The sequence below is a fragment of the Pseudomonas sp. TMW22091 genome (assembly GCF_022496705.1).
In the GTDB taxonomy this organism is placed as follows: Bacteria; Pseudomonadota; Gammaproteobacteria; order Pseudomonadales; family Pseudomonadaceae; genus Aquipseudomonas; species Aquipseudomonas saxonica.
In genome coordinates this window covers 1-57671 of record NZ_SCFI01000013.1, presented here as the reverse complement: position 1 = coordinate 57671, position 57671 = coordinate 1, and the positions used below count along the sequence as shown (strand labels likewise).

Below are 57671 nucleotides of genomic sequence, written 5' to 3'. Positions count from 1 at the left end.
CGCAAAAATACCACCACCCAGCAGGAAAAAAGCCACGATCAACAACGGTGAACCAGGCGGTAGGAACAGGATAATCAACGACAGCACTGCGCAGGCCGCAGCCAGCACGATCAAGACCAGTTGCCTGTCTTGATGATCCGACCAGCGCCCAACCGGGTATTGCAGCAGCATTGCACCGAGTATCACGTAGGCCATCATGTGTCCGACCTCAGTAACATCAAGGCCAATACGCTGAAGGTACAGCGGCAGTAAGGCGTAGACCGCAGCAATGGCCAGACCCGAACCGAAACAACCAATCACTCCGGTCGGCGTGGCACGCAATAACTGCCAAGGCATTAGAGGCTCCGCTCGCTCGACCACGGGCGTCACCCGCGGGATCATCACAATCGGTAGCATCGACAATGAGGCCAGAATGGCCGCAATCATGAAGGGAATGGTGTCGCCGGTCTGCGCAATAACCCCCAGATTGGCCTGCCCCAACAAGCCCGCACCATAGAGCGCGATCATGTACAGGGCCAGCAGGCGACCACGGATCTTGGGGTCGGCGGCTATTAATAACCAGCTTTCCACCACCAGAAATACACCCACACTGGCCCAGCCATTAATCAGGCGTAGGGCAAACCACGTCCAGGGGTCAGAAGACAGCCCCTGAAACAGAATCGTCGTGGCAATCAGGGCCGCAAAGCAGCTGTAGGCGCGGATATGCCCGATGCGCACGATCAGTCGGTCATTGAAAATCGAGCCTAATGTCAGCCCGATGAAGTACGCGGACGAGACAATGCCAACCATCGTGGCTGACTCACCCAACGAATCGAGACGAAGTGTCGTTAACGACGAAAGCATGCCGTTGCCGATACTGATGATAAACAGCCCAAGTAACGGTGCCAGCGCCATCGCTAACAGTTGCACAGACATAATGAACTCAAGACCTCAACAAACAATTAAACCCTCGAACGGGCAACAGCACAGCGACCCCTCTCGGCAACGCCGGGCGGGGGGATTTGTACATGTGTGATTGTGCGTGGCTCGAGGCCACAGTCGAGGCGTTCGAGGTGCGGGCAAGGTTCAAGACGCGCTGGACGCGCACCTCGTTATTGACCGGGCAGACAAAATCAGGGCGCGCATGGTAGCCGCAGTCAGGCACAAGAAGAAGAGCCCCAGTGGCTTTTTTCGACGAATATCACTGCAGTGACCAGCAGGCTCCGCAGGCTCGACTAAAATACCTCAGCGCGATAACCGCTCTGAACCGCACGACACTCGAAACGGCTTGATTCAAGGCCCTAGAAAGCTTCGCAGTCGTGCAAAAGACAGAGCTAAACCGTCTGACAGCTAGTGAAATTCAGGATTGGGCAATAATGCATGCCAGCAACCCCGGGAATCGCCTGTTGAGTTCATCCGCGCGCAGGGAATTCATGTGCGTTGTGCCCACATTCCGCGTCTGCACCAGCCCTGCATCGCGCAGGACCCGGAAATGATGGGACATGCTGGACTTGGGGCGACCACCGTCCAGTTCGCCGCACGTGGCCTCGGTGACTCCAGCGAGATAGCGGACAATGTCCATGCGCACAGGGTCGCTCAAGGCGTACAGCAACCGCTCAAGGACAAAATCGGAAGGCAGGGGGTGTTTGAAAGCTCGCATGGCCGAATGATAACCAAAGGTTTCAATTGTCGCCATATTTCGAATACTATCGAACAAGCGAATTAACCTACGAGGAACCCAACCCATGTCTGCACTATTTGAGCCCTTTACTCTCAAGGACGTCACCTTGAGGAACCGTATCGCCATTCCGCCGATGTGTCAGTACATGGCCGTGGACGGCATGGTCAATGACTGGCACCTCGTGCATTTGGCCAGTATGGCAAGAGGCGGCGCGGGCCTGGTGGTCGTTGAGGCCACTGCGGTTTCTCCTGAGGGGCGCATCACACCAGGGTGCGCCGGCATCTGGAGCGACGCACATGCTCAAGCATTTGTACCCGCCGTGAAAGCGATCAAGGCGGCCGGTTCGGTGCCGGGTATCCAGATTGCACACGCAGGTCGCAAGGCCAGCGCCAACCGCCCCTGGGAAGGTGATGATCACATCCCTGAGGGCAACCCTGCCGGATGGCAAACCATTGCGCCATCCGCCATTGCGTACGGCGCCAATCTGCCGAAGGTGCCACGGGAAATGACCCTTGAGGACATTGCCCGGGTACGTCAGGACTTCGTCGATGCGGCCCGCCGTGCTCGCGAAGCCGGTTTCGAGTGGATCGAACTGCACTTTGCCCACGGCTATTTGGGCCAAAGCTTTTTTTCGGAGCATTCCAACCAACGCACCGATGCCTACGGCGGCAGCTTTGAAAACCGCAGCCGCTTTCTGCTGGAGACGTTGGCTGCCGTGCGTGAGGTGTGGCCGGAACATCTGCCCCTGACCGCCCGCTTTGGTGTCATCGAGTACGATGGCCGCGACGAGCAGACACTGACCGAATCGATCGACCTCGCGCGCCGTTTCAAGGACGGTGGTCTCGACCTGCTGAGCGTGAGCGTCGGGTTCACCATTCCTGACACCAACATTCCTTGGGGCCCGGCGTTCATGGGCCCGGTCGCAGAGCGCGTTCGCCGGGAAGCCGAGCTGCCTGTGACCTCCGCCTGGGGTTTTGGTACACCGCAGTTGGCTCAGGCGGCCGTTCAAAACGGACAACTTGACCTGGTCTCCGTGGGGCGCGCGCATTTGGCTGACCCGCACTGGACTTATTTCGCAGCCAAGGAGCTGGGCGTCGACAACGCCTCGTGGACATTGCCCGCGCCTTACGCTCACTGGCTTGAGCGCTATCGGTAACTGAGCCGCAGACTGCCGCGCTGTCAGCGGCAGTTCTGCCTATGCATGACAGGTCCTTTCATCGATTGAGTCGATAATCACCATCGTAACGGCGCTATTTATAATCTTTGCCTGACCCGGATAATGACGAACTTTTAATGCCGTCCAATTCCCCCGCCTACAGGCCAAGAGTTTTTGCCCATGCGCACTGCCGTCGTTACCACTCCCCTGCTGTTGCTTTCCTTACTGGCCGGGTGCGCCAGCGCTCCAAACCAGCCCACTTTGACACTCAACACCGATAAAACCCCTCAAGCCTATGCCGCCTGCCTGACACCAAAACTACAGGAGCGAGCCTTTACGCCTGATTTAACAGAGGGTAATCGCCACTCCAGAATTGTGGTGCGCAGCCCGGTGGCGGCGGACAATATCGTCGAACTGTATAAAGTCAGCTCCGGCACAAAAATCGTGATCTATCAGCGCAGTCTCCTGGCGCCTGGCTTTGTGCAAATCGCCAAAGAATGCGTGTGAACAACATCCATAAAGGGGTTTGACCACGTGCAGGATAATCGCCAGCCCTTGTATTGAGCCGTGATCATGCCCCTATCGTACTGCGCGACAGAACTGCTGAATCGCCAGGCAGGCATGGCTTAACGCGTCGTCATTCAGGGCATAGGCAATGCGGATATAGCCCGCCAGCCCGAAAGCACTGCCCGGCACCACGGCCACATTCGCCTCCTCAAGCAGAGCCAGCGCAACGTCTTCATCGCTGTGCAGGGCTCGCCCGCCCGGTGAATACTTGCCCAACAGCGCAGCGCAATCCGCAAACGCGTAAAACGCCCCTTGCGGCACAGCACAGTACAGCCCCGGCGTGTCATTTATCATGGCCACCATCAGGTCACGGCGACGCTGAAATACCTGGCGGCTCTCGTCGAGAAAGTTCTTTGGCCCGCGCAGTGCGGCCACTGCCGCATATTGAGAAATCGAGCAGGCGCCGGAAGTCTGCTGGCCTTGCAGTTTTTCCATAGCGTCCAGCAACCAGCGCGGCCCGGTGGCGAAGCCAATGCGCCAACCCGTCATGGCGTAAGCCTTGGAGACTCCGTTCATGGTCAGGGTGCGCTCAGCCAGACGCGGCTCCACCTGGGCCAGGGTGTGAAAGGGTCGGCCGTCAAATATCAGGTGCTCATAGATGTCGTCAGAGAGGATCAACACGCTCGGATGCTCCAGCAGCACCTCAGCCAGTGCGTGCAGTTCTTCTCGGCTGTACACGGCACCGGTGGGGTTGGACGGCGAGTTGAGAATCAGCCAGCGGCTGTGCGGCCCAATGGCTGCGCGCAACGACGCTGCGGTCAGCTTGAAGCCGCAGTCGGCGCCGCAGGTGACCATGCGCGAGCGGCCGCCGCACAGTTGCACCATCTCCGGGTAGCTGACCCAGTACGGGGCCGGAATAATGACCTCATCGCCATCATTGAGGGTGGCGGCCAGTGCATTGAAAATCACTTGCTTACCACCGCTGCTGACTTGTGTGTCTTGCCAACTGACAGACAGACCATTCTCGACCCGGTACTTGTCCGCAATGGCCTCGCGCAGGGCACGCAAACCGGCCACTGGGGTATAGCGCGTGTGGCCTGCCTCGATGGCCGCAATGGCCGCCTGGCGGATGTGCTGCGGAGTATCGAAGTCAGGCTCGCCTGCACACAAGGAAAGAACACAGTGACCTTGATCGCGGCGCTGGGCGACCCTGTCCATGACGCGGTAAGTCGCTGATGGCTGAGCCGCCGCCAGGCGGTGATTGAGACGCTGATCGCCGCCACTCATTGAATCACCTCTGGGCGTTTGAGCCCCAACAGTTCGACAGTGGTACGGCCTTCGCGCAGGGCCGCCATCATCCGTGCCTCTTTGTCGAAACGCGCCTGCCCCTCAGCCAAAGTGCGCGGCACCTCAACCTGAGGAATGATCACGATGCCGTCGGCATCGGCGACGACCAGATCACCGGCCGCCACCTGCGCCCCGTTGAAGAACATGGGCTGGCCTACCGACAGGGCCGTAGCCTTGACGGTGCCCTTGACCGACACCCCGCGCGAAAACACCGCGAAACCGAGCTGCTCGATGGCCTGAATATCACGCACCCCGCCATCAATCACCAGGCCCACCACGCCAGCAGCCTGAGCCGCGACGGTGAGCACTTCGCCCCAATACCCGGCGATGTAATTGCCGGCACTGACCACCAGCACGCTGCCTCGGGGGGCCTGCTCCAACGCCAGATGCAACGCCAGGTTGTCGCCCGGCGCACACGCCAACGGGAAAGCCGGCGCTGCAATCAAGGCACCCCGCCAGACGGGGCGGATTGCCGGGTCTACCGCCGTTGGCAGACCGCACGCTTCGTACAGCGTCGAACTGCCGAGCGCTTTGGCGCGCGGGGCGACTGTTTCAATGTCATAAGGGCTCATTGCGATTTCCTTTGCAGGCCGTGATAACCGAGCAACGCCCGGGCTTCTTTAAGCGTTTTACCGCTGGTGAGGTGTTCGCGAATCTGCGCTTCCACCTGCTCAATCCGTCGGGCCCGTTGCGCCACCTCTCGGGCTCGCTCACGCGGCACCACCACCACGCCATTGGCATCGGCGACCACGATGTCGCGGGGGCAAGCACGGGCGCTGCCGATACTGACCGGCTGGTTAACCGCCACCACTTCGACCCGGTCCTTGCCGGTGCGCATGAAGCGTCCCCGGGTAAACAGCGGGTAGCCTTCGCCAAGCGCTTTGCTCACGTCACGGCAAACACCATCAATCACGCTGCCCGCAATACCTTGTGCCAAGGCGAACTGGGTCATGATGTCGCCCCACACGGTGCAGTCCGTGCGCCCGTCATTGGCGATCAGCACAACATCGCCGGGCGCCACCTCATCGAGAAAATCGCCCACGGTGCCGGGCGGGCTGCTGGCGCTGACGTATTGCACAGTGAATGCCGGACCGATGATGACTTGGGTGTAATTGGCCAGCGGCATGATATTGAGGCACTGCCCCGGCAAGCCCAGTGTGTCCAGCGCATCGGAAACGGCCGGGGTGTCCAGCCCCTCGAAAAGCGCGACGAGTGCTTTGTCTTCAATATTCATCAGGCGTACTCAGAGTTGATGGCTTCGAATTGGCTGTCGTGCATCACACGTTCGACCGAGCATCCGGCCCTGATGGCATCGACCATCGCCGCCTGACGTCGGTCAATGCGCTCAGCCAGCTCAAGCACCTTGTCGATGACCTCGGCGGCCACGAACACAGTGCCGCACTCGTCAGCCATCACATAGTCACCTTCCTTTACCGTCACTCCGGCCATGCTCACGGCGCAACCGGCATCCACCTGCACCAGACGATTGCGCGCGCTGATCATGGTCACCCCACGGCCGTACAGCGGATAGCCAATGGCCTCGCTGCCCTTAATGTCGCGGCTGCACCCGTCAAGCACTGAACCGCGGATACCCTTCATGCGCGCAGCATTGGCCAGAATATCGCCCCAACAAGAGACACCTTCTGCGCCACCGGCAATGACCAACACTCGGTCATCGGTATCGATACGCGCCACTACCGGGGAAATAAGATGCGCAGTCGGCGCTGCGTCCTGTTTGGCGCCCAATTGCACGGTGCTGGCACGGCCAGTGATCTTCGGGCAGTTCCACAGCGGCAGCAGACCGAAGGTTGCGCCGCGCATGCCGAGGAAGTCCAAAGCGTCGGACACCGTATTGGTGTCCAGAGCGGACAAGCGCTCCAGGAGGTGGGAGGTGTTCATGAATGGCTGACCTGGTGGTGTGGAGGCCCGAGTATCGACAGACCCATTCCATAGGTATATTCCTATTCAACTAAGTCTTTCATACGCCCAACCTATGGAAAAAACATGATCAATTTCCGCCTGATCCGGCACCTCTGGCTCTTCCTTGCCGTCGCTGAGGAGCAGAATTTCAGTCGCGCAGCCAAACGCCTGGGGATGTCCCAGCCGCCGCTGACCGAACAGATTCAGATCCTTGAGCATGCGTTGAAAACCAAATTGTTCGAGCGCTCGCGTCAGGGCGCACGATTGACTCCGGCAGGCGCTGCCATCCTGCCTGCGGTGCGCAAATTCGCCGAGCAACTTGGGCAGCTAGAACTGGCGGTACACGAAGCCGTTTCCGGTCAGGCCGGGGTGCTGACCATTGGCGCCATCACTCAAGCCATGATTGATGTACTGCCACCGCTGATAGACCGATTCAAGGCTGAGCACCCGCAGATCACGGTGACTGTGCGTGAAATCGACAGTGCTGAAGCCATCACGGCGCTGGAGACCGGCGATATCGACCTGGCCTTTGCCCGTCTTGAAGGCAACCTCGGCAAAAATATACGCAGCCTGTCGCTGACCGAGGACCGCCTGGCGGTTGCCATTCCACGCGACCACCCGCTTGCCGCTCGCACACGGCTGACCCTGGCCAATCTGGTGGACGAGCCGATGGTGATGTCTTCACGCCAGGTCAGCCCAAATTACTTCGACTACCTGATCGGCGTGTGCAATGCCCATGGCCTGTCCCCAAGGGTGTTGCACGAAGTCCGCTCGGTCACCTCACAGATCGCCTTCGTCAGTTGCGGCCAAGGGGTAGCGCTGGTGCCTGCCTCGATGAAAAAGCTGGCCCCGGACAACGTGATACTGAAGCCGTTGACGCCCCGGCTCAGTGTGGTGACCGCCGCGGTCGTGTGGAATGGCGCTCGCGCCAATCCGTTGGTAGACGCGCTGCTGGCGTTGTTGCCGGCTGACGCGAAATAGCAGGCGTTCTCTTCCATAGGTTCAGCCTATGGATGGATTACTGGATCAGGAATTTACAGAACGGTCAGCGTGTTTCAGAGTCCGCCCCCCCGACAATTTCCCGCCTCAGGAGCCAGACCGGTGTCCACTCAACAAGCGTTCTCCCGAGCCCTCGTGCCGCTGAAGGTCGACGGTATCAGCCTCAACGTTGCGGCTCTGTATCGCAGTGGCGAAAAAGCGCCTGTCGTGTTCCTCCACGGCTTCGGCTCGACCAAGGAAGACTATGCCGACGTTGTCCGGTATGCCGCATTCAACGGGCATGGGTTCCTCGCCTACGACGCCCCGGGCTGTGGCGAAACCGACTGCTCAGACCTGACACGTATCGACATTCCTTTACTGGTAAAGACGGCCCTGGCGATGCTGGAGCACTTCGGCATTCAGCGCTTCCATCTGGTCGGTCATTCCATGGGCGGCCTGACAGCGCTGCTGCTGGCCCATCAGCATCCAGAGCGAGTGCTCAGTTTCGTCAATATCGAAGGCAATATAGATCCACACGACTGCTTTCTGAGTCGGCAGATTCACGAGTATGCCGAGGATGACGCTGAGCGTTTTTTTGATGACTTTATCGAACGCACCCGACACGCGCCGGCCTACGCCAGCGCGCTGTATGCCGCCAGCCTGCGGCACAAGGTGCGTGCCGGCGCAGTGCGGGGGATTTTCGAATCAATGGTGAGGCTGTCGGATCACGGCGGGTTAATGAGCAGGTTTCTCGCGCTGCCCTGCCCGCGCATGTTCATGTACGGCGAGCAGAACAGCTCGCTGCCCTACTTGGCCTCTATCCAGAGTCAAGGCGTACATCTGGCGCAGATCAGCCACTGCGGGCATTTCCCCATGTATTCCAACCCGAGCGCGATGTGGGAAGGTATTGCCTACCTGCAACGCTTGAGCAGCGAAGCCTGAGCCACCCCGCACGCACACGTTTCCCGTCATAGAGCGATGGGGAGCCTGCACATTACGAGCAGCCCGCAAGCTGGGGCTCGCCCAGCCTTCATTGTTGATTTCAAAGCAAATAAATTTGACTAAGACAGGGCTTAATCCACAGATGTAAACACCGCACACTCCGATCCATTGTCTAAAACACTGGATCACACCATGAAACTCTTTTCAAAAATGGCCTTGGCGACCTTATTGCCGCTGGCCATACAGGCCGCTAACGCAGCCGACTGGTACCCCTCCGAATACGGTGCCAACGATCAAATCGGTGCAGCAAATCTGTTGACGCCGGAGGTGGTCAAGCAAGCGGTCGGGCTGGTCAAGACGGGCAAGACGTATCCCCTGGCAGTGCCCGTGGACAAAAACCTTCCGGCATACCGCCATCGCAGCTTCCACTTGTACAACGTGCAGGTCGGACAACAGGCCGGCAAGTCGCTGGGGCCGAACAAGTTCACCTTCAACGATGAACTGGTTAATGCGTGGACCGGTGTGGGCACCCAACTGAACGGTATCGGCCATATCGGCATCGACAATGTGTACTACAACGGCAACAAGGCCGCCGATTTCGTGACGATCGATGGCGTCACCAAACTGGGTGTCGAGAAGGTGCCGCCCATGGTGACTCGCGGCGTGGTGCTGGACATGACCGCCTACTACAACAAGACTTTTGTGCCCGGTGGCACTGAGTTCAGCGTGGCCGATATCCAGGCCGTCTTGAAAAAGCAGGGCCTGACCCTGCGCAAGGGCGATGTGGTGCTGTTCAACACCGGCTGGCTGGAGTTGATCGGCAAGGACAACAGGCAATTCCTCGAAGTGGAGCCCGGTATCGGCATGCAAGCCGCACAGTGGCTGGCTGACCAAGGCATCGTTGCTTTCGGCGGCGATACCTGGGCCTCTGAGGTCTATCCAAGCCCACAGGGTGATGACGAGTTTCCGGTCAACCAGTACATGCTCGCCAAGCGCGGCATCTACAACCTGGAACTGATCGACAGCCGTGCACTGGTGCGCGACAAGGTCTGGGAGTTCCTGTTCGTGCTCGGCCAACCGCTGTACGTTGGCTCCACTCAGGTCAACATCAACCCAGTTGCCATTTACTGATTTCTTTGCCGCTGCCCCTGTGCACTGCGTTTATCGTCGCAGCGCACGGGGTCAACCACTCTGCCTGCCAGGATAAACCGGTTAAAACGCGGGGCAACTCCATCGCGTCCAGGCTGGAGCCGTAGTTTATCCTCCTGAACGTTGAGTTCAGGGCTAGATATTCAGCAAAAGTCTGGTTGGGTACCGGCAACAATCCGCTCTCGAAGCCATCCCAATAATGGACTGGATTCGTCCAGATGCCCTTGGCTTACGATGGAATCAGGCACAACGAAAAAAAGACGCCGAAGCGTCTTTTTTTGATGATCTACAGACTTGCGTGCAACTCTGTAGATCTTTATTTGGAGCGGGAAACGAGACTCGAACTCGCGACCCCGACCTTGGCAAGGTCGTGCTCTACCAACTGAGCTATTCCCGCGTCTTGGTGGTGCGCATTCTATAGAACTGAAAGTTTGCGTCAACCCTTTGATTCAAAAAGTTTTATTTATTTCGTCGAGGTCGTCTTCAAGTGAGGCCATGCCGCACGCAAATACTGAAGCATCGACCACAAGGTCAGCCCCGCTGCCACGAGTAGCAATGCATACCCCACCAACACCCAAAAGCTGAAGTCAGAAGGATTGGCCAGCAAAATCACCAGCGCCAGCATTTGCGCGGCGGTTTTCCATTTACCCATGTTCGACACTGCGACCTGGGCACGAGCACCCAGCTCAGCCATCCATTCGCGCAAGGCTGAAATGACAATCTCCCGGCCTATGATCACTGCGGCTGGCAGGGTAAGCCATACGTTGTGATGCTCTTGCACCAGCAAAACCAACGCAACAGCCACCATCAGTTTGTCGGCGACCGGGTCCAGAAAGGCACCGAACGGTGTGCTTTGCTCAAGCCGACGCGCAAGGTAACCATCAAGCCAGTCGGTCGCCGCCGCAAAGGCAAAGACTGAACTGGAGGCCACATAACTCCAGCTGTAAGGGAGATAGAACAGCAATATGAAAAAAGGAATCAGTAGAACGCGTAGTACGGTGATCAAATTAGGGATATTCATCGGCACAACTGGCTACGAGGTGAGAGGGGCATTCTACTCGCTGTGCAGATTTGCATAAATCAACTCTGCGAGCTTTTTACTGATCCCCGGTGCTTTGGCGATCTCTTCGATGCTTGCACGAGTCAGCTCTTGTAATCCACCAAAATGTTTCAAAAGATCACGCCGACGAGTGGGGCCTACGCCCGCAATGCCTTCCAGGGTTGAAGTACGTCGAGTTTTACCCCGTCGCGCCCGGTGCCCGGTAATAGCAAAACGGTGCGCCTCATCGCGAATCTGCTGAATCAGGTGCAAAGCCGGGGAATCGCCTTTCAATGTGAATTCGTGGGCTGCGTCATTCAAGTAAAGGGTTTCAAAACCCGCCTTGCGGGTCGCGCCCTTGGCCACGCCCAACAAAATGAGATCTGGAACAGCCAATTCATTGAGCACATCACGCGCCATCGAGAGCTGACCTTTGCCACCGTCTACCAGCAGGATGTCAGGCAGCTTGCCCTCCCCCTCTTTGAGCCGGCTAAAACGCCGCATCAAAGCCTGGTGCATGGCCGCGTAATCATCGCCCGGGGTCACGCCTTCGATATTAAACCGCCTGTAATCGGACTTGATCGGGCCTTCCGGGCCAAATACGACACAAGACGCGACCGTGGCTTCACCACTGGAATGACTGATGTCATAACACTCAAGACGCTGCGGGATCTCGTCGAGCTTCAGTACCTGAGCCAATGCCTCGAAGCGCGCAGCGACATGCAAGCGATTGGCCAGGCGCGCAGCCAGGGCCTGCTCCGCATTGGTGACGGCCAACTGCTGCCAGCGCGCTCGAGTGCCCCGTACACGGTAACTGATGGCCATTTCTCGCCCGCGCAAGGCTTCAAGCGCATCGATAATGGCGCCGAAGCTTTCATGCTCCACGTTGACGATCAATTCACTCGGCAGATCGCGCTCGGGGCTGCTGATGTAGTACTGCCCCAGGAAGGCGGCCATGACTTCGCCCACCTCCTCCTCGATCCCGACCTGCGGGAAGAAATTCTTGCTGCCCAGAACCCGTCCGCCCCGCACATTGATCAAATGCACACATGCGCCGCCCGGGTTCACAAAGGCCGCGATAACGTCGACATCGCCGGTTCCACCCTCCATGCTTTGCTGATCCTGAACCCGACGCAGCAAGGAAATCTGATCACGTATTTCAGCGGCACGTTCAAAATCAAGGGTGCTGGCTGCTTGCTCCATTGCGCTGTTCAATTCGTCGGTCAGAGCACTGCTGCGCCCCTCCAGAAACATTACCGAGTGACGCACGTCCTCGGCATAGACCTGAGGGTCAACCAGCCCGACGCAAGGTGCTTTGCAACGCTTGATCTGGTATTGCAAACAGGGACGCGTACGGTTCTTGAAGTAACTGTCCTCGCACTGACGCACCATAAAGGTCTTTTGCAAGATACTCAGGCTTTCGCGAATGGCTCCCGCACTTGGATACGGTCCGAAATACCTGCCTTTGGATTTTTTGGCGCCACGGTGAATGCTTAAGCGCGGGTATTCACCGTCCGAAAGGAACACATAGGGATAGGATTTATCGTCGCGCAGAAGAATATTGTAGGGCGGGCGCCACTCTTTGATCAGCGTCTGTTCAAGCAGCAGCGCTTCAGTTTCATTGGCCGTGATGGTGGTTTCGATGTACGCGATTCGCCCCACCAGCGCCGCCGTTTTCGGGGCCAGGCCGGTTTTACGAAAGTAGCTGGCCAAACGCTTTTTGAGGTTCTTGGCCTTGCCGACGTAAAGCAGGCGCGCATCGCTATCAAACATGCGATACACACCGGGGCGCCCGCTACAGGTCGAAAGAAAAGCACTTGCATCGAACACGTCAGTCATTTTCAACCAGCGTCTACCATGCCGTGACGCACAGCCAGTAATGCCAGCTCAACATCACTCTTGACCGAAAGTTTCTCAAAGATGCGATAGCGGTAGGTATTGACCGTTTTGGGTGACAAGCACAGCTTGTCAGAAATCACCTGAACCTTCTGACAGCCCACAATAATCAGTGCAATCTGGATTTCTCGCTCCGACAGTGCATCAAAAGGTGAGTCACTGGCAGGCTGGAATGACTTGAGAGCCAATTGCTGTGCGACTTGCGGGCTGATATAGCGCTGCCCGGAAAAAACAAGACGAATGGCCTGAACCATCTCAGCCAGACCCGCGCCTTTGGTCATGTAACCGGCAGCGCCCGCCTGCAATAAGCGTGTCGGGAAAGGGTCTTCTTCGCACACAGTCACGGCGACCACCTTGATGTCAGGATGGCTGCGCATCATTTTGCGGGTAGCTTCCAGCCCACCAATGCCGGGCATTTTGACATCCATCAAGACCACATCAGGTTTCAGCTCGCGGGCCTTGATAAGGGACTCCTCACCGGACTCAGCCTGCCCAACCACTTGCAGGCCATCTATATCAGCCAGCATTCGTGTGATGCCTGTACGCACAAGATCGTGGTCATCGACCACTAGAACCCGAATCAAGCCGGCACCTCACCAATTGGACTAAGTAGATTGACGACACCTTAGCAAAAAACACGCGCTTCAACCTACCCATGATCAATCGACGATCCATAGCAAAACGTTAAAAATGCAGGCGGGGCCTGAACAAGGCTCAAGTATCGTTCGGATCCTGACGCCCTTTAGCCTGTATAGGCAGGTACAACTCCGCCAGGGAGACCGTAAGCCGACGAATGGCATCCTGGTCTTCTTTATGCAAGATGCGGTAACTAACCAATACTTTTTCTTCAACCTGACTAAGATTATCGAGCAGCGTGGGTGTTGGAGTGCCAGTCAAGATATAAAGCACATCCGCTCCTCGCTCTGCTACACGGGACAAATAATCCGCTTTAGGCGCTCGCTCACCACTTTCATATTTGCCTTGAGCATTAGGTTCCACCCCACCAATTTCACCAAAAGCTTTTTGCGACAAGCCAAGCCTTTCTCTTTCTTGCCGTAGCCTTGAACCGATTCCACTCATTTGGATGTAAGATCCCATTTTTAACACCCACAAGGATGGTATAATCAATGAATATTAAACAACTTTGAACGGTTTTGAACTATGACCGGAATCCGTACCGCTGCACAAGCCAAGGCTTGGCTGGATCACCAGGGGAAATCCGTGCAAGAGTTCGCTCGGGAAAATGGTGTTGACCCGGCGACTACTTATCAGGTGCTCGCCGGGCGCAAGAAAGGGAAAAGGGGCGAAGCCCATAAAGTGGCGGTACTTTTGGGCATGAAAGACGGCATCATTCCTTCACACATGCCTATTCTTGAAGAAAGTGAAGATGTGCTGGATTGAGTATGCGCCTAATCGGGCTTCATTCCAGAACTAGAACAGTTGGACGGCTGACAAGGCTTATGTCCCCACTGAGCCGAAAAAGCCTGAACGATTCACAGCAGGTTATTTTCTGATTGAACCTGTGGTCATGCCTCAGGTAAGCTTTGGCTCATTCATCGGAGACCTTACATGTTGCATCGCACCCTCACAGTCACTTGTCAGCCACCTTGCGAATCTCGCACGGTCGGTTCTGTGTGTGCGAACAACAAGCCATCCGTTGCACGATTTTATTTTGGGTATTGGTTTAGCCACTGGCGCGCCTGATACCCAAACGGCGCCCACTACTTAGGGGTCGCCTACCAGAGAATTCTCACCCCCGGTCGGCTCCCCGATCGGGGGTTTTGTTTTTTTAGCCCCTAAAAAATTACTTATTTAAGGAATCACACCATGAACTACGCCACTTATTACCGCTTCGACCTTTGCACTGCATGGCGATTTACCAACCGTCGTTCGGGACAGCCTGCCGCCTCCGAACGAAATCACATCGGTGGCACGCATGCACTCACAGCCAGTCAGGCTAATTGTCGAACACCCCAATAGGGCTGCGCGCGGGAAAACCCGCCGCTTGCCCAGGAATCACATCATGACCGCATCGATTACTGCTCTGCCTGCAAACAGCACCGCCTCTTCTGCAAGCTCCCAGCGCTTGCCCACCGCCGCGCAACTCAAGCACCAACTGCCGCTCAGCGATTCGCTTCGCCAACTGGTCAGTCGTCAGCGCCAGGCCATTCGTGCCATTTTGAACGGTGAAGACTCCCGTTTACTCGTCGTAGTCGGCCCCTGCTCCATCCACGACCCTGTTGCAGCCCTTGAATACGCCAGCCACCTCGCGACCCTTTCTCACGAACTGCGTGATGATATGTTGCTGGTAATGCGTGCCTACATCGAAAAACCGCGCACCACAGTGGGATGGAAAGGCCTGGCCTATGACCCGCACCTCGATGGCAGCGATGACATGGCCCACGGCCTAACGCTCTCTCGCGAGCTGATGCTGGAAATGCTGGGCATGGGCCTGCCAATCGCTACGGAGTTGTTGCAACCAATGGCCGCTGGTTACTTTGATGACCTGCTGGGCTGGGTCGCCATTGGTGCACGTACGACCGAATCGCAAATTCACCGCGAGATGGCCAGCGGCCTGGGTGTACCTGTCGGCTTCAAAAACGGCACTGATGGTGGCGTGGCCATCGCCTGCGATGCCATGCGCTCAGCCGCCCACTCTCATCGCCACTTCGGCGTCGACGCTGAAGGCCACCCGGCAATCATCCAGACGTCGGGCAATCCGGATACCCATCTGGTACTGCGCGGTGGCCACAGCGGGCCTAATTACGACTTCAGCAGCGTTGCCAAAGCACGCGCCGGACTTGAAAAAAATGCCATTCCGGCTCGCTTGATGGTGGATTGTAGCCACGCCAACAGCGGTAAAGACCCGTTGCGCCAGCCTGAGGTGTTTAACGACGTATTGGCACAGCGCCTGCAGGGCGATCGTTCATTGATCGGCATGATGCTCGAAAGCCATATCTTTGAGGGCTGCCAACCCTTGAGCAGCAACCTGCGCTACGGCGTCTCCGTCACCGATGGTTGCCTGGGCTGGGATGCCACCGAGCAGTTGTTACGACGCGCCGCCGCCCTGATGCAAGCACAGCGACAAGCCGCGCAGGTAGTCGCTTGATTACCAAAGGAACTTTTGCCGGGAAAAAACTGACTGAATCCGGTAGGCTCACCACTTTCTTGAAAGGAGTACTCCCTCATGGCTAAAGCCACTGCCCGTCACATCCTCGTTGCCAGCGAAGACAAGTGCAACGAACTGAAAGCCCAAATTGAAGGCGGCGCTGATTTCGCCGAAGTCGCAAAAGCCAACTCTTCTTGCCCATCCAGCCGTCAAGGCGGTGATCTGGGTTCGTTCGGTCCAGGCCAAATGGTTAAAGAATTCGACACGGTCGTCTTCAGCGCACCGATCAACGTGGTTCAAGGCCCGGTGAAAACCCAGTTCGGCTACCACTTGCTGGAAGTCACCAGCCGTCAGGACTAATCCCCCGGCTTGAGTGAGAACGGCCCACCTTTTGGTGGGCCGTTTCGTATCCGCAAACACAAACCTCGTGCTACGTTTCTCATTCACGCCCCCCACGTGTCACTTGAGGAATAATTCATGAGCCTTACAGGTAAAACTGCCCTGGTTACCGGTTCCACCAGTGGTATTGGTCTGGGTATTGCGCAAAGTCTGGCCAAAGCGGGTGCCAACCTGATACTTAACGGTTTTGGCGATGCGGGCAAAGTCATTGCCGACCTGGAACAGTTCGGTGGCAAGGTCGGTCATCACCCGGCGGACGTGAGCGACCCCGCACAAATAGCTGACATGATCGAATACGCCGAGCGTGAATTTGGCGGTGTCGACATCCTGGTCAACAATGCAGGCATTCAGCATGTCGCCAACGTTGAAGAGTTCCCGGTAGAACGCTGGGACGCCATCATCGCAATCAACCTCTCCTCCGTATTCCACAGCACTCGCCTCACCCTGCCCGGCATGCGCAAACGCGGCTGGGGGCGCATCGTCAATATCGCCTCGGTCCACGGTCAGGTGGGTTCGGTCGGCAAGGCAGCTTATGTCGCGGCCAAACATGGCGTGATTGGCTTGACCAAAGTGGTCGGCCTTGAGACCGCCACCAGCAATATCACCTGCAACGCCATCTGCCCTGGCTGGGTGCTGACTCCACTGGTACAAAAACAGATTGATCAGCGAATCAGTCAGGGGATTGACCCTTATCAGGCGCAGCATGATCTGCTCGCCGAGAAACAGCCCTCGCTGGAGTTTGTCACCCCACCTCAACTCGGTGAGTTGGTGCTCTTCCTGTGCAGCGATGCCGGCAGCCAAGTTCGCGGGGCGGCCTGGAATGTCGACGGTGGCTGGTTGGCGCAGTAAAGATCAGCGCACACCCCTCAGGCAAAAATGCACACCAACCCTGCACTTATCAGGGTTGTACAAGGCAATTTTGCACTGTTAGCATCGGCCATCGTTCGCCCGCGAACACCCCTTAAAAATAATAGAAAGCAGGGAGTTAGCGATGACTGCTCAGGCTTCATCCTCAGTGACACTCGATGGCGACATCGCGCCAGATACAGTTCTCGCGCAGGTGCGCAATCAAATAGGCCATCTGACCCTTAACCGCCCGAGCGGCCTCAACGCCCTCAATCTTGAGATGGTACGCCGCCTCCAACAGCAGCTCGATGCATGGGCCAAAGACCCGCATGTTGTGGCTGTGGTCTTGCGTGGTGCAGGCGAAAAAGCCTTCTGTGCCGGGGGTGATATTCGTTCGTTGTATGACAGCTACAAAAACAACGACACCCTGCACACTGCGTTTTTTGAGGAGGAATACGCCCTCGACCTGACCCTGCATCACTACGCCAAACCCGTGCTTGCCGTGATGGACGGCTATGTTCTGGGCGGCGGCATGGGGTTGGCACAAGGGGCTGATTTTCGACTGGTCACCGAACGCAGCCGGTTAGCGATGCCAGAGGTCGCCATCGGCTATTTCCCGGACGTGGGCGCCAGCCATTTCCTGAGCAGAGTACCCGGCCAAGTGGGCACTTATCTGGGCGTGAGTGGCGTGCAAATCGGCGCCAGCGATGCCCTGTATTGCGGGCTGGCAACCTGGTACACCGACAGCACCCGCCTGAGCGAACTTGATAAGCAGCTCGACTCACTGACCTGGCAACAGTCACCGCGCGAAGACCTCCAGGCACTGCTGGCATCAATGGCTGTAAACACCTTGCCCGACGCCCCCCTCGCCACGCTTCGCCCGTTGATTGACGACGTCTTTGCCCATGACAACATGGAGGCCATCGTTGCCCGGTTGCATGAAGTGGACAACAGCGAGCATCGGCAATGGGCCACCGATACCGCCAACCTGCTGCAAACCCGGTCGCCACTGGGCATGGCCGTTACGCTTGAGATGCTGCGCCGCAGCCGTGCCCTTAACCTCAACCTTGAGCAGTGCTTTGCGCTGGAGCTGCACCTGGACCGTCAGTGGTTTGACCGTGGTGACTTGATCGAAGGGGTGCGCGCGTTGATTATCGACAAGGACAAAAATCCGCGTTGGAATCCGCCCACACTCAATGAACTGGATCCAGCCCGGGTTGCCAGCTTCTTCACCGACTTCAAGCCGAGCGGAGTCTGAACCATGCAAGACATCGAACTGACTGAAGAACAAGTGATGATCCGCGACATGGCTCGCGACTTTGCACGTCGTGAAATTGCACCTCATGCCCAGACGTGGGAAAAGGCTGGCTGGATCGACGATGCGCTGGTCGCCAAGATGGGCGAACTCGGCCTGCTTGGCATGGTGGTACCTGAAGAATGGGGCGGTTCTTACCTCGACTACGTAGCTTATGCCTTGGCTGTCGAAGAGATCTCGGCCGGGGATGGTGCGACCGGGGCGCTGATGAGCGTTCATAACTCCGTGGGCTGCGGCCCGATCCTTAACTATGGCAGCCAGGCGCAAAAAGAAGAGTGGCTGGCCGGGCTGGCCAGCGGCACCACCATCGGCTGTTTTTGCCTGACCGAACCTCAAGCAGGCTCTGAAGCGCACAACCTGCGCACACGGGCAGAGTTGCAGGACGGGAAATGGGTAATCAACGGCGCCAAACAGTTTGTCACAAATGGCAAACGCGCCGGGCTGGCCATTGTGTTTGCCGTAACCGACCCGCAACTGGGCAAAAAAGGCATTTCGGCCTTTCTGGTGCCCACTGATACACCGGGATTTATTGTCGATCGCACCGAACACAAGTTGGGCATACGCGCCTCGGACACCTGCGCGGTGACCCTGAGCAATTGCACCGTACCGCAAACGAATTTGCTGGGTGAACGGGGCAAAGGGCTGACGATCGCCCTGTCCAACCTCGAAGGTGGGCGTATTGGTATTGCTGCACAAGCGCTGGGTATTGCCCGTGCCGCCTTTGAAGCAGCGCTGGCCTATGCGCGTGATCGGGTACAGTTTGACAAAGCCATTATTGAGCATCAAAGCGTGGCTAACATGCTGGCTGACATGCAAACCCGCCTTAACGCGTCGCGCCTGCTGATTCTGCACGCCGCCCGCCTGCGTGGTGCGGGCAAACCGTGTTTATCAGAAGCCTCGCAAGCCAAGTTGTTCGCGTCGGAAATGGCTGAGTTTGTGTGTTCCAAAGCCATTCAGATTCACGGTGGCTATGGCTACCTTGAGGATTACCCGGTGGAGCGTTATTACCGGGACGCGCGAATCACCCAGATCTATGAAGGGTCGAGTGAAATTCAACGGATGGTGATTGCGCGAGAGCTGAAGAATTATCTGATTTAGCGGTGCCGGTAATACCCTCACCCTAACCCTCTCCCAGAGGGAGAGGGGACTAAAGGCAAAAGCCGTTATGCGCAACGCCACCTATCAGCACCCTCTCCCTCTGGGAGAGGGGACTAAAAGCAAAAGCAAGCTCCCTCTCCCTCTGGGAGAGGGTTGGGGTGAGGGGCTTTTGCTCCAGCCTTAAAACCCGACACTCGCCTGCACGAAGAAGGTACGCGGCTCCCCCAAATAGAGACCGGAGTTGTTGTCACTGGAACGGGTGTAGTACTCCTGATTGAACAGGTTCTTGATCCCCGCACCCACCTTCAAGTTCGACGCCTCAGGCCCGAAGTCATACCCCACACGCGTACTCCAGGTCGCATACCCCGGAATATCACCGTACTGGCCGTCCGGTGTCGGATCAGTGATATACACACCACCGGTTCCCGGCGCGCGCTGCTGCGATTGGGCAAACATATCCAGGTTATAGGTCCAGCGATTCACGGCATATCGCGCGCCAAGGTTAAGCACTTGACGCGAATACAGCGGCAAGTCTCGCCCTTTGAAGTTGGCAATATCACCCTCTGACGTCGCCTTGGTATAGGTAAACGCAGCGTTCACTGACAAACCGTCAAGACGCGCATTCAGGCTCGATAAATCGTAGTGAACCGAAGTCTCAATCCCCTGATGCTTGGTCGCCCCCAAATTGGTCCAGCCCACATCATTGCTGACGTATTGCAGCTCATCGGCAAAGTCGATGTAGAACAGCGTCACTTCACCGCCCCACACACCGTTGTCATAACGCGTGCCTAGCTCATAGGTCTTGGCTTTTTCAGGCCTCAGTCCCGCGGCCGTCTGGTCGCCAATGCCGCCCTGCCCCAGTTGAAAGTACTGCAAGCTGCCAAATGAAGTTTCATAGTTGGCAAACAGCTTCCACTCGTCCGAGAGGTGATACATCACGCTCAAGGCCGGCAGCGCCTCATTGCTGTCGATGCTGCGTTTTTTCTCGGTAACCGGCACACCGCTATTGCCCAGCACCGGTCGATCGTGCCAATTGGTGCTAATGCGCTCAAAGCGAATGCCCGGCGTCACGGTCCAGTTACCCACATCAATCTTGTCATCGATATAGAACGCGTTGGCTTCAGTGCCGCCGGTGCGATCCTGGTACACGTGACCGTCAGCACCCGGCATAGGCACCGGCACGTTGTTGACCAGTTGCAGCTGACTGGCCTCTTCGTGCATTCCCTCCTTGAGGTAGCGATAACCCAAACCGACTTCCTGGGTCACCGGCCCCAGAGTAAACACATGGGACACCCGCGGTTCCACACCAAAGGTGTAATAAGAACGCGGATAAATGCCCAGCGTTTGCAGGTTGCGTGAAGCGATATTGCTGCCCCGGAAACTGTCGGTGTAATAGGTCAACACTTCAAACTGGGTCTGGTCGTCAATCTGACGCAGGTACTTGAAGGACACATCCTTGCGCCGCCCGGTGAAGTTGTCCCAGTCACGCACAGACTGATACGGATTGGCATCGAACTGTTTCTGCGTCAAACCGCCAGGCATGTCGGCGGTGGCATCGTAATAATGAAAATTGAGGCTGAAATCATCCTCATCGGTCGGCGCCCAATGGGTCTTGAGCAACACATCATTGATGTCGTTGTTATTGTTGCTGGTGCGATAACCATTGCCCTTGACCCCGGAATACAACAGCGCAGCACCGATACCGTTGTCCGCCGTGCCGCCAACAAAGGCCGACTCCATGTGCTTCCAGCCGCCGTGCTCGGAGGTTTCCAGCGTGGTGCCGACCTCCCCCTGGAAGGTTTCGGGAATCGCTCGCGTCACAAAGTTGATGACACCCCCAACGTTTTGCGGCCCATAGCGTACCGAACCCGCGCCGCGTACCACGTCGATGCTGTCCAGATTCCCGGCCGAGATGGGCGCCATCGACAACTGCGGCTGGCCATAGGGGGCGAACGCTGCCGGAATGCCGTCAATCAATACGGTCGAACGTGGCGACAGGCGCGAGGTCAAGCCACGCACACCCACGTTCAGGGAAATATCGCTGCCGCCGGTGCCATTGGACTCTTGCACCTGAACCCCGGGAATACGCTTGAGCACGTCACTGACGTTCATCGCGCCTTGCTCCACCATCGCTTCGCGACGCACCACAGTGCGCGCACCGGGATGGTTCTGCACAACCGCTTCATTGGCGTCGCCCAGCCAGTCGCCGACCACTTTGACATCCACCGGCCCTAGCTCCAGTGGCCCTGAAGCCGTTGAAGCGCTGACCACCGGCGCGGCAAGCAGCGTCACCGCGTCACCGTTCAATTCATAGCTCAGGCCACTGCCTTGCAGCAATTGGCGCAATGCCTGCTCGGGCGACAAGCTGCCATCAACGGCCGGCGCCTGTTTACCGGCCACCAACTGAGGGCTGAAAAACACTTGCAAGGAAGTCTGCTGGGCCAACTGGCTCAAGGCCGAACCCAAAGGCTGGGCCTGGATATGGAGGGTGCTCGGTGCCAGCTCGCCAGCCACCGCACCCGGCATCGCTGCACTCACTGCCAGCGCCAGTGCCAAAGGCATCCAGCACGTACGCGGTGCAGAAAAAAGCGTGCTCGAAGGCGGGTTAAGCACTGAAACCGGCCCACAAGAATTATTGTTTTTCACGTCGAGTCTTGCCCTATTGATCACACTTGAGTGCGACTGTTAATGCAAACCAGTTGCAGTTGATCAAGAAGACGAAGAACTCGAAAAAAACCTGAATTTATCGTGAAATTATTTCCTGACTGCCATCGGCACGGGTCTTTACCGACACCGGCAAAATACGCGGCAAGGCGTTGATCAGCGCATCGGTGTCATCGGTTTTGAACACACTCGACAGCCGCAGTTGCGCCAATGCAACCGTGCTGACATGCAGCGGCCGGTCACGGTAGCGCGACACTTCGGCAGCCACCTCGCCCAGGCTGGCGTCGTTGAATATCAACTGCCCCTTGCGCCAGGCCGTCAACGCTTGAGTGTTCACCGGTTGTGGCGCAGCCACGAGGCCCTGCTCATCGACCCGCGTGCCCAACCCGGCCGTCAGGTTGACCGCCTCTTCACGATTACGACCCTGTACCCGCACGTGGCCCGACTCGACCACCACCCGTGCTTGCTCGCCATCTCGACGCACATCGAAACGTGTCCCCGTGACCGTTACCTGCCCGAGCCCGGCTTGCACCACAAAGGGACGATCAGTGTCATGGGCGACACTGAACATCACCTCGCCCTCGAGTAAATCAACCCTGCGCTGATGGTCGGCAAAGTCAACGCGGATCCGGCTGCGGCTGTCCAGTTCAAGGGTTGAACCATCGGGCAAATTAACCGTACGGCGCTCACCCGCCAGGGTAGCGAATTGCTGGTGATAACCGACAGAGGCCTTCAACTGCGTCCAAACCCCAGCCCCTACCGCAACCGCCAGCACACTCGCCGCCATCGCCATGCCAAGCGCCGAGCGACGCTTGACCCTGGGTGCAGGTGCTTCGCATAACGCTTGCAGGCGGGCCTTGGGCAATAGCTCGACAGCACCGTACAACGTGGCGAGCCAACGGTATTCAGCTTCATGGCTGGGGTGGCCGCTGTACCAGGCGTCAAAATCGGCCTGCTCATCGGCACTCAGGCCCCGGCCTTGCACACGTGCAAACCAGGTTGCAGCCGCCTCGCGCACGTTCGCAGGGGCATGCGTGCAATCAGGCATCTCCATCAGGCAATCCTTAACTGATCTCATCACGGCGCGTCCACACGCTCGCGCAGATGCCGCAACGTGCGGATCATGTATTTCTCCACCATGTTTCTGGACAGCCCCAGGCGCTCGGCAATCTCGGCCTGGGTCAGCCCCTCTATTTTTTGCCAGACAAAAACCTTGCGGCAATTCAACGGTAACTCAAGCAAGGCCCTTTCGACCGATTCAGCCAACTGAAAAGCGCGCATATACACTTCCGGATCGGCTGATTGCGACGAACAAGGGGCCACGGCTGCCTGTTCTTTGGAATCACGCAGTTCTTCTCGACGAAAACCATCCACGGCGATATTGCGGGCCGTTTGATGCAGGTACGCACGCGGCTGTTCAACGGCATCCGAGCCGGATTCGAGCACGCGTACAAAGGTGTCATGGGCCAGATCCTGCGCCTGCTGGCGATTGCGCAGGCGCCGAGTCCAAGTGCCGACCAACTCATCGTAGTAGTCTAAAAAGCCCGTTCTGCGGGGTGCTTTATGAGTCATCGCACTGGACTGAGAAAGAGAGGTCGCGAATAGTAATCCGTCCTATTCGCACAAGCAAACCTTCCTACACTTCGACATTGGCCAGCAGTCGTCTCTGCACTTCGCGCCCCCGATCAAACCCATACGCGCGCGCCGTCAGCACCCCGACCACCCCCATCACGGCGCAAAACACCACGCACACCCACGGGCTCCACGGCATCAAGGCAATCAGCATCAGCGGTGTGGTACTTGCCCACAATGCGTAGGCGATGTTGTAGGTGAACGAAATTCCCGAGACGCGGATCGGTGCCGGGAACAAACCCACCATGACCGAAGGCACTACACCCACTATTCCGCAGGTCAGGCCGGCGAATGCGTACGCCAGCCCCGGCAAGCCCCACTGCCCGACCAGACTGGCGTACAGCAGGCCAATGCCCAATGGCAATAACAGGCTGTAGAGCACAATGCTGCGCCAGACGCCGATACGGTCAACGATCAACCCGGCCAGCACGCAGCCAATATTCAAAAACACAATACCGACGCTGCTTAGAGCAAAGGTATGGCTGGCGGTCATGCCAAAGCGTTGCTGCATCACCGTCGGGGTGATGACCACAAACACCACCACGGCACTGGTCAATACACAGGTCAGCAGCGCGGCCGGCAATAACGAGCGGCGGTGCTCGCGTAATACCGTGCGCAAAGGGAACTCGGCGCGACCCTCACGGCGCTCGCGCAACGCCAGAAATACCGGTGTCTCGCTGAGCCAGCGACGCAACCACACACCTATCACGCCAAACACGCCGCCCAGCAAGAATGGGTAACGCCAGGCGTAATCGAGGATTTCCGCCGGGGTGAACAGCTGTGCGAGCAACGTCGCGGTCAAGGCGCCTATCAGATAACCGAATGTCAGCCCGGCCTGCAAAAAGCCCAATGCATAGCCGCGGCGTCCGGCGGGCGCGTGCTCGGCGACAAACACCCACGCACTGGGCACCTCGCCCCCGACCGCAGCACCTTGCAGGATACGCAGCGCCAGCAGGATCAACGGGGCGAAATAACCAATGTCGGCGTAAGTGGGCATGATCCCGATCAGCAGACAGGGCAGCGCCATCATCAGGATGCTCAGGCTGAAGACCCGTTTGCGACCCAGATGGTCGGCAAAGTGCGCCATCAGAATCCCGCCCAAAGGACGTGCCAGATAACCCGTCACAAAAATCCCGAAGCTTTGCAGCAGACGCAACCACTCGGGCATATCGGGTGGGAAAAACAGTTGACTGAGGGTCAGGGCAAAAAACACGAAAATGATGAAATCGTAGATTTCCAGTGCCCCGCCCAGCGCTGCCAGACCAAGGGTCCGGTAATCGGAACGAGAAAAGCGCACGGCAGTGGCTTGAGTATCAGCAGGCATAAATAGGCTCAAATGGACGAGGCACGCCTATGTTGGCGCTTGAAGTCGAGGCACCGAGCATATCAAGCACAAGCCCTGAATCGCACCCTTTAATCCGTAGCATCTGCCGAAGGCTGCCTGCGGCGCCAACGGCAGATGCCACGAAGAGACAAAACACTAGCCCTGCCACCCGCCGCCCAGTGCGCCAAACACCTGCACCAGCGACAGCGACACCTGCGCCGTGCTCTCAACCAGCGCCGCCTGGTTGTTCAGCAAGGTGTTTTGCACGGTCAGCACGTTCAAGAAGTCCACCGTGCCTTGTGCATATTGTTGATGAACACTGTCCAGCGCATGCTGGCTGTGCATCACCGCCTGCTGCAAGCTGTCGCGGCGGCGCTGGTTGGCCTGATACGCCACCAGTGCATCATCCACCTCATGCCAGGCACTGAGCACGGTCTTTTGGTAGGTAATGCCCGCTTCTTGCTGACGGCCTTCTTGCAGCTGCAATGCGCCTTGCAAACGTCCGCCCTCGAATATCGGCACGCTCAAGCCGGGGCCAAAGGCAAAACTGCGCGATCCCCAACTGCCCAAATCCGACAATTGCAGGGCCTGAAAGCCGAGGTTGCCCGACAAGGTAATGCGCGGGTAAAAATCCGCCTCCGCCATGCCCACTGACGCCGTTGCCGCATGCAATTGCGCTTCGGCGCGGCGGATGTCCGGGCGCCGTTGCGCCAGCTCGCTGGGCAAGCCGATCGGCACATCGGCGCGATAGGCTGGCACATCGGCCAATACGTTCAATTGTTGCTGCAATGCCCGAGGCTCACGCGCCAATAACAGACTCAAGGCGTTGATCAATTGTGCAATGCGCTGCTGCAAGGGTGCCGTGCGGGCCTCGATCTCGGACACCTGTGCGGCGGCCTCCGACACTTCCAAATCAGTGGCCACGCCCTCTTTGACCTGCAAACGGGTCAATTCAAGACTGCGCCGGGCGATCTCCAGGTTTTGCTGCACCACTGCCAGCGCTTGCTGGGTGCCGCGCAACTGAATGTAATCCTGTGCGGTCTGCACGATGACCAGCAATTGCACGCCGTGACGGTCTTCTTGAGCCATTTGCACGGAAGCATCTGCAGCCTCCACCGAGCGTTTGACCCGCCCCCACAAGTCGGCCTCCCAACTGATCGCCAGACCGCCATGCCACAGGTTAAATGCCTGGTTACCGCTGTTGCCCGAGGGGTCAGTCAAGCCACGCTGACTGTTACGACTTCGGCTGTAGCCCGCATCGCCCTCTACCGAAGGCACTGTATCGGCCGCAATTTGACGGCGCAGCGCCCTGCTTTGCTCCAGCCGGCTGGCCGCCAGTTGAACGTCAAAACTGCTGTCCAGCGCCTCGCGCACCAAGGCCGACAGTTGCGTATCGGCAAAACGGTCCCACCAGCGCGGGTCGACCGCAGACTCAACCGAAGCACTATGCCCCGCTTCACTGGCCACCGACGCCCAGCGCTCGGGTAGGTGTGGCTTGGGTGAGGTAAAATCCGGACCCAGCACACACCCACTCAAATTCAGCGCACTGCAACAGGCCACAGCACAGGCCAAAAGAGATCGTTTCATCGTGTGCTGACCTGCTCGCCATTCGCCGATTCGGTATCGATGGAGGCATCCACCGACATGCCCAAGCGCAATTGACGGGCCAAAGGCTGGCCCTGATCCAGAGTGATTTTGACCGGAATACGCTGCACGACTTTGGTGAAGTTACCCGTCGCATTATCCGGCGCAATCGACGCAAACGTCACGCCGGTGGCAGGTGCAATGCTGTCGACCGTGCCTTGCAAGGTCTCGCCGGGAAAGGTGTCAACCTTGATCGAAACCCGTTGCCCGGCACGCATATGGGTCAATTGATGTTCCAGAAAGTTGGCCACAACAAAAGCCTTGGCCAGCGGCACCACCGCCAGCACCGGATCACCCGGTTTGACATAAGCACCCTGACGCACACTGCGCCGCCCCACCACGCCGTCAAAAGGTGCGACCAGTTGCGTGTACGACAAGTCCAGTTCTGCACGCGCCTGCAACGCCTGAGCGTGCTGCACTGACGCTTGAGCCGCGTTGGTCTGGGCCGCCAGCACCCTTGTTTGCTGACGCGCGGCCTCAAGCGCGGCCTTGTGCTGAACCAGCTCGGCGCGGGCAATCTGCGAACGGTTTTTCGCCTGCTGGGAGTTCTGCAAGGTACCAGCACCCTGCCCGGCCAAATGTTGATAACGGGTCAACTCGTGCTCGGCGAACTCGACCTGCGCCAAGTCGGCATCCACCGTGGCCTGGGCCTGAGCGATCACCGAACGCTGTCGCTCCAGCATCGCCTGAGCATTGGCCAACTGCGCCTGCGCTGTGGCCACGCTGGCCTCGGCCGCCTGCACATTGGTTTTAAAGTCCTGCGGATCGATGCGCGCCACGACTTGCCCGGCCTTGACCGGCTGGTTGTCTTGCACCAGCACCTCATCAATAAAACCCGCCACCTTTGGCGCAATCAAGGTGAAATCGGCGCTGACAAAGGCGTCATTGGTGCTTTGTACCGCACTGGTGGCGAACACCAGTCGCCACAAGGCGTAGACCACAACCACCGCCAGCACACCCGCACCCAGCTTAATGAAGGGCTTACGCCCGCTTGTCGTACTCATTTCACTGCTCCAACCACGGAGCCCGGCGGGTATATCCGCGTCGGGCCAAAAGGAATTAACACCACCAAAAAAAGCGCCAGGCCGGCCATGTACAGATAGAGGTCAGAAGACGCCAACACCATCGCCTGCTCGTGGATGCGCTGCGCAAGGTCAGGCGCTGTGGCCATCCACGGCGTGTTACCCACACGATCCACCAGCATCATTGAGTGAAAGTGCTCGCGATTGAGCGTCAGCACCTGCAAAACACTGCCAGCGGCAACCGACGAAAAACCTTTGACCGTATTGAACCAGGCCGAGGCAAATGGCCCGTCCGCAGGGTTCAAGCTGCCAGTGGCGAGCATCAACAGAGGAATCACCGCCATCGGCTGGGCGATGATCTGAATGGCTTGCAAGCCGTAGAAATTCTCCCGACTCCACACCGAAGTCACCTGCGAACCGATACCGCACGCCAGCGCCAGCAAGCCCAGGCCGATGGCCAGCACCCAACGACAATCGACCCAACGCAGGTTGCACAGTGCAACCACCAGCGGCAGCGCGAGCAACTGCGGCAATGCCACCAACAGCATCAGCGGCGCGGTTTCCTGCGGGCGATAGCCCTGAATCTGAGCCAGATAGGCGGACGGAATCTTGATCACCGCCATCAGCACAAACAACACGCCGCCCAAGGTCAGCAAGGCGTGCGTCAGGTTGCGGATTTTCAACAACTGGAGTTTGAAAAACGGCAGCGGGTGCGACCACTCATTGATGAAAAACAGCACCAGTAACCCCAGCCCGCCGACGATAAAAACGCGAATCATCGGCGACGCAAACCAGTTCTGCCATTGACCGAGTTCCAGCCCCAGCACCAGCAGGATCAAACCGGGCAAACCCAACAGCAACCCGCGCCAGTCGAATTGTTTGAAACGTTCCAGGCGCAGCGGGTCTTGCGGCAACCCCCACGCCACGCAGGCAATGGCTAAAAGACTAAACGGGATAATCTGCCAGAACGCCCACTGCCAACCGGCGTAGTCCACCCACCAGGCCGCCAGGGGCGTGCCGAAACTGGGGCCAAAGGTCGCGGTTAGCGCGTAACTGCCCAACCCGTACAAACGAATGCCGGGCGGCAGAAAACGTAACGCCACCGACATCAACATGGGCGGTAACGCACCGGCTGCAAAGCCTTGAAGGGTACGCAGCAGCATCAGCACGTTGACGTTCGGGGCCAAGGGACAAAGGATGCCCAGCAACAGAAAGGCTGCGATGGCGCATAAAGTGAAACGCCGAATTGAGAACGTCGCTGCGAACCAGGGTGAAAAGGCCATTGCGCTGATCGACGTAGCGGAATAGACCGCCAGCAGCCAGGTACCCTGATCCACACTGAGGCCCATTGCCCCTCGAATATCGGGCATTGCCACTTTGGTCACGTTCTCGTTGAACCCCGAGACCAGAACGGCCAGCAGCACCCCCACCAGCCCGGTAAAAATACGCAGGCCAAAGGCCGTACTGATGGGCGGCACGGGCACAGAAACCCCCGCCCCCTTAAACAGCCAATACATGGCCAACTCCGTCTTCACTCTTGATGACAGAAAGTGTAATCACACGGAATTGTTATAAAAATTGATAAATAGCTAACTGTGGATTGCGCTAAACGCAATCCGCTTTTGTCGCCGCTGCCGAAGGCTGCGATGGGCTGCGCAGCTGCCCCATTTAAAAAGCGAAGGGCATGCGACCCTTATCGCAGCCTTCGGCAGCGACTACGAAGAGATGCCGCAGGGTTTCAGAGCGGCGGTATCGCAGAAGGTTTTGAGGGTGCGGCGCAACCAGCGATGGGCAGGGTCGTTATCCAGTCGCGGATGCCAGGCTTGAATAATGTCCACCGCCTGCAACGCTATCGGCAACTCAAACGCGCGCAGCCTCAGGCCCATAGGCTCCAGGGTTTTGAGCAGCAATTGAGGCATCAACGGCAAAATCAGATCGGCATCGGCCAAGGCAAAAATCGCTGAGTAAAACGTCGGGGTGGTGAATGACACCCGACGCTCAAGCCCCAACTCAGCCAGCTTCGCATCAATCGGCCCACGGGCATGGCCCCGGCGTGACACGCTGATGTGGTCATAATCGATAAAGCGTTGCACCGTTATCGATTGATCGAAAATCGGGTGGCCTTCACGGGCCAGCCCCACAAAGGGACAGGTAAACAACCGCTGGACCTTGATGTCCGAACTGAAGGTGTTGTTGGCACTGATCGCCAGATCGATTCGCCCCTCGCTCAAGGCTTCGTCATCGGTAAAGCCTTCAGGCACCACGCGCAAGGTGGCTTTAGGCATTTCCCGCGCCATCTGGGAGCGCAATGCGCTGCCGTACACACCAAAAAACACGTCATTGGCGCGAATACTGAACGTGCGCTCCAGCTGGCCAAGATCACTGTGCTGACTTTGGGTAAACACGCCGTGAGCCAGTTCGACCACGCCGCGCACTTGCTCGCGCAACTCCAGTGCACGCGGTGTGGGCACCAGGCCGCGCCCGGAGCGCACCAGAATGGGATCATTCAAGGCCTCACGAATGCGCGTCAACGTGCGGCTCATGGCCGGTGCACTGAGGTTCATGCGTCGGGCAGCGCCCACCACTGACCCCTCTTCCAGCAGGACATTCAAGGCAACCAGTAGGTTCAAGTCAGGTATTTGCATGGCCCGAAGGGTAGCGTTTAACGCGATAAGAGGCCAGACGCGCGGCATGCACCATTATTGCGCATGATGTAAAACTGTATCGCTTCTGCTTAGGTAGCTAGCTAAGTTAAAGGTTGATACATTGTTTCCCGTCAGGTTGATGCCTGACGCTCTCTTTGGTTGAGATTTTTAGCCATTACCGGATCCCCATGAAGGTAATGGCTTTTTTTATTCTCCACGCTACGCCCCCTTCGCATTTTCTGGCTCTGCACCTGGTACATCACCTTGCACCCGACCATTGATCAAAATCGTTCAACTTTGTTTAACGGACGACGGTCAGGCCGGTAAAAAGTCCTACACTCGATATTAACTCTACGACATGTCGCAGGTTATCGGATGTAGTCATGACCAAATGTTCCGAACACACCCGCGACTCGACTGAATCATCTGACAGGCCAGTTACCAGCCCGCCATTGCTCATCGAGCCCTGCCACCCTGAAACCGATAACGGACCCTCAGCAGGGGCGATTCCCCTCTATCATCTGTTCAATCTGACTAGCCCCCACCTGCCCTCACAGCAACACGATAGCGAAGCTTTGCTCGTTAGCCCCACGCCGCAAAACGTTGTGCCAGCCAGCGACCTACCGACTGTTGCAAACGCCGTCGATTCAGCAAATCAGAATCTGATCGGCAAAAAGGTACTGCTCACAACCGTTCAACGCATCAGCACCCAGGTGTATCAACGCTTCCTTGCTCAGGCGGTAGGCGAAATGCTGCGTGGCACCGTCTACGAAGGGTTCACGCCGGAGCATCTGCCGACCCTGCTACAGGCCAGCCAGGACTTTTATGAGTCCGAGGCAGATTTACCCCTGCGTCTGGCACGATTACTTAACGCAGTGAATGAACTGCCAGATGAGTCCTTCTTTGAAGCTGGCCACCATTTAAAAGATGCTCTTCAACTGTGCGTGGCAATAACCCAATCGCTGGGGACACTTGCCAGCAGCGATTCTGTACTGGAAAAAGCCGTTTCAGGGCATCGGCATCTCAGGAATCTGCTGGAAACCCTGCTCGATAATTCGCTGCTCAAGACCTGGAGCACCCTTAGCGGAGGGCGCGACATTATTGAAAAATCGCTCCAGTTGCTCACTGAAACAGCGCCACTCATGACCCCGGATATATCGTTTGAACAGGTCATGAACTGGGCAAGCCAAAGCCCATTGCTCAAACATCTGCTCACCGAGCATTACCAAGGCATTGCCGGGATTTTTTATGAGCTGGGGATTCTGGCCAATCTGCTGCGTTTGCGTCAGGCCGCGCAGCCCGATGCCTCGACGCTAAGCCATGGCGCATGGCTACTCGAAACACTCGACAGTAAACAGTTAGGCCCGCTGATTACCGAGCATTTAAGCAGTTACCTGGCCCCTTTCTTTACTTCGCTGCACAACATGGCAAAAGCGTTCGCAAGCCCCAACCGTTTCCCCGCAGACACGTCAGGCCTTGCCCCCTTCAAATGGCTGAGCGATTCAAATGTTCTTGAAGTGTTGCCTGCCCCGCTCAAAGCCCTGGTGTACCGGTTTATAGAAGCTTTGGGCAACACCGACAGCTTGCGCTGCGCGGTGGGGGATGTACCCGCAAACGGAAAAATATCCGATCTGTGCCGCTGGTTGGCACGCGCACTGGAGCAGCCCAAATTCGAGTTAATCGCCAAGGCGGTAATGGACGTTGAGTTGTTTGACACGCTCAGCCGCTGGAGCAATCAAGCCGTGCTCTTGCACCAGCAGTGCGCCGCGTTTGCAGGTGTTGAAGGGGGGCCTGCTGCACTCAAGTGGTCGCTAACGCTGCTTGAACGTGTGGATCTGAGCCTGCTCGAACACATGCTGCCCGCTGTGCTGCATGAACGCTTGGCAAACTGGCTAATGCCCCTGCTGCATGGGTTGAAATTGGCGCCGCTGTTGGAGCAATACCCGCACAATGAATCGCAAATGGCGCAACTGATCTGGGGCGCACACTTAGTGGTCTCGGAGCAGGCGACACCGTTTCTAAACAGTTTTTTGCCCCAATCACTGGCCCAACAGTTGGTCAAACCGTTTGACTTCATTCGTCAGACCACAACGTTTCCCAGTGATGACTCCTATACCGCACAACTGCAATGGACCATAAACCTTCTGGCCAGCCCCGCAGGCCAAGCCACGCTGCAGCAGTTTGCCCCCGAGGGGTATGACTACGTCTTCACGCATCTACACAGCGTGAACACGATGATGCGCAACACCGATGAATTGCGCGCAATGCTGATGGACAACGCTCCCTGGCAAAGCAAAGCCCAGCAGTTATATGCCGTGCTCAGTCCGCCGCTGATTGAGGCCCTGAAAAGCCATCCCGAACTGCTGATCAACGCGGCCAGCTGGGCGTCAGGTGGCAACAAAACGGCCATTGGCCTGTCGCTGACGACATTGCGTTTTTACATGACGATGCCTTCGCAACTCAGTACCAGAGAGCGGCTTATATGGATTCTGAAAAACTCCGCGTATGAGGCCATAAACGAATACAGCACAGTGCTGGCCTGGCTGGTCACCCACGACAGTACGGCGTCGACTGTGTTGAGCCATGCCCAGCAAGCGCAGCGTATCTACAGCACCTGGTCGCAACCCGAAAAGCTGGAAGCTGAGCTCGACGAATTGGTCAAAATGCTCAATCGCGACATGCCGCTGCCGCACTACCTGCAGCCGTTGCTCAATACGCTACCCGCATTGCCAGCCCTGATACGGGCGCATCAACACTACACAACCTTGCCAGACGGCATGCCTGTAGAAGAGCAAACACTGCACATGGCAGCGTACCTGTCGCAAACCGACAGCGCCGCACTGGCACGCCTATATGACTCGATAGAAGCCTATGCAGTAGGAGGCATTAGCCATGCGCTGCATACGATCGCAGAAGGTGTGCAGGACCCTTTAAAATTCCCGACGGCCAGCGCGGCCCCCGTCGACCAACCGATAAAAAGAGTGCCCAGAGGGAAGATCGATGAGTGGAGCACACAGACAAAAATGGAATTGGTCGGCGGGACCGCGGGTCTGGCGATCTCAGTCCTAGCTGGGGCCTGGGCCTGGAAGCATTGGGGGAAATCAGGTACTCAAGCCTACTCGCCGGCGAATGGCATGCCGATGCAGAACCGAAGCCAAAGGCTCCTGGACTCAGACGCAGAAGAGGATGCCAGCCAACCATTCAACACCGTTTACAAAGGGACGACTGCTCGCCTTCCTTCCAAACATGACCCGGCTAAAGCTGCCTTGGCACTTTCGGTGCTCGGATTTGTTGTGTCGTCAGGGCTACTTATTAAAGGCGTGTACAACGCCGTGAACCCCTCAGCGATAGACATTACCACCCTGATTACCACACTCCAGGCGCTTGAAGAACAAACCCAAGACGATTTGGAAACAGGTCATCAGGAAAGACTGATGGTTGATATTGACCATTACGTCGAAGAACTTTCGGGCTGGCTTGATCAGCAAATTTATAAGGATCAGGGCGAGACGCAAGCGTCTGCCGTAAACCTGACCGATGATGTTGAAGAGCAAGGGGTTTTCGAAGATAGCTTAATGAGCGGGGACGAAACCGGATCGGTGCGGGTGCGCAGAAGTATTCGTAGAGTTTCCGTCTCCGATTTACAAAGCGTCATTGATGGATTAAAAATCGGCGTCACGCCTAAACCTGTATCCAGCAAGACGGAGGACTTCCAGTCACGCTCAGACGAAATACTCACTCTGATGCGCTGGGGTGTTAGAAGTCTCAATATTGAGCTAGAGATTAGCCAAGACAACAAGAGCGAAATTAATCACAAGGTACTTACAAGACGGCTCGCCCAGATCAAATCTAAACTGGTGGCACTTAGACAAAACCTTGCAACACTCAACATGGACATTCCCGGCCGGGACTTTCTGTCACGAGAAATCAAAGCCTATTCTTTACTGAATGAAATGCGAGCCTTCTACGCACACTCAAATGAATTGCGCCTATGGAACAACTTCGATCCCGACACTGTATATAGCTATGAATATACACTCCACCAGGAAAGTAATTTTGGTATAGCACATTTGATCGCTTTAGTGTCTGGCGCCGTGACTGAGCACATTAAGGAAGCCGGCGCGACGGGCTCATTCAATCTCGATGAACGTTACAATGACTCAGAAGTCACCCCTCTGATTAAAACGGGCATAAGCCTTTATATACCGGGTCAATGGACCAAAGAAAGAGCTTTAATTAAAGCGGGTATCGAGGCAAGTCAAGGGGGTAGCGAGGTCATACCGAAAATGACTGACGCCGTGAGAGTGGGCCTAACGGATAGCCAAGGACGCTTTAGATTTATTACCCTTCAAAGCCTTGACCAATACTTGATCGAGAAAAGAGACAACGTTCATCAGCTGCCCTATAACTCATCTTATACGTATCAGTGGCTTCCACAGTATTCAGCCGCCCTGATAGAAACGCTAATGTCTGAGCCTTTTTTAACGACCTATTTTTCAGGTGACACACTCATTGCACAGGGTGAAGATCGGCAGCAACACATTCGCACCATTCTTCCTTACACAATCGATGATGCTCTTTTTCATACCCACCTGATCATTCAGAACAGTTTTAAAGCTTTGGTATCACCGACCCGTGGCACGCCAATAGGCTTTACGGAAGAGTCAGTGCTTGCTCATGCCATACGCTACACCAAAGACCAGTTAGACTTAAATAACAACACCATCAACACGCCTGCAACCTCTGATACCATGATCAATATAACAAACAACTCCCTTGCTAACTTGCACAGCGTCTTGAGAGTTCTTTATCGACTTCCGAGCGAACACTTACGACTGCAAAAATCTCAAACTTCAACAGATTTAATTATGCTGGCCTTCGTTGAAACTTTGTGGACAGATCCGGAGCTCGCCTTACCGATCAAATACCACCCCCAACTGAAGAATCTCAAGCCCCAATCACCATTGATAGTGAGGCAGTTGAAAGACAACAACCCTGACACCCGATTCACGATGACGTTTGCGCAATTACTCTGCCGACAGAATGAAGATATGGCTCCACCCGCCACCGTTATCTGGCCTGGCGGGCTCTCGCAAAATGATCCACTTTTGCACACCTTAATCGACAAATGCACAGTCTATAGAGTGCTGATACCTAGCCTCCAGAGAGATGCAAAAGCTCGTGAATCACTGATCATTCCCAGTACCATGGCCTATCTCCAGGAAGGTCTAGACCGTGTTATCCGTGAAAAGGCTCCGGCCGGGGCTAAGCACTTACGCCAGCGACTCAACGAAACCTTAGAGGTTAAATTTCAGCCCGTGCCTCAGGGATTTTACAATCCCGACGCGAGCCAGAGACCGAAGGAAAAAGTCCTACGTTTCTCGATAGCAAAAATTATGGCTAAAGCACATAAAAGGAAGCTCAAACAGTTACCGGGTTACATGAGTTATACCTTTACGGCATCCTCCCGGTTCCCTATTGAGGTGATCAGAGAGTTGGAAACATTAGACTGGCAAGAGGAGGTACACCGAAAGATACGAGATGTGGATTCCGATATACGCTTTATGCGCCGATGGAAAGACGTGTTTAGGCCTCTTGTTACTGAAAAAATGACAAAGGCCGGTGTCGAAGGTGGCTCTACCCTAAATCTGGATGGCACCCCCATTCCCGGGGTCTATATACTGACAACCGCTCAGGGTGTCGAGTTGCACTCCGTATTCAATAAAACAGAGTTCAAAGCTCCAAACCTGCAACATTTCAATACGATATTACTCCCCGTAGAGGAATTCCACGGCGGTCATTTGCATCTTTCTCCCGAAGATGTAAGCCCCGAAGGCAAGAGACTCTACAACTGGCTGAATGAGCACCGACCGGATTCTGAAAGAACGAGAAATAGCATCCGCAACACCCTTACCTTGAAAGAACCGAGATATCCCAGCAGTGAGAATAGCTCAATGATTGCCTCGTCGATCTTGCACGACTATCTGGACGGCATGAAAAAAGATGCAGATGCTTACTTGAAATCCAATGCCGAGCTCTTTGTTCATAACCTGTTCCACTTTTTTAACAATATAATCGCGCCTTTTCTCGCCGTTTTGACAATCCCCATCAGCGGCCCACTGGCCTACCTGATTGCTTCAGGTCTTGTCATTTTGCCTTTTGCTGAACTGGCCGCAGCCGACACCGAGGAAGAGTTCAATGACCTGTTCTACAGCGCCGCTCTCAACGTAGCGTTTGATATTCTGCCCGGCCACACGTTGAAGTTGTTGTCGAAAATACCGGCCCACCAGATAGCCAAGTCAATTTCTAATAACGCAATCTCTGCATTCAATGCACTGAAGGGGCCGAAACAGATAAAGACAGCCAGCGCTAACATAGCGATGCCTATCAAAAAAATAGGGCCGCAAAATGCCATACGGGATGCTGTCAGAGCTAACATACTTGCCAAAGCACCCAATACTGCCTATTGGGACTACGTCAGTGATATTCTTCAAAACGGCAATATTCTGACTAAAGTGCACGCCGATGAGTTTGCCAACGGCTTGAAAATGGCAGCTAACTATAAGTACCAGAGGAACACAGGAAGCGTGGACCACTTATTCACGAATGTACGTACGCTCACAAGCTTCGATCAATTGTTGCACGTCAAGCAAGGTGAAGTTCTTGTATTCATGCGAGTTGATCCCAGTTCTCCTCTAAAACAACTTCACCCTGTCCATTCGATGCCTGCCCTCGGCAATGGCCGTTTTGCCGGCCTTAATAACATGGTGCTGGACCCCGCATTAGGCCCCGGCAAACGTATTCTCACTGCCGAGCAATTAGGCTCTTTCACCCCTAACGGCTTTACGAAGGCTGGCAGCGTCGTCGGCGAGCAGCCCCTGCAAATAAAAGTTGGGTACCCAAAAAACTCAACCCTCGCGTCTGTCCCGACGTTTGAAGAAGCAGCCAAAAAACTGGCAAAAAACAGTCAGGTCGGTAGCAACAGCGCGGATTATATAGCCGATATTTTCCAACAATCTGGCGAATTGGCAGCCGAGCAAATTCAAGCTTTCAAGGAGTTTTCTAACATTCTACTGAAGCACGGTGATAGCGCCTTCAGTTTTAATGTGACGCAGGTAGTCCACAACTTACGAGCCATTGATACTGTCGCGCAGCTCAAAAGTCTGTCAAAGGGTCAAATCCTTCTGATCGCCCCTACCGACTTTTCAGCCCGAAACATGTTAGTCAGTCTGGGCAATAACAAATTCGCCGGCTCACAGTTGGATCAGCTCAGCCCCTGGTTCCCAGATGGAAGAGGCATTGTCAACGCCGATGAGCTGGGCGCTTTGATGCAGGGAGGTAAAATCGGCAACCAGGTGCTCAAGGTTGGCACCATTAACCTCCAAGGTCTGCGCTCACGTGCGCTGCTGGGACGTGATTCATTCATCACGTTCAATTCTGGCGTTTTGACCATCAGGGCACATGGCCAAATATCGATCGTCAATTATCTGGATGCCTCCGAATTGGCCGATATCATCCGCGGCATCATGTCAACTCATGGCGGTATGAAGGCCCTGAGTAGGGTCGAGCTTGAGAGCTGCTGGGGCGCGAAGGGGAACACCTCCACAGGGAAGTCCTTGTCTGTAATTTTGGACAAGACTGTGGTGGCGTACCCCCAACGGTTCAATACAAGAATACCCCTGTCTGTTGGCACACAACGGGGCAAAGCTCCCATTACCTTCACGCCGCCAATCCCCCTTGCTACGCAAACAGGCGCTCAAAAACTGGAAGCTGCTAACCGTGCTCTGAATATCGCCAGAAATGACATGAAGAGCCATGACCGCACGGCCTTTTGGTTAAGCCTTAAGAAGCTTTTTCTCACCCCAATAACTTCACGCGTCAGTCGCAGCATTAATAATCCGGATAACAATGCGCCAACGACAACTACCGTCCCCACGTCTAACCTGGCACCCCTGGATCCCTTTGAAGAGTTGCTCAATAACGCCAGTGATCTGGTGATGCATACCTCGGGTTTCGATACAGCTGATTTCCTGGAGTCACAGCCTGACTATTTGACCGGTAGCGATTCACTCGACGCCAGTGCCCGCAGTGCCTTGATCACAGAGCTCAAGGTCATCGTTGCCTACCCGCTACCCGACAACGCCGATGAGTTCGCTGAACGCATGATGATGGTGCTGACCCTGACTGAAACGGCATCAAACAAGCTCGAAGAGCACCTTGAAAATAACCGGACTGCCCCCTCTACCACGCAGATTCCTCGCACCTGAACTACGCTCCCTCCCCAAACTACTTTCGTGTTTGAGGTCGGTATGCATCTGGGGAAAAAGATTTCAAAACTCGAACAACTGGTGTGTGAGCACTACCGCTGGATTCATGCCACCCGTATCAGCCTGGCGTTTCTGGTTACCTTTCTGGCCATTCGTTTTTTCAAGCTCGATGGCGCGTCCTACGCGTTGATCACCATGCTGATCGTCATGGGGCCGCAACCCTATTGGGGCAACGTCTTTTCACGGGCGCTGCAACGCACCGGCGGCACCGTGCTCGGGGCGTTGTCCGGGTTGGTCGCGTTGTATCTGGAAATTCATTCCTATCCGCTGATGCTGTTGTGGTGCGGCGTCATGATGTTTATCGCCGGCTACCTGACCCTCGGCAAGCACCCCTATATGGCTCTGCTGATCGGCGCAACCCTGGCGGTGGTCAGTTGCGCCCCGCCCAATGACATGGATTCAGCGATCACCCGCAGCGTGTATGTATTGGCAGGTTCATTGCTGGCCATGCTCTATACCAGTATCTATCCGCAACGGGCCTACACCGATTTGCGCATCAAGTTCAGCCAAAGCCTCGACAAGATCCATGACTTGTACGAGGGCTATTTTTCGCCCCGAGTCCTGGAGCGACCGGCGTTGGATGACCAGCTCAAAAACGAACTTGACGCCGTGCTCAAGTTGCGCAATTACATCACCCCGGCCAGCAACGAAACCAACCTGAAACCCTCGGTGTTCGAATCATTGCAAACCTTGCACCGCAACCTGCTGGCGACCATGTCCCTGATGATTGACGCCTACTGGTCCTCCAGTGAAAACCATAAGCTGATTGAAAGTGAACAGGCACTCAACGACCTGCACCGTCTTATCCCGCAAGCACTGGTATCGCTGCAAAACAAGTTGGTGATGGGCATTTCAGACAACCAGATCAGCAGCGAGTTACGTCAAAAATCGCAGGATCTACATACCTTGGTATTCGAAAGCCTCAAGGACAAAGTCTACGAGCCGCCTTTCTATGCCTACATTTGGCTTGCCCTGGAAATGCTCCGTCAATTAACCGAGCTGAACGATCAACTGCACGCCGCGCTTTACCAGAAAGGGCACCACCATTTGTTCAAAAACAACCAGCAGCCCACTGATAAATAAGATTTTTCTTACGCATTTAGATGACATATCGCACTAAAAACATAAATTTTTCATTAAAAAAGTCGCACACGCACGCGAAGCAATGACCAAGAAATACCCTAACTTATTGTTTTTAATCACTTTTAAATTTCAAAACCCCCAACGCAAAAGTCAACCCAAAATTTTTCTTTGCTGGCCAGTTTCTGGCCAGCTGAAAATTATCGTCTAGTCTCTGATCGCGCCCGTCTTAATGGATTTATACGGTTGAGCATCATGACCTTGAAACCTATCAATAAAGCGACATACCCCGATCCAAACCCTGTGCATGTGATCCACATGCGCAGGCTTTCGCAGGCGCGCAGTCCGGCCAAATCCGGCGCTTCAGCTCTTTAATGTTCACCGCACTGTAATTAGGAGGGCTTATGCAGCTCACCCCGAGAGAAATCGACAAACTGATGATTTACACCTTGTCGGACGTGGCGTTCAAACGAAAGGCTCGCGGCTTGAAGTTGAACTATCCAGAGGCAGTTTCAATTATCACCGTGACCGCACTGGAAGGCGCGCGGGACGGCAAGTCAGTTGAAGATGTAATGAATGAAGCCAGCAAGGTGCTGACCAAGAACGACGTGATGGACGGCGTATGGGATCTGGTGCCCAACGTTCAGGTCGAAGCGATTTTCACCGATGGCAGCCGCCTGGTCACGGTCCATGACCCGATCAAATAGCGCTGCATTGGAACCGATTAACGCAAACAGCACCGTTTTGAGGAATCAGTCATGAGCACCAAAAAAACCGCTGCACCCGAAAAAAACGCTAGCCCGCATCAGGACACTCACCCGGCCCACCACATCCCCCATGCCAAAAACCCCGGCGGTGTCCAGTCCGGTGACGAAGCCAACGTGCCCCTGGGTGGCACCATCTACGCCAGCGCGCCGATCACCTTCAACGAAGACCGCCCCTCGATCAAAGTCAAAGTGCGCAATACCGGTGACCGTCCGATTCAGGTCGGCTCGCACTTCCACTTTTTCGAAGCCAACCGCGCCTTGGCCTTCGATCGCGAAGCGGCCTTTGGCAAGCGCCTGAACATCACGGCCACCACCGCCATCCGTTTTGAGCCGGGTGACGAGATTGAAGTGTCACTGGTGGCCTTCGGCGGTAAGCAGACGCTTTACGGCTTCAACAATCTGGTGGACGGCTGGGCACCACAAAGCAGCGTCAGCGGCAAAGAGCGCCCGGAAAAACTGCAAGCAATCCAACGTGCCATAGCCGGTGGTTTCAAATTCAACACACCGCCAGGCAAGTAACCCATTCGCAGACTTTGCACACGCGCCGTTGATTCATTGACGCTCGCGCGGCATTAGAAAAGGAGCCACCAATGCCAACTATTTCACGCAAAGAATACGCAGGATTATTTGGGCCGACCGTGGGCGACAAAATTCGCCTGGGCGACACCAACCTGTTTGTCCAAATCGAAAAAGACTTGCGCGGTTATGGCGAGGAATCTGTCTATGGCGGCGGCAAGTCCCTGCGCGACGGCATGGGCGCCAACAACCACCTGACCCGCGATAACGGCGTGCTCGATCTGGTGATCACCAACGTGACCATCATCGACCCGATTCTGGGTGTCATCAAAGCGGACGTGGGCATTCGCGATGGCAAAATTGCCGGCATCGGAAAAAGCGGCAACCCCGGCACCATGAGCGGCGTCACCACCGGGATGGTGGTCGGCGTGAGCACCGACGCCATTTCTGGTGAGCACTTGATCCTCACCGCTGCCGGGATCGACACCCATATTCACTTGATCTCACCGCAACAGGCCTACCACGCACTGTCCAACGGCGTAACCACCTTCTTCGGTGGCGGTATCGGCCCTACGGACGGCTCCAACGGCACCACCGTGACGGCAGGCCCATACAACATCCGCCAAATGCTGCGTTCGATTGAAGGTTTGCCGATCAACGTCGGGATTCTGGGCAAAGGCAACTCGTTCAGCCGCGACCCGCTGGCCGAACAAATCATTGCCGGTGTTGCCGGTCTCAAGGTTCACGAGGACTGGGGCGCAACCTCCAACGCACTGCGTCATTCGCTGCGTACTGCCGATGAGTTTGACGTTCAAGTGTCGGTTCACACCGACAGCTTGAACGAATGTGGCTATGTCGAAGACACCATCGACGCGTTCGAAGGTCGCACCATTCACACCTTCCACACTGAAGGCGCCGGTGGCGGTCACGCCCCTGACATCATCAAAGTGGCGAGCCAGCCCAACGTCCTGCCCAGCTCCACCAACCCGACCCTGCCCTACGGTGTCAACAGCCAGGCTGAGCTGTTCGACATGATCATGGTCTGTCACAACCTCAACCCTAACGTACCGGCTGACGTGTCATTTGCCGAAAGCCGGGTGCGCCCGGAAACCATCGCCGCCGAAAACGTGCTGCAAGACATGGGCGTGATTTCCATGTTTTCCAGTGACTCCCAGGCGATGGGCCGGGTCGGTGAGAACTGGCTGCGGGTGATCCAGACCGCCCACGCGATGAAAGTCTCGCGCGGCAAACTGCCGGAAGACAGTGGTGACAACGACAACTTCCGAGTGCTGCGTTACGTGGCCAAAATCACCCTCAACCCGGCGATCGCCCAAGGCATCAGCCACGTGCTGGGCTCGGTCGAAGTCGGCAAGATGGCTGACCTGGTGCTGTGGGACCCACGTTTCTTCGGCGCCAAGCCGAAACTGGTGATCAAGGGCGGGATGATTAACTGGGCCGCCATGGGTGATCCGAACGCCTCTCTGCCGACCCCGCAACCTGTGTTCTACCGTCCGATGTTTGGTGCGTTTGGCAAAACCTTGCAAGACACCTGCGTGACCTTTGTGTCTCAGGCCGCGATGGATGACGACGTCAAGGAAAAAGCCGGGCTGGATCGTCAGGTCATGGCCATTCGCAACTGCCGCACCATCTCCAAAAAGGACCTGGTGCGTAATGACCAGACGCCGAAAATCGAAGTCAACCCAGAGACCTTCGAAGTGAAAGTCGATGGCGTGCACGCCACGTGCAAACCTATCGACGTCGCTACGATGAACCAGCGTTATTTCTTTGGCTAACGCCTGAACGGGAGCTCTACACAGCAGGAATGCACCTGCTGCGTAGGGCGGTCCTGGCACATAATCAAGGAAGGAGTTTGCAACGTGATTTTGATTGAACACATTCTGGGTAACGTCAAGAAAGACCCGGCCTGGCAACACAAGCTTGAAGGTGCAACCGTCGATGTACTGGTGCTGGACCAGCGTGAAGCGCAAAAAAGCCGTTGCCGGCGTACCAGTCAAGGTGGCCGTGACCTCGGCATTTCACTGGAACGCAACGTCGTGCTGTCCGACGGCGACGTGCTGCTCTGGGACGACGCCACCCGCACCGCGGTGGTCGTGCAACTGAACCTGCGGGACGTGATGGTCATTGACCTCAAAGAACTCAAACAACAGCCTGTGGACGTGTTGATCAAGACCTGCTTCGAACTGGGTCACGCCCTGGGCAATCAACACTGGAAAGCCGTCACCAAGAACAACGAGGTGTACATCCCGCTGACCGTTGAAACCAAAATGATGGACTCGGTGATGCGCACACACGGTTTCGAGCATTTGCCCTACGCCTTTATCGGCGGCGCGCAAATCCTGCCTCTGCTCACCACCTCCGAAGCGCGCCTGCTGTTTGGCGGTGCCGAAGAGACCGACACCCACGTCCACGTGGCCAGCCCGCAAGACAAACTTGACGCTGCTGCCTTGAAAATCAAGGGCCTGCACAGCCACGGTGACGGCATTAGTCACAGCCATGGTCACGATCACGACCACGAACATGGTCACGACCACGGCCACACGCATCACGACCATAAGCACTGACTCCGGCATAAGGCGCGACCATGAAGGCAGCAGATCTCATCCGTATCATGCAGTTCGGCGACTCGGTATTGCCGGTGGGGGCGTTCTCGTTTTCCAACGGTGTTGAATCCGCAGTTCAAACCGGCATCGTGCACGACGTGGCAACACTCAAAGGCTTTGTACTGACCGCTCTGAAACAGGCCGCCAGTTGCGATGGCATGGCCGTCGTCGCCGCGCACCGAGCTGCCGTAGCCGGTGACCGCGAGGGAATTTTACGGGCCGACTGGGCCGTGAATAATCGAAAGCTCAACGAAGAAAGCCGCGTGATGGCCACGCGCATGGGCAAAAAACTGGCGGAAATGTCGATCCATGTGGTCGAGACCCCGCTGGTGCGCTGGTGGCTGGAGCAAATCAAGGCAGGCAATGCGGCGGGCACCTATCCCGTGACGCAGGCAGTGGTGATGGCGACTCAAGGCATTGGCGCCCGCGAAGTCGCGGTCATGCATCAGTACGGTGTAGCCATGACCATTCTCAGTGCCGCCATGCGCCTGATGCGGGTCACTCACCTGGACACCCAACACATCCTCTTTGAGCTCAATCACGACATTGAATCATTCTGCGACATTGCCGAAATCGGTGACATCGAACAGATGTCTTCCTACGTGCCGATCGTCGATGTACTCGCCGCCGTTCACGTCAAAGCCCACGTACGACTGTTTATGAACTGACACCCGATGACCCGCGTTGACCCGTGTCGACGCTTAATCAGCTTCTATTTTTGTTAAGGAACGTCCTGTGAAAAAGATTACCCGTATTGGTATTGGCGGCCCGGTCGGTTCAGGCAAAACCGCGATCATCGAAGTGATCACACCGATTCTGATCAAGCGTGGCTACAAGCCACTGATCATCACTAACGACATCGTTACCACCGAAGACGCCAAACAGGTCAAACGTACCCTCAAAGGCATTCTCGACGAAGACAAGATTCTCGGTGTAGAAACAGGTGCCTGCCCGCACACTGCCGTGCGTGAAGACCCGAGCATGAATATTGCGGCGGTCGAGGAAATGGAAGAGAAGTTCCCTGACAGCGATCTGATCATGATTGAAAGCGGCGGCGATAACCTGACGCTGACCTTCAGCCCGGCGCTGGCCGACTTTTACGTCTACGTGATCGATGTCGCCGAAGGCGAGAAAATCCCGCGCAAAAATGGTCCGGGGCTGGTGCAGGCCGACATTCTGGTGATCAACAAAATCGACCTCGCCCCTTACGTCGGAGCCAGCCTGGACGTGATGGAAAGCGACACCAAAGTGGTGCGCGGCACCCGCCCTTACATCCTCACCAACTGCAAAACCGGTCAAGGCATCGAGGAACTGGTGGACATGATTGAGCACATGTTCCTGTTCGCGCAAAAACCGGCGGCCAAGAGCGAGGTCCCTGCATGAATGCGCAGAGCCAGAACATCGTGAACACGCCTTCACGGATTCGCGCTCACGCCTTGGGGAATGATGCGCCAGAGCTTGCCAACTATCAGAAAGAACCGCCGCAAATGGAAAGTGGCGCGGTCGGTAAAAGTGGTTATTTGCGTCTTGGTTTCGAAAAACGTGGCCATCGCAGCGAACTGACCGACATGGAGCGACGCGTGCCGTCGCTGGTACAACGTGCCCTGTATTGGGACGAGGAAATGCCCGAGCTGCCCTGCGTCACCATGATTTCCACCTCGGGCTGCATCCTGCAAGGCGACCGTCTGGCCACCGACGTTAACGTGGGGCCCGGCGCCTGCGGGCATGTCACCACCCAGTCAGCGACCAAAGTGCATTCGATGAATGCCAACTATGCGTCGCAGATCCAGCACTTTCGGGTTGAGGAAAACGGCTATCTGGAATTTATGCCTGACCCACTGATCCCGCACCGCGATTCACGGTTTATCACTGACACGCAGATCAAGATCCACCCCACTGCGACGGCGATTTACTGCGAAGTGCTGATGTCGGGGCGCAAGTATCACCATGTCGACGAGCGCTTTGGCTTTGACGTGTATTCCTCGCGGGTCAGAGCCGAAAACCTTGAAGGCAAGGAACTGTTTGTCGAGAAATACGTACTGGAACCCAAGCATGAAAGCCTGGATGCCATTGGCGTGATGCAAACCTTTGACGTGTTCGGCAACGTGGTGCTGCTCACCCCCCAAGAACATCACGACCGCATTGTCGAACGCATTCCGGCGCTGTTCGACATGCAAGCCGGACTGGCCAGCGGCGTCACTCGCTTGCCGAACCAGTGCGGGCTGATTTTCAAAGTACTGGGCAATGACAGCGGCGAAGTCAAAGCGCAAATCCGCGAGTTCTGGAAAGTGGCTCGCGAAGAAATTCTTGGACGCACGTTACAGCCGCAGTTTTTGTGGCGTTAGATAACATCGACGTAGTCGCTGACGGGTTTTACGAGGCTGCGAGCGAGGGCGCAGTCCTCGAGTAAACCCTCTACGCAGAAGTCACGGTGCAGAAGCATTCAATACCGCAGCTATGCCCTACACGGCGCAGGGTTACGTCAACTCAAGAGGAAATCACCATGGACGCTGCTTCAGCCTCAACCTCAAAGTGGTCCCAACTGGCTAATCAAAACCCCGTCATTGAGTTTATCGATGTGACGTTGCGCGGGTGTGCCCAGGTCATGTTCCAGAACAACCCGCTGACGGGCCTGTTTTTCTTTGCCGCGATCTTTGTGGGCGGCTTTGGCGAAGGCAACCCGGCGATGGCCTTCGGCTGCTTACTGGGCACCATCGTCGCCACCTTGTTCGGTATGCACCTCAAGGACCGCGCCTCCTGGAAGTCCGGTCTTTACGGCTACAACGGCTGTCTGGTCGGCGCTGCGTTGCCGACATTTCTGGCCCCCACGCCGATGCTGTGGCTGTGCATCATTTTAGGCAGCATCGTTTCGGTTATCGTCATGATCTGCATTGCCGACATCCTCAAAACCTGGAAAGTCGCCGCCCTCACCGCCCCCTTTGTGCTGGTGACCTGGGCCATGCTGCTGGCCAGCTATGCCTTCACCGGTCTGGATGGCAGCGCACTGCCAACACCGGCCCTGGCTCATCCGCTGGTACAGGACACCGAGCTGGCATATACAGCCTCGCAGTTTTTGCACAGCACCCTGTTTGGCATCTCTGAGGTCTTTCTGATCAGCAGCGTGATCGCCAGCGTGCTGTTTCTGATCGGCTTGGCTGTGGAATCGCTGTGGGCCGCTGTGTTCGCCATATGCGGCACCCTACTGGCAGTACTCACGGCGATGGTATTGGGCGCCGACCAAGCCAGTGTCAACAACGGCATGTACGCCTTCAGCGCCGTGCTCACCGCCATCGCCCTGGGCTCGACTTTCAACACGCCGAGTTGGCGCGTGCTGATTTATACGGTCGTCGGCGTGATTTTCACTGTCTTTGTGCAAGGCGCCATGAATACCGTGTTGACCCCTGCTGGCATTCCGACCCTGACCATGCCCTTTGTGCTCGCCTCCTGGCTGTTCCTGGTGCCGAACAAAGACGTGATGCCAGCCCACCGCCAATAACATTTGCGACATTTGCAGGAATCACGTCATGACAGCCATCGCTCAGTTATCCGCCCCCTTCGAGCCCACCAGCACTACACGCCGGGCGATTTACTTGTTGATCGGCCTGGTAGCCGCCAACGTGCTCGCCTGGGCCTGGGCCTTTATCGAGTTCGGCAGCAACCCGGTACTGATGGGCACCGCCCTGCTGGCCTACAGCTTTGGCTTGCGCCATGCCGTGGATGCCGACCATATCGCGGCCATCGACAACGTGACCCGCAAGCTCATGCAACAGGGTAAAAAGCCGATTGCCGTGGGCACCTGGTTTTCGCTGGGGCATTCCACCATCGTGGTGCTGGCTTCCTTTGCGATTGCTGCCACGGCCATGGCGTTCAAGGATGACATGGAGTGGTTCCACGAAACCGGCGGCCTGATCGGCACGCTGGTTTCGTCCGTGTTCCTGCTGCTGTTTGGCTTGCTCAACCTGGTGATCCTGATCTCGGTCTACAAGAAGTTCAAACAGGTCAAAGCGGGGCAGACTCTGGCCCCGGAAGAACTGGACATGCTGACGGCCAACAAAGGTGGCCTGATGGCGCGCATCTTTGGCCGACTGTTCAACCTGGTGAACAAGAGCTGGCACATGTACCCGGTCGGCTTTCTGTTCGGCCTGGGTTTTGACACCGCCACCGAAATCGGTTTGCTGGGCATCAGCGCCACCAGCGCCTCACACGGCATCAGCCTGTGGTCGATCATGGTGTTCCCGGTGCTGTTCGCCGTGGGCATGGCGTTGATCGACTCACTGGACAACTTTGTCATGATCGGCGCTTACGGCTGGGCGTTCTCCAAACCGATCCGCAAGCTCTACTACAACATCACCATCACCGCCGCCTCGGTAGTCGTCGCGTTGTTCATTGGCGGTATCGAAGCGCTGGGACTGATCGCAGACAAACTGCAACTCACCGGCGGCGTCTGGACACCGATCAATGCCATCACCGAAAACTTCGGTGAAATCGGTTACTGGATCATCGCCCTGTTTGTGCTGTGCTGGCTGGTGTCAGCGGCCAATTACTATCTGCGCGGCTACGACCGGTTGCCCGCCAATGCCGCGTGAGCTGACCTGCCAGTGGCAGGCCAATAAAGCTGACCTACACTCCCCTCACCCCTTCACAGACGCGTCGTAGGAATTATGACTTTAATACAGGACGTAAAAGCACGATTTTCGTTTGCCTACGGGGTCGCCTTTCTGGTGGCACTCAATGGCTTCCTACTCTTCCTGCCCGTATTGCAGCGTGGCGTAGCCCACTCCAATGCCGCAGGGGGTAATTTCAGTACCTGGAAAGAAGCGCTCAGCTTTCTGGCCTTGCTTGAGATCCCGGGTTTCGTGGTGGGCTTCGTGCTGCTGCTGATGTCGCTTGGGCTTTTAATCAAATCGCGGATCGCTTGGTTCTTCGCCCTGCTGCTGCTGATTGCCACCGTGTGCGTGGATATTTTCATTCTGAAAAAGCCCGATGGCGTGACTTTTTTCTCGATCTTCACCATTGCCGTACTGGGCTGGTTTTGGCGCAGATTCGACCACTACAGCCTGGCGACAGGCAGCTTTTTTGCGATCGTCAGCATCGCCTCCCTGATCGTCTACAGCACGCTTGGCACCCTGTACCTTGGCGACCAGTTCGCGCCTGAGGTGACGGACCTGCCCTCAGCGTTCTACTTCGCCATTGTAGTGATGTCGACAGTAGGCTTCGGCGATATCGTGCCGCACACCACCGATGCCCGCTTCTTCACCCTTACCGTGATCATTCTGGGCATCACCATCTTCGCGATCTCGGTGGCTTCCATCGCCGGCCCGCTGATCAGCAACAACATCCAACGAATCGTAAAAGGCAGGATTACCCACATGGCCCGTAAAAATCACTACATCCTCGTCGGCGTTGGTTCACTGGCCCAAAACGTCTACAAAGGCCTGACTGATCGCGGTGAGCACGTCACCGTCGTAGCAGCCACCGGCAGCCAGCATGACCTGCCGGAGCACGCCGACCTTATCGAGGGCGACCCATCCGCAGCCTCCACCCTCAAACTGGCCGGTGCGGCGGATGCCAAATACATCGTGACCTTGGGTGACAGCGATGCCGAAAACGTCTTCACCATTCTGGCGGCCAAAGAAGTGGCTGGCGACGATACCCAAGTGATTGCCCTGGTCAACGAAACCCGCAACATGCCCAAGGTCAAACGCGTCAACCCGACCATGGTGCTGTCGTTGCCGCTGCTGGGCAGCGAACTGCTGGTGCGGACCTTGCACGGCGATCAAATCAACAACGACCTGATCACCGAAATGTTCTTTGGCAAGCGCACCTCACTCGCCTAAAGCCTTCGCGGCGACATAAAAAAACCCTCGACTGTCGAGGGTTTTTTTGTGCCTGTTACCTCAGTGCGAAGCATCGGCGTCGGGTAAAGGCGACACCTTGGCCCCCGCCAGAAGGCCCAGTTCGACCGCGGCAAACCCGATCAACAGGCTGATGACCAGATAGCAGATTGAAACAAACACACTGCCTGGATCTTTCATCATTTCAACGGCGCCGAACACAAAGCTTGAGAACGTCGACAAGCCGCCCATGATCCCGGTACCGACCATCACGTGCACGTACTGATTGATGCGATTGCTCTTGAACAGCGAAGTGGCGACACCCAGCAAAAAGGCCGCGACGATATTGGCGACAAAAATATCCATAGGAAAGCCATCGGCCAGACGCGGCACTGACAGCATCACAAACTCTCGGCACATGGCGCCAAACGCGCCGCCTACGAAGATCAGAATGATCAGATTCAACATAACGATAACTCCAGAGTCAGCGCGCCAGCCAGGCGCCGAATGCGGCGGCGGCCAGACCGACCAGCACCGAGATAATCAAATAACCGGCGGCCCATGCTCGGTCTTTGGCCTTGGCCAGTTTGGCGGCATCCAGTTGCATGCTGCTAAACGTGGTGTAGCCGCCGAGGATGCCGGTGAGCACGGCGGCGTTCATGAAGTCGCCGTAGCGGTCCCGCCAATCGACCGTGAACAGAATGCTCAAATAGCCGATGACAAAGGCACCGCTGACGTTGATCAAAAACGTCCCCAGCGGAAATGGCCCCTTATAAAACTGCCCGACGCGCAGGCCGATCCACCAGCGCAACAGCGAGCCGAGGCCGCCTCCCAATCCGACCCAAAAAACGTCCAGTGCAGTCATGAAAATCCCTCTCGTGTCTGTGGATGAGTGTAGGGAACTCTAGTTGATAATCAGCACCTACGAGCGCTCACTACCCGTAGCAGTTGCCGCAGGCGACGTCGGAGTGCGCAGCGCTCGTTTACTCGGGGCAAACACGTACGAAATTCCCGAATTCAAGTGAGGGAAAACCAGCTTTTAATTTTGAGTTTTTAACTCTCTCACTGCCGCCACTGAAACAGTGGGGACGACACTCAGGCCCATCACAGGATGGCTGAACGCAGGTGCTGTCATGGTGGTGCCGAGCCAGCCTAGGCGAGCTCGGCCTCCCGAAGGGGCGGCAGATCAAGATCAAAAGCCAAATCAAAAGCGCCCTTACGCTCTTGCTCTTGTAGCCGCTGTCGAGGAACGAAGGCTGCGATCGATGGCGCTGACGTCATAAATCCATCGCCAATCACTCAATAACCCCATCCAATACTCGATTAATCCTACGCAATTCCCGCTCTTGGCCTTTGAATCACCAGAGGTGTCCTACATCCAGCGTGCATCTGTGGTTGTTACCTTCGCGACCTACTGAGATCTGACCCGATTCAGACCTCCCTCGCGCAAGGAATCTCTATGCCTCGCTCACTGTCCCGGCTTCCATTCATCCCGAAAGCTACATCCCCGCTCGAACAACCGCCTGCACAGCCCTTCGCCAACGAGGAGCCGGGTACATGAGCTATCCCTACTCCCCCGAATCTTTCAAATTCGATCCCAACCAACCTATCAACCTGACGATGGACTGGTTCGCCAACACCTCCTATTACCCGCCCCGCGCCGGAGTGCTCACCGAGCCACTGGTCAATGGCCAAGCTGCCTTTGGCGCAGTTCATGACGCCATCGAGAACGCCCGACACAGTGTCGACATCATCACCTGGGGCTTTGACCCGGCCATGCGCCTCAAGCGCCCCGTCGGCTTGCGAGTGGGTGACTTACTGGCGGCCAAAGGCAAGCAAGGCCTCACTGTGCGAGTGCTGGTCTGGCGTAATGTGCTAGCCGATTTCGTTGAAAAAACCTTGCCCGGCATCGGTCTGGGCGGCTCAGGCGGCACCGCCTTGGGCTCGGGAATCATGAACGGAACCGCCGCCGACAACGAAGTGTTTCGCCTGGATAAACGCCGCACCCAAAATCTGCAAAAAATCGGCTTGCTCGGTCAAGACCTGCTGCTGGCTGAGTACCTGCGCCAAAACAAATCCCCCAGCTACGACCCGGTTTTCGTGGCAAAAGCCGCCCTGCGCCTAAAAGAATGGCAAGACGAAAACGCCGAAATAAACCGCCTGGCTGAAGAACAGGAGAGCGCACAGGGTTACAACAAAATCTCCGGTTCCGGCGGCACCCAACACGACCCCTGGGGGCAGATCTACACACGAGACTGGTTCAAGAACGTCAATAGCTCGCGCATGAACAACGTCGAGTTCCGCACCCGCGACTTCGACAGCACCACCGAAACCGTCATGAATGAAGAGCAAAGCAGCATCGTGCGGGGCCGCTTCGCCATCCTGCGCGACCTGCTCAATGCCGAAGGCATCAGCGACCTGAGCATCGGCCAGATGGTGTTATTGACCCAGTTCGCCAGCCATCATCAAAAAATGGTGCTGGTGGACTACGGCACCCCGCAGGCCATCGGCTTTGTGATGGGCCATAACCTGCACCGTAACTACTGGGACACCGACGCCCACCTGTTTGACGACCTCAAGGCGCGCCGAAACAAGGGCTTCGGCCCTTGGCAAGACATCTCGATGAAAGTCACCGGCCCGGTACTGGTCGACCTGAGCCACAACTTCGCACAAGCCTGGGACCTCGAAAACCCGTGGTACACGCGCTGGTTTGCCGATACATCGCTGCGAAAAGAACGCGACGCCCTGCCCATCCCCGACGTAGTCACCACCACCGCCCACAGCGTGGCGCAGGTGTGCCGCACCCAGCCGCAGTACGGCGAAAAATCCATTCTTGAGCACTACATCAAGGCCATTGGCAACGCCCGCGACTACGTGTACATGGAAAACCAGTATTTCCGTTACAGCGACTTTGCCAAGCGCTTGAGCACCATCGCCAAAACCCGCAAAAACCGGGGCGCAAAGGGTGATGTCTACCTGTTCGTGGTCACCAACACACCCGACTCAAAAACCGCCTCGGGCACCACCTACGAAATGCTCCAGGCGCTGGGTCAGGAACAGCTCATGCCTCAAGTTCAACGGGATCTGGCTCAAGGCCTGACGGAGCATCTGGAAGACCTCGAACACCTGAAAAACACTCCGCCTTTCCAGCCCTACCAGCTCCCTGCCCACCAGGAGAAAATCCAGAAACTGCAAGCCAAGGTCGACGCCTTGCTTGAGCAGGGCATTACACCTGAAGTAGGTGAACGACTGGACGGCCTGACCCCGGAACAGATCGCCGAACTGGCCGCCAAAACGGATGCGGACAAAAAGCCCTACGAACTCAGGGAAATCCCCGGCCTGAAAATCATCATTGCGACCCTCGCCACCAGCGACCCGGCTCCGGGAAGTGCACCGCCTCTGCCCATGTCGGCCGAGACTGAAGCCCAGCTCAACGCGCCAGTAACTAAAGCTCGATATAAAAACATCTACGTGCATTCAAAACTGCTGTTGGTGGATGACGTTTATACCTTGCTCAGCTCCGCCAATATCAACATCCGCAGTATGCACAGCGACTCGGAATTGGGGATTGCGCACCCACATCCGGTGTTGGCGAAGTCGTTGCGGGAGAAGTTGTGGGGGATGCATTCGGGCGAGGTTAAATCGACAAGTGAACTAAATTTTTCACTATGGAACAAGCAGATGGATAAAAACTGGAAAGCTAGGATAAAAGGCATCCCCCTTGAGTCACATCTACAGCGTTTCTGGGACATAACCACACCCTACAGCCCTGCATTTACGGTGGACTGATGCGATTATTAAATAATATCGCCCTGATTATTTTATTAACTTGCGGAGTTCAAGTGATGGCTGATTCAAAACCTTTTGTGTGCGTCCATGAAAAAGATCACTTACCTTCACTGGACCCTTTAGCCGACGCTTGGTACAGAGAAGCCGCACTACTGGCAAAGCCGGACACTTTACGACCTTGGGATCGCATCGTTGAGTTGTATAGCAAAGCTGTAGAGCGAGATCACTGGAAAGCCATGCATAACTTGGCCGCCCTCTATCGAACAGGTTGGCCCGGAAGTGTTGAAAAAAACACTCAAAAAGCCATCGACCTGTATCAGCGCATGATTGATCTTAATATCCCACAAGGTTTTTATAATATGGGGGCAATCATTGGGAATAGGGCTGGCGTTAAAAATCCATCCACAGATGGTCTTACATTTCTGGACAAGGCCGCGAGAATGGGCAATCCTGCTGCCCTCACAGAACTCGGCAAGCAGTACATATATATAGGCAATAAAGACGCACTCGGACTGCAGTATACGCAGTGCGCTGCCGACCAAGGATATGGCCAAGCCAATTATGAGCTTGCTACCTACCACCAACTAATTAGACATAACTTTCCACTCGCATTAAAGCATTACCAAATAGCACTTTCACAAGGAAATAAATACAGCGCACTTCAAATGACGACGACCTTTGAGAAAACTAGCGCTCGACATAATGCGATGTGGTACGAACCTAATGATCAACTCGCTGAAATCTACAATGACTTAATGAATAAACTCTTCGCCGACCCCGACTTACGCTTTCCCACTTTAATGAAAGACTACCCGCTCCCGCCCCATCCAACCCAAGGTTATGACGCAGAGAGGCCAGACTGGAAGCCCGATCAATAAGCACCCTTTTTATACATCCAGGCACTGGAAATATCATGACCTCCCTCGTTACAAGCAACCCGATTTCAGGCTGCCTCTTATCAGCCCACCCGTTTAAAAACAGGCGACTGCAACAAAAAGGAGTAACCTGCCGTCCGGCTTTATTTCCCCGCCCCATGGAACCCCTATGTTTCCCAACGCTGAGCGCTACAACCACTCCACCGAATACGCCAACAAACTGGTCGACCGTATCGGCCAAACCCCCGCCTGGATTGCCCAGCGCATCGGCGTCACCGAGAAACGCATGCGCTATATCCTCGCCGGCGAGCGCATTATCAAAGGTGAGAGCACCGAAATCCTGATGAGCTACGCCGAGCAGTTTTGCATGGAGTGCCTGGCCGCCGAAGCCAAGGCCGCCAAAGATCGCGCCCGCTCAAAGGCCGCTACTCAGGATTAAAACAATCCCATCTGGCCGCCCACCAAGGCGCTGAAGTCGTCGTCAACGAACACCAGAATGGCATCCGCCACCGGTTGCAGTTGGCGCGCCAGGTAGTGGTCGTAGTCCACTTCGGCGGTACGGTTCTCCAGCGGCTGCGGCCCGGCCAGGGTGATCACGTAGCTGATGTACCCCCCGTTCTGGTACTGGCGCGGACGCTGTTGCTGGTCGTTGAATTCATCGGCCAACCGCGCCGCCCGCACGTGGGGCGGCACATTGCGCTCGTAGTCGCTGAGCGGTCGACGCAGGCGTTTACGATAGATCAGCAGGTCGTCGTGTACGCCCGCCAAGGTGTCGCGCACAAACTCGCGCACGTAGTCTTGATACGGCTCGCGGTTGAAGATGCGCAGGTACAACGCCCGCTGAAACTGTTGGGCCAGCGGCGACCAGTCGCTGCGCACGGTTTCAAGGCCTTTGTAGACCATCTCGCGCTGCCCGTCCGGGTGCCCCACCAAGCCTGCGTAGCGCTTTTTACTGCCCTCCTCGGCGCCTCGGATAGTCGGCATCAAGAAGCGGCTGTAGTGGGTTTCAAACTGCAGCTCCAGCGCGCTGGTCAATCCGTACTCGTCACGCACGTGGGCTTGCCACCACTGGTTGACGTGTTGCACCAGTTCGCGACCGATACGCGCAGCGTCTGCTTCGCTGTGTTCACTGCGCAGCCAGACGAAGGTGGAGTCGGTGTCGCCGTAGATCACGCTGAAACCCTGCGCTTCGATCAGGGCACGGGTCTTGAGCATGATTTCATGCCCGCGCAAAGTGATGGACGACGCCAGCCGCGTGTCGAAAAAACGGCAACCGCTGGAACCCAAGACGCCGTAAAAGGCATTCATGATGATTTTCAGGGCTTGCGACAACGGCGCATTTTTTTCCCGCTTGGCCACTTCTCGGCCGTTGGCAACGCGCTCGATGATCGCCGGCAAACAATGCCGGGTGCGCGAAAAACGCGCCCCTCGAAAGCCCGGTACAGAGGTTTCGTCGCCCGGTTCACGCAGCCCTTCGACTAACCCCAGCGGGTCGATCAGAAAGGTGCGAATGATCGACGGATACAGGCTCTTGTAATCGAGCACCAGCACCGACTCGTACAAGCCCGGCGCAGACTCCATGACAAAGCCACCGGGGCTGGCCTGGGGCGGGTTGGCGCCGACGTTCGGCGCGACGAACCCCTGACGGTGCATCAACGGCATGTACAGATGGTAAAACGCCGCCACCGAACCGCCGCTGCGATCAACCTCCAGCCCCGTCACCGAGGCGCGTTCGAGCAAAAAAGTCAGCAGTAGGGTTTTCTCGAAGATGCGCGTCACCAACTCGCAATCCTTGAGGTTGTAACGCGCCAGCGCGGGCTTGTCCTCGACGAACATGCGGTTGATTTCATCCATGCGCTGGTACGGCGTGCTGATGTCCTTGCCCTCGCCCAGCAGCGTCTGCGCGACGTTTTCAAGACTGAATGAGGGAAACGACCAGGTTGCTGAACGCAGGGATTCAATGCCGTCGATAATCAGGCGGCCCGGCGCACTGGCGAAGAAGTGATTGTTGCGCGTGCCATGTTCGCGCCACTGCATTTCACTGCGACCGCGCCCCAGCAGCAGCGGGATGCCCAATCGCCGTGCATGCTCGTGCAACACGCGCATGTCGAACTGCACCACATTCCAGCCAATGATCGCGTCAGGATCATGCTCGGCCATCCACTGGTTCAGCTTGTGCAGCAAGTCACCACGGGTGGCGCAGAATTCAAGGTCGAAGTCGACCGCTGTGTCGGTATCAAGTGCCTTGCCCAGCATGTACACCTGACGCTGACCACAGCCTTCCAGCGCAATGGAATACAAGTCGCCGTGAGCGCTGGTCTCGATGTCCAGTGACACCAGTTTCAAACGCGGCCGGTAATCGGGATGCGGTTTGATCCGGGTGTTGAGCAATACGCCATCGGCCTCAGAGCCCGCACCAAAACTGACAGGCGCGGTGATAAAGCGCTCCATCAGGAAACGCTCCGCAGGGCGCACATCGGCTTCGTACACATCGATGCCGGCGCGGCGCAGACGTTGGGCAATATCGAGCAATTGCGCGTATTGACGGCAATACACGCCGACTACGGGCCTGGACTGAAAATCACACAGCGCCAGCTCACGCAGCTCGATATCACGCTCTTCGCTGAGCAGCGCGTGTGCCTGATCGCGTTGCGCCAACGGAATAAACGCATTGCAGGTCTGATAAGGCAGGCGCACGCGTTGTGGCCCGGCATCGGTGGCGAGCCAGAATTCAACCTCGATGCCTGACGGGGTATCGCGCCAGTGCCGGGTCAGTACAAAGCCGTGTCTCAGGCCCATTGCACAGCGATTACAAGCATGTGGCCAACATCGCCAGACGGCGCATGGCCGAACTGTCGTCAGGTTGTTTGGCGTAATAACTGACCGCCGTGCCCGTGCCCTGTGGCAGCAGATCGGCGAAGGATTCGGCGTTGCGGGTGTAGACCGTCAACTGACCGGATTTTTCAGTGTTGATGTAGGCGCTGGCGTCCACGCCGAAGACGTTTTCATCCTGCCATGAAAACTTGATGCACTCCGCAACCAGTGGCGTGGGTTTGGCAGACGCCAAGACCCGCGTTGCAGGCTTGGCACGTGCATCATCCATTGCCGGTGAAACGCAACCGGCCAGCAAGGCCACGCTCATCACGCCAATCAGCATTCGCATTGAAAATCTCCCTGAAAAAAGGTGAGCACGATAGCACGCTGCCAGTGTGGGCGGAGTGCGCCCGGATTGTAGCCGCTGTCGAGGAACGAAGGCTGCGATCGATGGCGCAGCCGTCGTGAAACCATTCAATCCAATACAACAGGTAAAACGTCAGTGCCCGGCCTACGATCGCTTCGCGACCGGACGCAGCCTCGCGCTGCTCGTCAGCGGCTACAAAAGTTTGCTCATGCGTTACGCGAAATCTTGTAGCCGCTGTCGAGAAACGAAGGCTGCGATCGATGGCGCAGCCGTCGTGACACCATTCAATCCAGTACAACAGGTAAAACGTCAGTGCCCGGCCTACGATCGCTTCGCGACCGGACGCAGCCTCGCGCTGCTCGTCAGCGGCTACGGATGTTTGCTCATGC

General features: G+C 56.5%; 48 protein-coding genes, 1 tRNA gene and 1 pseudogene (1 of these 50 running past the window's edge). 27 read left to right on the top strand and 23 right to left on the bottom strand.

Going from position 1 to position 57671, the window contains the following annotated elements; genetic code table 11:
• Nucleotides 1–915 carry the 5' portion of an MFS transporter gene (locus tag EQV93_RS19720; RefSeq protein WP_146426840.1) on the bottom strand. 366 nt of this gene lie to the left of the window's left edge, so the window shows 915 of its 1281 coding nt (coding positions 1–915); the start codon lies at nucleotides 913–915; its stop codon lies off the left edge, out of view.
• Nucleotides 916–1339: 424 nt separating this feature from the next.
• A complete protein-coding gene (locus tag EQV93_RS19715) occupies nucleotides 1340–1639 on the bottom strand; it encodes an ArsR/SmtB family transcription factor (RefSeq protein ID WP_240892305.1) in 300 nt (99 codons plus the stop codon).
• Between the two features lie 85 nt (nucleotides 1640–1724).
• Here EQV93_RS19715 and EQV93_RS19710 point away from each other — a divergent pair, with 85 nt between their 5' ends.
• The gene (locus EQV93_RS19710; protein ID WP_240892258.1) at nucleotides 1725–2816 is read left to right on the top strand and encodes an NADH:flavin oxidoreductase/NADH oxidase; all 1092 of its coding nucleotides are present in this window, start codon (nucleotides 1725–1727) and stop codon (nucleotides 2814–2816) included.
• 180 nt (nucleotides 2817–2996) lie between these two features.
• Complete coding sequence (locus tag EQV93_RS19705; protein ID WP_240892257.1) at nucleotides 2997–3323, top strand: hypothetical protein; 327 nt, start codon at nucleotides 2997–2999, stop codon at nucleotides 3321–3323.
• A 72-nt stretch (nucleotides 3324–3395) separates the two neighbouring features.
• Here EQV93_RS19705 and EQV93_RS19700 read toward each other — a convergent pair whose 3' ends face one another.
• The 4 genes from EQV93_RS19700 to EQV93_RS19685 are packed head-to-tail and all read right to left on the bottom strand — an operon-like array spanning nucleotide 3396 to nucleotide 6569.
• Nucleotides 3396–4610, bottom strand: coding sequence for a pyridoxal phosphate-dependent aminotransferase (locus tag EQV93_RS19700; RefSeq protein WP_240892256.1), 1215 nt, complete (start codon nucleotides 4608–4610; stop codon nucleotides 3396–3398).
• Complete coding sequence (locus EQV93_RS19695; protein WP_240892255.1) at nucleotides 4607–5242, bottom strand: RraA family protein; 636 nt, start codon at nucleotides 5240–5242, stop codon at nucleotides 4607–4609. Before EQV93_RS19695 ends, EQV93_RS19700 begins: the two co-directional genes overlap by 4 nt.
• Nucleotides 5239–5904 (bottom strand): RraA family protein, encoded by a 666-nt coding sequence (locus tag EQV93_RS19690; RefSeq protein WP_240892254.1) that lies wholly within the window; start codon nucleotides 5902–5904, stop codon nucleotides 5239–5241. Before EQV93_RS19690 ends, EQV93_RS19695 begins: the two co-directional genes overlap by 4 nt.
• A complete protein-coding gene (locus EQV93_RS19685; RefSeq protein ID WP_122784398.1) occupies nucleotides 5904–6569 on the bottom strand; it encodes an RraA family protein in 666 nt (221 codons plus the stop codon). Before EQV93_RS19685 ends, EQV93_RS19690 begins: the two co-directional genes overlap by 1 nt.
• A 105-nt stretch (nucleotides 6570–6674) precedes the next feature.
• Here EQV93_RS19685 and EQV93_RS19680 point away from each other — a divergent pair, with 105 nt between their 5' ends.
• From EQV93_RS19680 to EQV93_RS19670, 3 genes are all read left to right on the top strand, one after another.
• Nucleotides 6675–7571, top strand: a complete 897-nt coding sequence (locus EQV93_RS19680; protein WP_240892253.1) for a LysR substrate-binding domain-containing protein — start codon at nucleotides 6675–6677, stop codon at nucleotides 7569–7571.
• Nucleotides 7572–7691: 120 nt separating this feature from the next.
• Nucleotides 7692–8510 (top strand): alpha/beta fold hydrolase, encoded by an 819-nt coding sequence (locus EQV93_RS19675; protein ID WP_240892252.1) that lies wholly within the window; start codon nucleotides 7692–7694, stop codon nucleotides 8508–8510.
• 192 nt (nucleotides 8511–8702) lie between these two features.
• A complete protein-coding gene (locus tag EQV93_RS19670; RefSeq protein WP_240892251.1) occupies nucleotides 8703–9641 on the top strand; it encodes a cyclase family protein in 939 nt (312 codons plus the stop codon).
• Between the two features lie 339 nt (nucleotides 9642–9980).
• On the opposite strand, the gene EQV93_RS19665 is transcribed toward EQV93_RS19670, so the two are convergent.
• The 5 genes from EQV93_RS19665 to EQV93_RS19645 all read right to left on the bottom strand — a co-directional run bounded on the left by EQV93_RS19665 (nucleotide 9981) and on the right by EQV93_RS19645 (nucleotide 13674).
• Nucleotides 9981–10056, bottom strand: a tRNA-Gly gene (locus EQV93_RS19665).
• Between the two features lie 66 nt (nucleotides 10057–10122).
• Nucleotides 10123–10680, bottom strand: a complete 558-nt coding sequence (gene pgsA / locus EQV93_RS19660) for a CDP-diacylglycerol--glycerol-3-phosphate 3-phosphatidyltransferase (RefSeq protein ID WP_122784402.1) — start codon at nucleotides 10678–10680, stop codon at nucleotides 10123–10125.
• Between the two features lie 33 nt (nucleotides 10681–10713).
• The gene (gene uvrC / locus EQV93_RS19655; RefSeq protein WP_240892250.1) at nucleotides 10714–12537 is read right to left on the bottom strand and encodes an excinuclease ABC subunit UvrC; all 1824 of its coding nucleotides are present in this window, start codon (nucleotides 12535–12537) and stop codon (nucleotides 10714–10716) included.
• 2 nt (nucleotides 12538–12539) lie between these two features.
• Complete coding sequence (gene gacA / locus EQV93_RS19650) at nucleotides 12540–13178, bottom strand: response regulator transcription factor GacA (protein WP_240892249.1); 639 nt, start codon at nucleotides 13176–13178, stop codon at nucleotides 12540–12542.
• Between the two features lie 130 nt (nucleotides 13179–13308).
• A complete protein-coding gene (locus EQV93_RS19645) occupies nucleotides 13309–13674 on the bottom strand; it encodes a helix-turn-helix domain-containing protein (protein WP_146387904.1) in 366 nt (121 codons plus the stop codon).
• Nucleotides 13675–13755: 81 nt separating this feature from the next.
• Between EQV93_RS19645 and EQV93_RS19640 the strand changes: the two genes are divergently transcribed.
• From EQV93_RS19640 to EQV93_RS19615, 6 genes are all read left to right on the top strand, one after another.
• A complete protein-coding gene (locus EQV93_RS19640) occupies nucleotides 13756–13995 on the top strand; it encodes a DNA-binding protein (RefSeq protein ID WP_122784405.1) in 240 nt (79 codons plus the stop codon).
• 622 nt (nucleotides 13996–14617) lie between these two features.
• Nucleotides 14618–15703, top strand: coding sequence for a 3-deoxy-7-phosphoheptulonate synthase (locus tag EQV93_RS19635; RefSeq protein ID WP_122784406.1), 1086 nt, complete (start codon nucleotides 14618–14620; stop codon nucleotides 15701–15703).
• A gap of 78 nt (nucleotides 15704–15781) precedes the next feature.
• Nucleotides 15782–16063 carry a peptidylprolyl isomerase gene (locus EQV93_RS19630; protein WP_122784407.1) on the top strand — a complete coding sequence of 94 codons (282 nt, stop codon included), beginning with the start codon at nucleotides 15782–15784 and terminating at the stop codon, nucleotides 16061–16063.
• Nucleotides 16064–16180: 117 nt separating this feature from the next.
• Nucleotides 16181–16951 carry a 3-hydroxybutyrate dehydrogenase gene (locus EQV93_RS19625; RefSeq protein WP_122784408.1) on the top strand — a complete coding sequence of 257 codons (771 nt, stop codon included), beginning with the start codon at nucleotides 16181–16183 and terminating at the stop codon, nucleotides 16949–16951.
• Between the two features lie 142 nt (nucleotides 16952–17093).
• Complete coding sequence (locus tag EQV93_RS19620) at nucleotides 17094–18206, top strand: enoyl-CoA hydratase/isomerase family protein (RefSeq protein ID WP_240892248.1); 1113 nt, start codon at nucleotides 17094–17096, stop codon at nucleotides 18204–18206.
• A gap of 3 nt (nucleotides 18207–18209) precedes the next feature.
• The gene (locus EQV93_RS19615) at nucleotides 18210–19361 is read left to right on the top strand and encodes an acyl-CoA dehydrogenase family protein (RefSeq protein WP_146425263.1); all 1152 of its coding nucleotides are present in this window, start codon (nucleotides 18210–18212) and stop codon (nucleotides 19359–19361) included.
• A gap of 180 nt (nucleotides 19362–19541) precedes the next feature.
• On the opposite strand, the gene EQV93_RS19610 is transcribed toward EQV93_RS19615, so the two are convergent.
• The 8 genes from EQV93_RS19610 to EQV93_RS19575 all read right to left on the bottom strand — a co-directional run bounded on the left by EQV93_RS19610 (nucleotide 19542) and on the right by EQV93_RS19575 (nucleotide 30292).
• On the bottom strand, nucleotides 19542–21923 hold the full coding sequence (locus tag EQV93_RS19610) for a TonB-dependent siderophore receptor (RefSeq protein ID WP_240892304.1): 2382 nt from the start codon (nucleotides 21921–21923) through the stop codon (nucleotides 19542–19544).
• Between the two features lie 181 nt (nucleotides 21924–22104).
• On the bottom strand, nucleotides 22105–23079 hold the full coding sequence (locus EQV93_RS19605) for a FecR family protein (RefSeq protein WP_240892247.1): 975 nt from the start codon (nucleotides 23077–23079) through the stop codon (nucleotides 22105–22107).
• 23 nt (nucleotides 23080–23102) lie between these two features.
• Entirely contained in the window at nucleotides 23103–23597 is a 495-nt protein-coding gene (locus EQV93_RS19600; protein WP_122784413.1) for a sigma-70 family RNA polymerase sigma factor, read from the bottom strand.
• 64 nt (nucleotides 23598–23661) lie between these two features.
• Nucleotides 23662–24981, bottom strand: coding sequence for an MFS transporter (locus EQV93_RS19595; RefSeq protein WP_146387892.1), 1320 nt, complete (start codon nucleotides 24979–24981; stop codon nucleotides 23662–23664).
• 156 nt (nucleotides 24982–25137) lie between these two features.
• Nucleotides 25138–26568 carry an efflux transporter outer membrane subunit gene (locus EQV93_RS19590; RefSeq protein WP_240892246.1) on the bottom strand — a complete coding sequence of 477 codons (1431 nt, stop codon included), beginning with the start codon at nucleotides 26566–26568 and terminating at the stop codon, nucleotides 25138–25140.
• Nucleotides 26565–27629 (bottom strand): HlyD family secretion protein, encoded by a 1065-nt coding sequence (locus EQV93_RS19585; protein ID WP_146425273.1) that lies wholly within the window; start codon nucleotides 27627–27629, stop codon nucleotides 26565–26567. The genes EQV93_RS19590 and EQV93_RS19585 overlap by 4 nt, the downstream gene beginning before the upstream one ends.
• Nucleotides 27626–29164 carry an MFS transporter gene (locus EQV93_RS19580; RefSeq protein ID WP_240892245.1) on the bottom strand — a complete coding sequence of 513 codons (1539 nt, stop codon included), beginning with the start codon at nucleotides 29162–29164 and terminating at the stop codon, nucleotides 27626–27628. Before EQV93_RS19580 ends, EQV93_RS19585 begins: the two co-directional genes overlap by 4 nt.
• 198 nt (nucleotides 29165–29362) lie before the next feature.
• Nucleotides 29363–30292: a LysR family transcriptional regulator gene (locus EQV93_RS19575; protein WP_122784434.1), complete on the bottom strand. Its 930-nt coding sequence runs from the start codon at nucleotides 30290–30292 to the stop codon at nucleotides 29363–29365.
• Between the two features lie 383 nt (nucleotides 30293–30675).
• On the opposite strand from EQV93_RS19575, the gene EQV93_RS19570 reads away from it, so the two are divergent.
• From EQV93_RS19570 to kch, 12 genes and pseudogenes are all read left to right on the top strand, one after another.
• On the top strand, nucleotides 30676–38559 hold the full coding sequence (locus tag EQV93_RS19570; RefSeq protein ID WP_240892244.1) for a hypothetical protein: 7884 nt from the start codon (nucleotides 30676–30678) through the stop codon (nucleotides 38557–38559).
• Nucleotides 38560–38601: 42 nt separating this feature from the next.
• The gene (locus EQV93_RS19565) at nucleotides 38602–39702 is read left to right on the top strand and encodes an FUSC family protein (protein WP_122784419.1); all 1101 of its coding nucleotides are present in this window, start codon (nucleotides 38602–38604) and stop codon (nucleotides 39700–39702) included.
• Between the two features lie 401 nt (nucleotides 39703–40103).
• The gene (locus EQV93_RS19560) at nucleotides 40104–40406 is read left to right on the top strand and encodes an urease subunit gamma (protein WP_122784420.1); all 303 of its coding nucleotides are present in this window, start codon (nucleotides 40104–40106) and stop codon (nucleotides 40404–40406) included.
• A 51-nt stretch (nucleotides 40407–40457) separates the two neighbouring features.
• A pseudogene (locus EQV93_RS19555) lies at nucleotides 40458–40877 on the top strand (urease subunit beta); the annotation flags it as partial.
• A 179-nt stretch (nucleotides 40878–41056) separates the two neighbouring features.
• The gene (locus EQV93_RS19550; RefSeq protein WP_122784422.1) at nucleotides 41057–42775 is read left to right on the top strand and encodes an urease subunit alpha; all 1719 of its coding nucleotides are present in this window, start codon (nucleotides 41057–41059) and stop codon (nucleotides 42773–42775) included.
• 84 nt (nucleotides 42776–42859) lie between these two features.
• Entirely contained in the window at nucleotides 42860–43564 is a 705-nt protein-coding gene (ureE, locus tag EQV93_RS19545; protein ID WP_122784423.1) for an urease accessory protein UreE, read from the top strand.
• A gap of 20 nt (nucleotides 43565–43584) precedes the next feature.
• Nucleotides 43585–44271 carry an urease accessory protein UreF gene (locus EQV93_RS19540; RefSeq protein ID WP_122784424.1) on the top strand — a complete coding sequence of 229 codons (687 nt, stop codon included), beginning with the start codon at nucleotides 43585–43587 and terminating at the stop codon, nucleotides 44269–44271.
• A 67-nt stretch (nucleotides 44272–44338) separates the two neighbouring features.
• On the top strand, nucleotides 44339–44986 hold the full coding sequence (ureG, locus tag EQV93_RS19535) for an urease accessory protein UreG (RefSeq protein WP_240892243.1): 648 nt from the start codon (nucleotides 44339–44341) through the stop codon (nucleotides 44984–44986).
• Complete coding sequence (locus EQV93_RS19530; RefSeq protein ID WP_240892242.1) at nucleotides 44983–45948, top strand: urease accessory protein UreD; 966 nt, start codon at nucleotides 44983–44985, stop codon at nucleotides 45946–45948. Before ureG ends, EQV93_RS19530 begins: the two co-directional genes overlap by 4 nt.
• A 158-nt stretch (nucleotides 45949–46106) precedes the next feature.
• Nucleotides 46107–47099 carry an urea transporter gene (gene yut / locus EQV93_RS19525; protein WP_240892241.1) on the top strand — a complete coding sequence of 331 codons (993 nt, stop codon included), beginning with the start codon at nucleotides 46107–46109 and terminating at the stop codon, nucleotides 47097–47099.
• Nucleotides 47100–47127: 28 nt separating this feature from the next.
• Nucleotides 47128–48189: a HoxN/HupN/NixA family nickel/cobalt transporter gene (locus EQV93_RS19520; protein WP_122784428.1), complete on the top strand. Its 1062-nt coding sequence runs from the start codon at nucleotides 47128–47130 to the stop codon at nucleotides 48187–48189.
• 75 nt (nucleotides 48190–48264) lie between these two features.
• Nucleotides 48265–49440: a voltage-gated potassium channel protein gene (kch, locus tag EQV93_RS19515; protein ID WP_122784429.1), complete on the top strand. Its 1176-nt coding sequence runs from the start codon at nucleotides 48265–48267 to the stop codon at nucleotides 49438–49440.
• Nucleotides 49441–49500: 60 nt separating this feature from the next.
• On the opposite strand, the gene crcB (EQV93_RS19510) is transcribed toward kch, so the two are convergent.
• Together crcB (EQV93_RS19510) and crcB (EQV93_RS19505) are read right to left on the bottom strand one after the other, a co-directional pair.
• The gene (gene crcB, locus EQV93_RS19510) at nucleotides 49501–49905 is read right to left on the bottom strand and encodes a fluoride efflux transporter CrcB (protein WP_122784430.1); all 405 of its coding nucleotides are present in this window, start codon (nucleotides 49903–49905) and stop codon (nucleotides 49501–49503) included.
• 16 nt (nucleotides 49906–49921) lie between these two features.
• The gene (gene crcB, locus EQV93_RS19505) at nucleotides 49922–50302 is read right to left on the bottom strand and encodes a fluoride efflux transporter CrcB (protein WP_122784431.1); all 381 of its coding nucleotides are present in this window, start codon (nucleotides 50300–50302) and stop codon (nucleotides 49922–49924) included.
• A gap of 692 nt (nucleotides 50303–50994) precedes the next feature.
• Between crcB (EQV93_RS19505) and EQV93_RS19500 the strand changes: the two genes are divergently transcribed.
• From EQV93_RS19500 to EQV93_RS19490, 3 genes are all read left to right on the top strand, one after another.
• Complete coding sequence (locus tag EQV93_RS19500) at nucleotides 50995–53226, top strand: hypothetical protein (protein WP_240892240.1); 2232 nt, start codon at nucleotides 50995–50997, stop codon at nucleotides 53224–53226.
• Entirely contained in the window at nucleotides 53226–54104 is an 879-nt protein-coding gene (locus tag EQV93_RS19495) for a tetratricopeptide repeat protein (RefSeq protein ID WP_240892239.1), read from the top strand. The genes EQV93_RS19500 and EQV93_RS19495 overlap by 1 nt, the downstream gene beginning before the upstream one ends.
• A 166-nt stretch (nucleotides 54105–54270) precedes the next feature.
• Nucleotides 54271–54540, top strand: coding sequence for a hypothetical protein (locus tag EQV93_RS19490; RefSeq protein WP_122783618.1), 270 nt, complete (start codon nucleotides 54271–54273; stop codon nucleotides 54538–54540).
• Here the strand turns inward: EQV93_RS19490 and EQV93_RS19485 are convergent.
• Nucleotides 54537–56900, bottom strand: a complete 2364-nt coding sequence (locus EQV93_RS19485; RefSeq protein WP_240892238.1) for a DNA polymerase II — start codon at nucleotides 56898–56900, stop codon at nucleotides 54537–54539. The two genes, EQV93_RS19490 and EQV93_RS19485, sit on opposite strands and share 4 nt — an antisense overlap.
• 10 nt (nucleotides 56901–56910) lie before the next feature.
• Nucleotides 56911–57264 carry a hypothetical protein gene (locus EQV93_RS19480; protein ID WP_146387186.1) on the bottom strand — a complete coding sequence of 118 codons (354 nt, stop codon included), beginning with the start codon at nucleotides 57262–57264 and terminating at the stop codon, nucleotides 56911–56913.
• 115 nt (nucleotides 57265–57379) lie between these two features.
• Between EQV93_RS19480 and EQV93_RS19475 the strand changes: the two genes are divergently transcribed.
• A partial coding sequence (locus tag EQV93_RS19475) for a hypothetical protein (protein WP_240892237.1) occupies nucleotides 57380–57671 on the top strand: 292 nt, incomplete at its 3' end.

Coding starts and splice junctions, on each gene's coding strand:
- EQV93_RS19715 (WP_240892305.1), bottom strand. CDS start 1,639: ATGCGAGCTTTCAAACACCCCCTGCCTTCCGATTTTGTCCTTGAGCGG.
- EQV93_RS19710 (WP_240892258.1), top strand. CDS start 1,725: ATGTCTGCACTATTTGAGCCCTTTACTCTCAAGGACGTCACCTTGAGG.
- EQV93_RS19705 (WP_240892257.1), top strand. CDS start 2,997: ATGCGCACTGCCGTCGTTACCACTCCCCTGCTGTTGCTTTCCTTACTG.
- EQV93_RS19700 (WP_240892256.1), bottom strand. CDS start 4,610: ATGAGTGGCGGCGATCAGCGTCTCAATCACCGCCTGGCGGCGGCTCAG.
- EQV93_RS19695 (WP_240892255.1), bottom strand. CDS start 5,242: ATGAGCCCTTATGACATTGAAACAGTCGCCCCGCGCGCCAAAGCGCTC.
- EQV93_RS19690 (WP_240892254.1), bottom strand. CDS start 5,904: ATGAATATTGAAGACAAAGCACTCGTCGCGCTTTTCGAGGGGCTGGAC.
- EQV93_RS19685 (WP_122784398.1), bottom strand. CDS start 6,569: ATGAACACCTCCCACCTCCTGGAGCGCTTGTCCGCTCTGGACACCAAT.
- EQV93_RS19680 (WP_240892253.1), top strand. CDS start 6,675: ATGATCAATTTCCGCCTGATCCGGCACCTCTGGCTCTTCCTTGCCGTC.
- EQV93_RS19670 (WP_240892251.1), top strand. CDS start 8,703: ATGAAACTCTTTTCAAAAATGGCCTTGGCGACCTTATTGCCGCTGGCC.
- pgsA (WP_122784402.1), bottom strand. CDS start 10,680: ATGAATATCCCTAATTTGATCACCGTACTACGCGTTCTACTGATTCCT.
- uvrC (WP_240892250.1), bottom strand. CDS start 12,537: ATGACTGACGTGTTCGATGCAAGTGCTTTTCTTTCGACCTGTAGCGGG.
- EQV93_RS19645 (WP_146387904.1), bottom strand. CDS start 13,674: ATGAGTGGAATCGGTTCAAGGCTACGGCAAGAAAGAGAAAGGCTTGGC.
- EQV93_RS19640 (WP_122784405.1), top strand. CDS start 13,756: ATGACCGGAATCCGTACCGCTGCACAAGCCAAGGCTTGGCTGGATCAC.
- EQV93_RS19635 (WP_122784406.1), top strand. CDS start 14,618: ATGACCGCATCGATTACTGCTCTGCCTGCAAACAGCACCGCCTCTTCT.
- EQV93_RS19630 (WP_122784407.1), top strand. CDS start 15,782: ATGGCTAAAGCCACTGCCCGTCACATCCTCGTTGCCAGCGAAGACAAG.
- EQV93_RS19625 (WP_122784408.1), top strand. CDS start 16,181: ATGAGCCTTACAGGTAAAACTGCCCTGGTTACCGGTTCCACCAGTGGT.
- EQV93_RS19620 (WP_240892248.1), top strand. CDS start 17,094: ATGACTGCTCAGGCTTCATCCTCAGTGACACTCGATGGCGACATCGCG.
- EQV93_RS19615 (WP_146425263.1), top strand. CDS start 18,210: ATGCAAGACATCGAACTGACTGAAGAACAAGTGATGATCCGCGACATG.
- EQV93_RS19610 (WP_240892304.1), bottom strand. CDS start 21,923: ATGCCTTTGGCACTGGCGCTGGCAGTGAGTGCAGCGATGCCGGGTGCG.
- EQV93_RS19605 (WP_240892247.1), bottom strand. CDS start 23,079: ATGGAGATGCCTGATTGCACGCATGCCCCTGCGAACGTGCGCGAGGCG.
- EQV93_RS19600 (WP_122784413.1), bottom strand. CDS start 23,597: ATGACTCATAAAGCACCCCGCAGAACGGGCTTTTTAGACTACTACGAT.
- EQV93_RS19595 (WP_146387892.1), bottom strand. CDS start 24,981: ATGCCTGCTGATACTCAAGCCACTGCCGTGCGCTTTTCTCGTTCCGAT.
- EQV93_RS19590 (WP_240892246.1), bottom strand. CDS start 26,568: ATGAAACGATCTCTTTTGGCCTGTGCTGTGGCCTGTTGCAGTGCGCTG.
- EQV93_RS19585 (WP_146425273.1), bottom strand. CDS start 27,629: ATGAGTACGACAAGCGGGCGTAAGCCCTTCATTAAGCTGGGTGCGGGT.
- EQV93_RS19580 (WP_240892245.1), bottom strand. CDS start 29,164: ATGTATTGGCTGTTTAAGGGGGCGGGGGTTTCTGTGCCCGTGCCGCCC.
- EQV93_RS19575 (WP_122784434.1), bottom strand. CDS start 30,292: ATGCAAATACCTGACTTGAACCTACTGGTTGCCTTGAATGTCCTGCTG.
- EQV93_RS19570 (WP_240892244.1), top strand. CDS start 30,676: ATGACCAAATGTTCCGAACACACCCGCGACTCGACTGAATCATCTGAC.
- EQV93_RS19565 (WP_122784419.1), top strand. CDS start 38,602: ATGCATCTGGGGAAAAAGATTTCAAAACTCGAACAACTGGTGTGTGAG.
- EQV93_RS19560 (WP_122784420.1), top strand. CDS start 40,104: ATGCAGCTCACCCCGAGAGAAATCGACAAACTGATGATTTACACCTTG.
- EQV93_RS19550 (WP_122784422.1), top strand. CDS start 41,057: ATGCCAACTATTTCACGCAAAGAATACGCAGGATTATTTGGGCCGACC.
- EQV93_RS19540 (WP_122784424.1), top strand. CDS start 43,585: ATGAAGGCAGCAGATCTCATCCGTATCATGCAGTTCGGCGACTCGGTA.
- EQV93_RS19530 (WP_240892242.1), top strand. CDS start 44,983: ATGAATGCGCAGAGCCAGAACATCGTGAACACGCCTTCACGGATTCGC.
- yut (WP_240892241.1), top strand. CDS start 46,107: ATGGACGCTGCTTCAGCCTCAACCTCAAAGTGGTCCCAACTGGCTAAT.
- EQV93_RS19520 (WP_122784428.1), top strand. CDS start 47,128: ATGACAGCCATCGCTCAGTTATCCGCCCCCTTCGAGCCCACCAGCACT.
- kch (WP_122784429.1), top strand. CDS start 48,265: ATGACTTTAATACAGGACGTAAAAGCACGATTTTCGTTTGCCTACGGG.
- crcB (WP_122784430.1), bottom strand. CDS start 49,905: ATGTTGAATCTGATCATTCTGATCTTCGTAGGCGGCGCGTTTGGCGCC.
- crcB (WP_122784431.1), bottom strand. CDS start 50,302: ATGACTGCACTGGACGTTTTTTGGGTCGGATTGGGAGGCGGCCTCGGC.
- EQV93_RS19500 (WP_240892240.1), top strand. CDS start 50,995: ATGAGCTATCCCTACTCCCCCGAATCTTTCAAATTCGATCCCAACCAA.
- EQV93_RS19495 (WP_240892239.1), top strand. CDS start 53,226: ATGCGATTATTAAATAATATCGCCCTGATTATTTTATTAACTTGCGGA.
- EQV93_RS19490 (WP_122783618.1), top strand. CDS start 54,271: ATGTTTCCCAACGCTGAGCGCTACAACCACTCCACCGAATACGCCAAC.
- EQV93_RS19485 (WP_240892238.1), bottom strand. CDS start 56,900: ATGGGCCTGAGACACGGCTTTGTACTGACCCGGCACTGGCGCGATACC.
- EQV93_RS19480 (WP_146387186.1), bottom strand. CDS start 57,264: ATGCGAATGCTGATTGGCGTGATGAGCGTGGCCTTGCTGGCCGGTTGC.